This is a genomic window from Actinopolymorpha pittospori, assembly GCF_014873875.1.
Lineage (GTDB): Bacteria > Actinomycetota > Actinomycetes > Propionibacteriales > Actinopolymorphaceae > Actinopolymorpha > Actinopolymorpha pittospori.
On record NZ_JADBEM010000001.1, the window covers coordinates 9723365 to 9781035 of the forward strand.

Annotated in this window: 50 protein-coding genes and 1 riboswitch (2 of these 51 running past the window's edge); of the genes, 22 read left to right on the plus strand and 28 right to left on the minus strand. The window is 70.8% G+C overall.

Annotated features, from left to right (window positions below; all coding sequences use genetic code 11):
• A riboswitch (SAM riboswitch) is annotated at positions 1-47 on the minus strand (it extends 128 nt beyond the left edge of the window).
• A 249-nt stretch (positions 48-296) separates the two neighbouring features.
• The 5 genes from HEB94_RS44915 to HEB94_RS44935 form a co-directional block, all read right to left on the minus strand.
• Positions 297-1673 carry a serine hydrolase gene (locus HEB94_RS44915; protein WP_192755487.1) on the minus strand — a complete coding sequence of 459 codons (1377 nt, stop codon included), beginning with the start codon at positions 1671-1673 and terminating at the stop codon, positions 297-299.
• 110 nt (positions 1674-1783) lie between these two features.
• The gene (locus HEB94_RS44920) at positions 1784-2218 is read right to left on the minus strand and encodes a hypothetical protein (protein WP_192755488.1); all 435 of its coding nucleotides are present in this window, start codon (positions 2216-2218) and stop codon (positions 1784-1786) included.
• Positions 2219-2281: 63 nt separating this feature from the next.
• Positions 2282-2551: a hypothetical protein gene (locus HEB94_RS44925; RefSeq protein WP_192755489.1), complete on the minus strand. Its 270-nt coding sequence runs from the start codon at positions 2549-2551 to the stop codon at positions 2282-2284.
• Positions 2552-2554: 3 nt separating this feature from the next.
• The gene (locus HEB94_RS44930) at positions 2555-2749 is read right to left on the minus strand and encodes a helix-turn-helix domain-containing protein (RefSeq protein WP_192755490.1); all 195 of its coding nucleotides are present in this window, start codon (positions 2747-2749) and stop codon (positions 2555-2557) included.
• 106 nt (positions 2750-2855) lie between these two features.
• Positions 2856-3491, minus strand: coding sequence for a hypothetical protein (locus HEB94_RS44935; RefSeq protein ID WP_192755491.1), 636 nt, complete (start codon positions 3489-3491; stop codon positions 2856-2858).
• Between the two features lie 247 nt (positions 3492-3738).
• Between HEB94_RS44935 and HEB94_RS44940 the strand changes: the two genes are divergently transcribed.
• From HEB94_RS44940 to HEB94_RS54015, 9 genes are all read left to right on the plus strand, one after another.
• Positions 3739-5202, plus strand: a complete 1464-nt coding sequence (locus HEB94_RS44940) for an alpha,alpha-trehalose-phosphate synthase (UDP-forming) (RefSeq protein ID WP_238361790.1) — start codon at positions 3739-3741, stop codon at positions 5200-5202.
• A gap of 410 nt (positions 5203-5612) precedes the next feature.
• Positions 5613-6845 (plus strand): sugar transferase, encoded by a 1233-nt coding sequence (locus HEB94_RS44945; RefSeq protein ID WP_192755492.1) that lies wholly within the window; start codon positions 5613-5615, stop codon positions 6843-6845.
• Positions 6826-8454 carry an oligosaccharide flippase family protein gene (locus HEB94_RS44950; protein ID WP_337918420.1) on the plus strand — a complete coding sequence of 543 codons (1629 nt, stop codon included), beginning with the start codon at positions 6826-6828 and terminating at the stop codon, positions 8452-8454. The genes HEB94_RS44945 and HEB94_RS44950 overlap by 20 nt, the downstream gene beginning before the upstream one ends.
• Positions 8451-9281, plus strand: a complete 831-nt coding sequence (locus HEB94_RS44955) for a methyltransferase domain-containing protein (protein ID WP_192755493.1) — start codon at positions 8451-8453, stop codon at positions 9279-9281. The genes HEB94_RS44950 and HEB94_RS44955 overlap by 4 nt, the downstream gene beginning before the upstream one ends.
• On the plus strand, positions 9278-11299 hold the full coding sequence (locus HEB94_RS44960; protein WP_192755494.1) for a glycosyltransferase: 2022 nt from the start codon (positions 9278-9280) through the stop codon (positions 11297-11299). The genes HEB94_RS44955 and HEB94_RS44960 overlap by 4 nt, the downstream gene beginning before the upstream one ends.
• Positions 11299-12687, plus strand: a complete 1389-nt coding sequence (locus tag HEB94_RS44965; protein WP_192755495.1) for an O-antigen ligase family protein — start codon at positions 11299-11301, stop codon at positions 12685-12687. The genes HEB94_RS44960 and HEB94_RS44965 overlap by 1 nt, the downstream gene beginning before the upstream one ends.
• Positions 12645-13601, plus strand: a complete 957-nt coding sequence (locus HEB94_RS44970; protein WP_192755496.1) for a glycosyltransferase — start codon at positions 12645-12647, stop codon at positions 13599-13601. The genes HEB94_RS44965 and HEB94_RS44970 overlap by 43 nt, the downstream gene beginning before the upstream one ends.
• Entirely contained in the window at positions 13589-14824 is a 1236-nt protein-coding gene (locus tag HEB94_RS44975; protein WP_192755497.1) for a glycosyltransferase family 4 protein, read from the plus strand. The genes HEB94_RS44970 and HEB94_RS44975 overlap by 13 nt, the downstream gene beginning before the upstream one ends.
• Positions 14821-16332 (plus strand): P-loop NTPase, encoded by a 1512-nt coding sequence (locus tag HEB94_RS54015; protein ID WP_192755498.1) that lies wholly within the window; start codon positions 14821-14823, stop codon positions 16330-16332. The genes HEB94_RS44975 and HEB94_RS54015 overlap by 4 nt, the downstream gene beginning before the upstream one ends.
• A 30-nt stretch (positions 16333-16362) precedes the next feature.
• Here the strand turns inward: HEB94_RS54015 and HEB94_RS44985 are convergent, their stop codons facing one another.
• From HEB94_RS44985 to HEB94_RS44995, 3 genes are all read right to left on the minus strand, one after another.
• Positions 16363-17916: a hypothetical protein gene (locus HEB94_RS44985; protein ID WP_192755499.1), complete on the minus strand. Its 1554-nt coding sequence runs from the start codon at positions 17914-17916 to the stop codon at positions 16363-16365.
• A 101-nt stretch (positions 17917-18017) separates the two neighbouring features.
• On the minus strand, positions 18018-18863 hold the full coding sequence (otsB, locus tag HEB94_RS44990) for a trehalose-phosphatase (protein WP_337918421.1): 846 nt from the start codon (positions 18861-18863) through the stop codon (positions 18018-18020).
• Positions 18860-19183, minus strand: a complete 324-nt coding sequence (locus tag HEB94_RS44995) for a DUF3263 domain-containing protein (protein WP_192755500.1) — start codon at positions 19181-19183, stop codon at positions 18860-18862. Before HEB94_RS44995 ends, otsB begins: the two co-directional genes overlap by 4 nt.
• A 177-nt stretch (positions 19184-19360) precedes the next feature.
• On the opposite strand from HEB94_RS44995, the gene HEB94_RS45000 reads away from it, so the two are divergent.
• Positions 19361-20908: an amidase gene (locus HEB94_RS45000; protein ID WP_337918422.1), complete on the plus strand. Its 1548-nt coding sequence runs from the start codon at positions 19361-19363 to the stop codon at positions 20906-20908.
• A 79-nt stretch (positions 20909-20987) separates the two neighbouring features.
• Here HEB94_RS45000 and HEB94_RS45005 read toward each other — a convergent pair whose 3' ends face one another.
• Positions 20988-21371, minus strand: a complete 384-nt coding sequence (locus HEB94_RS45005; protein WP_192755501.1) for a VOC family protein — start codon at positions 21369-21371, stop codon at positions 20988-20990.
• A 388-nt stretch (positions 21372-21759) separates the two neighbouring features.
• On the opposite strand from HEB94_RS45005, the gene HEB94_RS45010 reads away from it, so the two are divergent.
• The 4 genes from HEB94_RS45010 to HEB94_RS45025 all read left to right on the plus strand — a co-directional run bounded on the left by HEB94_RS45010 (position 21760) and on the right by HEB94_RS45025 (position 28252).
• Positions 21760-22797 (plus strand): Gfo/Idh/MocA family protein, encoded by a 1038-nt coding sequence (locus tag HEB94_RS45010; RefSeq protein ID WP_192755502.1) that lies wholly within the window; start codon positions 21760-21762, stop codon positions 22795-22797.
• A 742-nt stretch (positions 22798-23539) separates the two neighbouring features.
• Positions 23540-24991 carry a trehalose-6-phosphate synthase gene (locus tag HEB94_RS45015; protein WP_192757097.1) on the plus strand — a complete coding sequence of 484 codons (1452 nt, stop codon included), beginning with the start codon at positions 23540-23542 and terminating at the stop codon, positions 24989-24991.
• Positions 24988-26424, plus strand: a complete 1437-nt coding sequence (locus HEB94_RS45020; RefSeq protein ID WP_192755503.1) for an FGGY family carbohydrate kinase — start codon at positions 24988-24990, stop codon at positions 26422-26424. The genes HEB94_RS45015 and HEB94_RS45020 overlap by 4 nt, the downstream gene beginning before the upstream one ends.
• Positions 26425-26491: 67 nt before the next feature.
• A complete protein-coding gene (locus HEB94_RS45025; RefSeq protein ID WP_192755504.1) occupies positions 26492-28252 on the plus strand; it encodes a SpoIIE family protein phosphatase in 1761 nt (586 codons plus the stop codon).
• Between the two features lie 35 nt (positions 28253-28287).
• Here HEB94_RS45025 and HEB94_RS45030 read toward each other — a convergent pair whose 3' ends face one another.
• The 4 genes from HEB94_RS45030 to HEB94_RS45045 all read right to left on the minus strand — a co-directional run bounded on the left by HEB94_RS45030 (position 28288) and on the right by HEB94_RS45045 (position 31846).
• Positions 28288-29289 (minus strand): sugar kinase, encoded by a 1002-nt coding sequence (locus tag HEB94_RS45030; protein WP_192755505.1) that lies wholly within the window; start codon positions 29287-29289, stop codon positions 28288-28290.
• Positions 29286-29930, minus strand: coding sequence for a bifunctional 4-hydroxy-2-oxoglutarate aldolase/2-dehydro-3-deoxy-phosphogluconate aldolase (locus HEB94_RS45035; protein WP_337918423.1), 645 nt, complete (start codon positions 29928-29930; stop codon positions 29286-29288). Before HEB94_RS45035 ends, HEB94_RS45030 begins: the two co-directional genes overlap by 4 nt.
• A gap of 526 nt (positions 29931-30456) precedes the next feature.
• Positions 30457-30816, minus strand: coding sequence for an HNH endonuclease signature motif containing protein (locus HEB94_RS45040; protein ID WP_192755506.1), 360 nt, complete (start codon positions 30814-30816; stop codon positions 30457-30459).
• Positions 30817-30904: 88 nt separating this feature from the next.
• Complete coding sequence (locus HEB94_RS45045) at positions 30905-31846, minus strand: DUF222 domain-containing protein (protein ID WP_192755507.1); 942 nt, start codon at positions 31844-31846, stop codon at positions 30905-30907.
• 413 nt (positions 31847-32259) lie between these two features.
• On the opposite strand from HEB94_RS45045, the gene HEB94_RS45050 reads away from it, so the two are divergent.
• A complete protein-coding gene (locus HEB94_RS45050; RefSeq protein WP_192755508.1) occupies positions 32260-32985 on the plus strand; it encodes a TSUP family transporter in 726 nt (241 codons plus the stop codon).
• Positions 32986-33013: 28 nt separating this feature from the next.
• Here the strand turns inward: HEB94_RS45050 and HEB94_RS45055 are convergent, their stop codons facing one another.
• Together HEB94_RS45055 and HEB94_RS45060 are read right to left on the minus strand one after the other, a co-directional pair.
• Positions 33014-33784 (minus strand): ABC transporter permease, encoded by a 771-nt coding sequence (locus HEB94_RS45055; protein WP_192755509.1) that lies wholly within the window; start codon positions 33782-33784, stop codon positions 33014-33016.
• Positions 33781-34752, minus strand: a complete 972-nt coding sequence (locus tag HEB94_RS45060) for an ATP-binding cassette domain-containing protein (RefSeq protein ID WP_192755510.1) — start codon at positions 34750-34752, stop codon at positions 33781-33783. The genes HEB94_RS45055 and HEB94_RS45060 overlap by 4 nt, the downstream gene beginning before the upstream one ends.
• 324 nt (positions 34753-35076) lie before the next feature.
• Here HEB94_RS45060 and HEB94_RS51875 point away from each other — a divergent pair, with 324 nt between their 5' ends.
• The 4 genes from HEB94_RS51875 to HEB94_RS45080 all read left to right on the plus strand — a co-directional run bounded on the left by HEB94_RS51875 (position 35077) and on the right by HEB94_RS45080 (position 39590).
• Positions 35077-36441, plus strand: coding sequence for a histidine kinase (locus HEB94_RS51875; protein ID WP_202896876.1), 1365 nt, complete (start codon positions 35077-35079; stop codon positions 36439-36441).
• Complete coding sequence (locus HEB94_RS45070; protein WP_192755511.1) at positions 36438-37121, plus strand: response regulator; 684 nt, start codon at positions 36438-36440, stop codon at positions 37119-37121. The genes HEB94_RS51875 and HEB94_RS45070 overlap by 4 nt, the downstream gene beginning before the upstream one ends.
• 186 nt (positions 37122-37307) lie before the next feature.
• Positions 37308-38753, plus strand: coding sequence for an Nramp family divalent metal transporter (locus HEB94_RS45075; protein WP_192755512.1), 1446 nt, complete (start codon positions 37308-37310; stop codon positions 38751-38753).
• A gap of 39 nt (positions 38754-38792) precedes the next feature.
• Positions 38793-39590, plus strand: a complete 798-nt coding sequence (locus tag HEB94_RS45080) for an FCD domain-containing protein (protein WP_192755513.1) — start codon at positions 38793-38795, stop codon at positions 39588-39590.
• Here the strand turns inward: HEB94_RS45080 and HEB94_RS45085 are convergent.
• From HEB94_RS45085 to HEB94_RS45105, 5 genes are all read right to left on the minus strand, one after another.
• Positions 39583-40338 (minus strand): SDR family NAD(P)-dependent oxidoreductase, encoded by a 756-nt coding sequence (locus tag HEB94_RS45085; RefSeq protein ID WP_192755514.1) that lies wholly within the window; start codon positions 40336-40338, stop codon positions 39583-39585. The genes HEB94_RS45080 and HEB94_RS45085 overlap by 8 nt on opposite strands.
• Positions 40339-40465: 127 nt before the next feature.
• Entirely contained in the window at positions 40466-41476 is a 1011-nt protein-coding gene (locus HEB94_RS45090; RefSeq protein ID WP_192755515.1) for a hydroxyacid dehydrogenase, read from the minus strand.
• A gap of 54 nt (positions 41477-41530) precedes the next feature.
• On the minus strand, positions 41531-42262 hold the full coding sequence (locus HEB94_RS45095) for an SDR family oxidoreductase (protein WP_192755516.1): 732 nt from the start codon (positions 42260-42262) through the stop codon (positions 41531-41533).
• Entirely contained in the window at positions 42259-43080 is an 822-nt protein-coding gene (locus tag HEB94_RS45100; RefSeq protein WP_192755517.1) for a sugar phosphate isomerase/epimerase family protein, read from the minus strand. The genes HEB94_RS45095 and HEB94_RS45100 overlap by 4 nt, the downstream gene beginning before the upstream one ends.
• Before the next feature lie 79 nt (positions 43081-43159).
• Complete coding sequence (locus tag HEB94_RS45105; protein WP_192755518.1) at positions 43160-44332, minus strand: substrate-binding domain-containing protein; 1173 nt, start codon at positions 44330-44332, stop codon at positions 43160-43162.
• 130 nt (positions 44333-44462) lie between these two features.
• On the opposite strand from HEB94_RS45105, the gene HEB94_RS45110 reads away from it, so the two are divergent.
• Positions 44463-44927 carry a DUF5946 family protein gene (locus tag HEB94_RS45110; RefSeq protein ID WP_192755519.1) on the plus strand — a complete coding sequence of 155 codons (465 nt, stop codon included), beginning with the start codon at positions 44463-44465 and terminating at the stop codon, positions 44925-44927.
• A 72-nt stretch (positions 44928-44999) separates the two neighbouring features.
• Here HEB94_RS45110 and HEB94_RS45115 read toward each other — a convergent pair whose 3' ends face one another.
• The 3 genes from HEB94_RS45115 to HEB94_RS45125 all read right to left on the minus strand — a co-directional run bounded on the left by HEB94_RS45115 (position 45000) and on the right by HEB94_RS45125 (position 48257).
• Positions 45000-46502, minus strand: coding sequence for an aldehyde dehydrogenase (NADP(+)) (locus tag HEB94_RS45115; RefSeq protein WP_192755520.1), 1503 nt, complete (start codon positions 46500-46502; stop codon positions 45000-45002).
• Complete coding sequence (locus tag HEB94_RS45120) at positions 46499-47413, minus strand: fumarylacetoacetate hydrolase family protein (protein WP_192755521.1); 915 nt, start codon at positions 47411-47413, stop codon at positions 46499-46501. The genes HEB94_RS45115 and HEB94_RS45120 overlap by 4 nt, the downstream gene beginning before the upstream one ends.
• A 70-nt stretch (positions 47414-47483) precedes the next feature.
• Positions 47484-48257 carry an IclR family transcriptional regulator gene (locus tag HEB94_RS45125; protein WP_192755522.1) on the minus strand — a complete coding sequence of 258 codons (774 nt, stop codon included), beginning with the start codon at positions 48255-48257 and terminating at the stop codon, positions 47484-47486.
• Positions 48258-48500: 243 nt separating this feature from the next.
• Between HEB94_RS45125 and HEB94_RS45130 the strand changes: the two genes are divergently transcribed.
• Complete coding sequence (locus tag HEB94_RS45130; protein ID WP_202896877.1) at positions 48501-49448, plus strand: U32 family peptidase; 948 nt, start codon at positions 48501-48503, stop codon at positions 49446-49448.
• Positions 49449-49647: 199 nt separating this feature from the next.
• Here the strand turns inward: HEB94_RS45130 and HEB94_RS45135 are convergent, their stop codons facing one another.
• From HEB94_RS45135 to HEB94_RS45155, 5 genes are all read right to left on the minus strand, one after another.
• Entirely contained in the window at positions 49648-50604 is a 957-nt protein-coding gene (locus tag HEB94_RS45135) for a glycoside hydrolase family protein (RefSeq protein ID WP_192755524.1), read from the minus strand.
• Between the two features lie 155 nt (positions 50605-50759).
• The gene (locus HEB94_RS45140; RefSeq protein WP_192755525.1) at positions 50760-51620 is read right to left on the minus strand and encodes a discoidin domain-containing protein; all 861 of its coding nucleotides are present in this window, start codon (positions 51618-51620) and stop codon (positions 50760-50762) included.
• A 24-nt stretch (positions 51621-51644) separates the two neighbouring features.
• Positions 51645-53255 carry an alkaline phosphatase D family protein gene (locus HEB94_RS45145; protein WP_192755526.1) on the minus strand — a complete coding sequence of 537 codons (1611 nt, stop codon included), beginning with the start codon at positions 53253-53255 and terminating at the stop codon, positions 51645-51647.
• A gap of 159 nt (positions 53256-53414) precedes the next feature.
• The gene (locus HEB94_RS45150; RefSeq protein WP_192755527.1) at positions 53415-54821 is read right to left on the minus strand and encodes an ABC transporter substrate-binding protein; all 1407 of its coding nucleotides are present in this window, start codon (positions 54819-54821) and stop codon (positions 53415-53417) included.
• Positions 54818-56773 carry a glycoside hydrolase family 127 protein gene (locus HEB94_RS45155; protein ID WP_192755528.1) on the minus strand — a complete coding sequence of 652 codons (1956 nt, stop codon included), beginning with the start codon at positions 56771-56773 and terminating at the stop codon, positions 54818-54820. The genes HEB94_RS45150 and HEB94_RS45155 overlap by 4 nt, the downstream gene beginning before the upstream one ends.
• A 202-nt stretch (positions 56774-56975) precedes the next feature.
• Here HEB94_RS45155 and HEB94_RS45160 point away from each other — a divergent pair, with 202 nt between their 5' ends.
• On the plus strand, positions 56976-57671 hold the 5' portion of the coding sequence (locus HEB94_RS45160) for a LacI family DNA-binding transcriptional regulator (RefSeq protein WP_192755529.1). 339 nt of this gene lie beyond the right edge of the window; only the first 696 of its 1035 coding nucleotides appear in the window; it begins with the start codon at positions 56976-56978; the stop codon falls past the right edge of the window.

The window sequence follows — 57671 nt, forward strand, 5'->3', positions numbered from 1 at the left end:
TTGCCGGGGCTTCGTCGGGCCGGTCCCTCTGCCCCTCTGGATGAGTTCCTTGTTCAGTTGTGAAAATCGACGGCGTCGGTCCACCGCTCGGGTGAGCCTAACCGACGCGTCTCGGTGAATGTCGGGCGTGCTCAGGATACGAGACGAGCGTCCGTATCCAGGACACTCGGGGCGGGAATCGCGGAGGACTCCCGCCCCGAGTATGGCGGAGCCGGTCCGCCACCGCCGGTGCCGCCCCGCGTTCAGGCCGGCCACGACGCCGGCCAGGAGCTGACTGGACACCGGCTGGACGTGACCTACGACGCGGCCGACGGCCGGGCCAGCTGGGGCGAACGCAGCGTCGCCGGGTCGGGTACGTCGTCACACAGCGCCGCCGCGGCGACCTGGGCTGTCAACGGGCTGAGCTCGCCGGAGGCGTCCAGCAACCAGGTGTTGGCGCCGATGCTCGCCTGCCGGCTGCCGTCCGGGGTACTGAACGTCGCGCTGTCGTAGCCGAACACCGCCCCGTTGTGGCCCCACACCACACCGCCGGGCACGCACGGGACCTCGACCGGGAAGAGACCGAGCCCGTAGCCGAAGGTGTCGGCGTCCATCATTTGCGTGAGCAGCGACGTCGGCAGCAGCCGCCCGGTGAACAGCGCGCGCAGGAACGTCGTCTCGTCCCGGGTGGTCGAGATGACCGCCCCGGCGGTCCGGAGCCAGCTCATGCTGTACGTCGTCGTGTCGTACGGCTCCTCACCCTCCGTCAGCGGCAGGTATCCCCGCAGGTGCCTGCCGGTCACAAACGGACTCGCCACGGGGAAGGACGTGTCGGTCATGCCGAGCGGGCGGAAGATCCGGCGGGCCAGCTCGACCGCCGCCGGACGGTGGGTGACCTTCTCGATCACCATGCCGGCGAGCACGTAGTTGGTGTTGGAGTACTCGAACGCCGTGCCGGGCGCCGGCCGGGGCTCGGGATTGGTCAGGGCCAGCCGGACCAGTTCGCCGGAGCCGAAGTAGCGAAAGCGGAGGTTCTCGTAGGTGCGCGGCGGGGTGAAGACCATCGTGTCGGTCCGGAGACCGCTGGTCTGCTGGAGCAGGTGCCGGACCGTGAGCGCCGGGTCGAGGCCGAGATCCGGCAGCCACCGGGCCACCTTGTCGTCCAGGCCGAGCCGGCCCTCCGCGACCAGTTGCAGGACGACGACCGCGGTCATCGTCTTGGTGTTGCTGCCGATGCGGTACCGGTCGTCCGGCCGGGCGGCCCGGTCGGTGCGCAGGTCGGCGACTCCGCGGGCGATCCGGGTGGTGTGCTCGCCGTCCCGTCGGGCGAGGACCACGCCCGGCGCACCCGCGTCGACCACCAGGTCGGCGAGCCGCTCCAACCGGTCCGCCGATCCGGTCGGGACGTCCGACGTCGGCGTCGCGGCGGTGGCGGACGGGGCGGCGGGGCCGGCGGGGCCGGCGGGGCCGGCGGGGCCGGTCAGCACCAGTGGTGAGGCGCTGGCCGGCGGGGTGGAGCTCGGCGCCAGCGGCGGGCCACCGGCGACCCCGCCGAGGCCGAGCAGGGCCGGTCCGAGGACCAGGACCGCGAGCCGGCGTAGGGACAACAATCCGGGCAGCATGACGAAATCCCTCGTGAGTGTGTGGTGAAGGAAGATGCCGAGCACCTCGGGCGCGGCGTGGCGACGCGTCACTTCCGGACGCCGGGTCAGGCCGCGGGCAGGCGCCCGGGCAGCCGCCGTCCCGTCCCCGATGACCTACGTCGTGGACGCTGCCCCGCTACGGACGCGGCGGGAACGGCGCGTCAGCCGCGGCGGCTGAGGACGAGCAGACACCCGGCGTACGTCACGGCCATCAGGGCGGCGATGTAGACCCACGGCGATCCCGAGCCGCCTCGTGCCATGTCGACGATGGCGGCGACGACGACCACGCCGGCGACGATGTTGATGGAGTAGAGGGCGGCCCGCTGGTGCAGGTGGACGTGCCGCTCCTCGTGGACGTCGTCGCCGAGCAGGGCGATCGTGTCGCTGAAGCGGGAGGCGATCAACAGGAACGCGGCGAACGCCAGCATGATCGCGGCCGAGATGATGCCGGCGACGATCTCGCCGTTCGCGAAGGAGATGACGGCCAGTACGGCGCCGACGAGCAGCGCCACGACCAGGGCGGGCCTGGAGACCCTGCGTCCTCCCTCGGCTCGGCGGCTCGAACTGGTCCGGCCACCGCTCTCGTTCGTCGACATGGAAGACCTCCTCTGGCTGGCTTTGGCTGGCTCTGTCGGTGCTTTACCTGGCGCTGGCTGGCTCTACCTGGCTCCGCCTTGGCTGGTGCCGGAGGCGTTCGGGCGCGAGCCGGACCGCGAGGCGAGCAGCACGACGGCGACGAACGCCACGATGATCCCTGCCGAGATGACGCCCGCCAGCCCGTTCCCCTTCGCGTACGACACAGTGGCCAGCACGGCACCGACGACCATCAGCGTGGCCAGGCTCGACATCGAGCCCCCGCGCCCACCGGCGACACGTCGGCCGGACCCGTTCGTGTCGTGGCCGTCGCTCGTCTCATGGCTGTTACTCATCGACTACTCATCGACATGGAAAACCTCCTCGACCTGGCGACCGAAGAATCTGGCGAGCCTGATCGCCAGCGGGAGTGACGGGCTGTAACGCCCCGTCTCGATCGCGTTCACGGTCTGCCTCGACACGTCGAGAACCTTGCCGAGTTCGCTCTGGGACAGCCCTTTGGCGACCCGGAGTTCGCGTACGTCGTTCCGCACGAAGTCAAGGTTGCTTTACACCCTGGGCCCATGTCAAGTGACCTTTACATGCCGGAGCGTCGAGCCGGGTGGGGACCAGGACGCGGTCGGGCCGGGGAGTCGTCCCTCAGAGCTCGAACTGGAGGTACGTGGGCGCCGCGCCCCGCACCAGCACCCGGACGGCGAGATCGGGCAGCACGTCCTTCGGTACGAGGAACGCGGTGAGGATCCGCTGGCTGCGCCCGGCCGGGATGGGTTCCCGCTCGTACCCGTCCGTCGGCCGGTAGCAGCCGGTCGCCGAGTCCGCCCCACGACCAGAGGCGGCGATCAGCACGGACGCCGGACCCCAGGCGCGTCCCCGGCCGTCCACCGCCCGCAGGACGCAGGCCTCGATACGGTCGCTCGCCGCCGCGTCGTGTGGCGTGACGGTGAGGCCGGCGTAGACCACGACGGCATCGTCGGGGAGCGGGACCGTGCGCCGCGCCGACCCCGGTCCCAGCCTGGTCAGCCGCCAGGTCGCGCCGGCGTACTCTCCGGACTCGCCGGCCGCGACGATGGTCATCTTCCGCATCGACGGACCACTCGCGCGCGTCTCCAGCCACTGCTCCGCGGCGACCGCGAAGGCGAGGAACAGCACCAGGCCGAGGATCCGGTACGGGCGCGAACGCCGGAGGTACCCCCGACCGGCGGCGAGGGCGGTCCGGGCCGGTGCCCGCCACGGCGACCTCCTCCGCAGGACCTCGCCCGCACCGCCCCTGCGCACCCGACACTGCCCCCGTCACGCGACGACCCGTCTCCGGCACCGCACCCGCGGGACCGCGGTCCGACCCGGCTCCTACCCACACCGAGTGGCATATCCCCGTCCGGTCGAACGAATGTCGGCGGGAAGCTCACGCCCACGCAATGCCAGCTTCGAGGACCGACCGTGGTGGAAGACTGGCGCTATGCGCTCGCGATCACGGTCCCCCGAGCCGTCCGGACGGGACGAACGAGGCCGTAGGCTCTAAAACATGGCGAGCGACCAGAAGATGAGCGTGCTGCTCGCCTCCAACCGGGGGCCCGTGTCGTTCCGGTACGACGACACCGGCGCCCTGCACTGCGTCGGAGGCGCGGGTGGCCTGTCCTCCGCCCTCGCCGCGATCCCACGCCAGGAGAACGCGCTCTGGGTCGCCGCGGCCCTGTCGGACGCCGACCGCCTCGCCGCGCGTTCGACGCCTGATGGCCGACTCGACGCCGGCGGGTTCGACACCGGCACCATTCCGGTGCGGCTGCTCGACATCGAGCCACTGACTTTCGCCCGCGCCTACAACGGCATCGCCAACTCCACGCTGTGGTTCCTCCACCACCTGCTCTTCGACACCGCCAACACCCCGATCTTCGACGCGAGGTTCCGCCACGAGTGGGAGTCCTACGTCGAGTACAACCTGGCGTTCGCGGAGGCACTCGCGCACAGCGCCGACCCGGGCGCGCGCGTCATGATCCAGGACTACCACCTGAGCCTCGCGCCCCGACTCCTTCGGGAACGCCGGCCCGACCTCGCCATCAGCCACTTCTCCCACACGCCCTGGGCGCCTGCCGACTACTTCCGGCTGCTCCCCGACGACGTCGCCGTCGACCTGCTCGAGGGCCTGCTCGCCGCCAACAACACCGGGTTCCTCGCTCCACGGTGGGCGCAGGCGTTCCTCACCTGCTGCGAGGGCATTCTCGGCGCGGTCGTCGACCGCGACCGCGGGACGGTGGACTACGCGGGACACCGCACCTTCGTCGGCGTCCATCCACTCGGCATCGACGCCGACAACCTGCGCGCCCGGGCCGACCAGCCGGACGTGTGGGCGAGGATGGCCGGTCTGCGCGACCTCGTTGGCGACCGTCGACTGCTGGTGCGGGTCGACCGGGCCGAGCTGAGCAAGAACATCGTGCGGGGACTCATCGCCTACCGCGAACTCCTGCGTCACCGGCCGCAGTGGCGGGGCCGGGTGGTGCACGTGGCGCTCGCCTATCCCAGCCGGCACGACATACCCGAGTACCGCGAGTACGCCGCCGCCGTGCAACGGGTCGCCGAGGAGATCGTCGAGGAGTTCGGCAGCCCCGACTGGGATCCCCTGGTGCTCGCCGTCGACGACGACTACGCGCGCTCACTGGCCGCCTACCGCATGGCCGACGTCGCGATCGTCAACCCCGTCCGCGACGGGATGAACCTCGTCGCGAAGGAGATCCCGGTGCTCTCCGACGACGGCTGCGCGGTGGTGTTGTCCCGCGAGGCGGGCGCGGCCGTCGAACTCGGTGACGCGGCACTGCTCGTCAACCCGTTCGACATCGAGGCCACGGCCGACGCGATGCACACGGCACTGACCATGGACGACGACGAACGCCGGACCCGGTCGGCCCGGCTGGCGGCGACGGCGAGTGCCTGCCCGCCGAAGCGGTGGCTCACCGACCAACTCGACGCACTGGCGGCCGCCGCCCGGGCGTAGGTCCCGCCCAGGCACGGGGCGGGAAGCCTCGGCGCCGATCTGGGACCCGGTGACGACGCGTCTGCCTCGTCGCCTCCCGTGGAGAGCGCCACCGCGCCACCGCGTCACCGATTCCGCCATTCTCTCTTCGAGAGAACTGACGACCGGAATCGCAAACTCACCGCTCGATGAGAATTCCCTTATTCGTCGTGTCGCGCATCGAATTCCACGCGCTCGAATGAACCATCGAATAGACATGCGCTGACAATCACAAATCAGCCAAGTTCGGCAACTTGTGATGACTGCCCGATTTACGTCACTAGCATTCCGTAGCGGAGATGGCAGCGATCTGGAACGCACGTCACGAAGGGGGCGGAATGCGGGCCTTGGGGCACACGCAAAGAAATGGTGCCTTCCTCCGCAGGCAAGGGTTGATTGACGATCAGGAGCCCGCACCGGTCGCCAGCGCGATCAGCAACAACACCAAGGCGGCTCACGGCGGCGACAAGGCCGGTTCCGTACAACCGCACCACCATCGCGACTCATCCGGCTCCGACGTCCTGGACGCCCAGCCCGTCGATCGTGACGGGCTGGAAAGCGATCTTGACGAGCTGGATAGCGATCCACTCGGAGAGACTGCTCCCGAAAAGGATCTGCTCGCTCCGGATCAACTCGCTCCGGATCAATTCGGCCCGCACCGGCTCGGGACCGAGTTTCTCGGCACGGCGACATCGCCGCCGCTGAGCTGGACCTCCCGGCGGTTCACCCGGCGTCCGCGCGCCGTGGTCATCGAGGGCCCGGAGCACTCCGCCGGCACCGACCGGCTGGAAGAGGAACTCGACATCGTCGCCCGGCTGTGCGCACCACCGGACCTCGCGAGCCTCCGGGAGGTGCTCGCGCGCTGGCGGCCGAAGATGCTGCTCCTCAAGTCCTCGCTGGACGAGGTCGACTACTGGCTGCTGACGTCGTGCATCGCTCGTCGGGTCCAGGTCTGGGTGCTGGCGCGCCCGGCCTACGGGCTGTTGGGCTCGACGTCGCTGCACCGGTTCGGCGGCGTGCCCTGGCTCCAGCTCCGCTGGCCCGGACAGGATCTGTGGGCGGCCTCGGTCAAGCGGGGCATCGATCTCGCCCTGACGTTGCTGCTCGCCCCGCTCCTGCTCCCGCTCATGCTGGTGGTGGCGGCGGCGATCTGTGTCGACGGGTCCCCGCTGTACTTCCAGGAGCGGGTCGGCCTGGGTGGTCGGCGCTTCCGGCTGGTGAAGTTCCGCACGATGCGGAAGTACGCCGAGCACGACACCGGCCCGGTCCTCGCGACGCCGGGCGACCCCCGGCTGACCCCGCTCGGACACCTGCTCCGCCGGCTGCGGATCGACGAGCTCCCGCAGCTGTGGAACATCCTGCGCGGTGACATGAGCCTGGTCGGACCACGGCCCGAACGCCCGGAGCTCATCCGTACCTTCGACTCCATCCCGCACTACGACCTGCGGCACCTCATCCGGCCGGGCCTGACCGGCATCGCCCAGCTGACCGGCGGCTACGGCGCCGGCGTCGAGGACAAGCTTCGCTGCGACCTGCTCTACGTCGCCTGCCGCTCACTGCGTCTCGACCTCAAACTGCTCGGACTGACCTTTCGGGAGCTTCTGCGTGGCTTCCCGCGTGGGTAGCTCCACCATCGCTACGCCGGCACGCGTGGCCCGCAACAGCGCGGGCCTTCTCGTCGCCCGGCTGACCTCGCTGCTGGCCGCCTTCCTCACCCTGCCGATCCTCTACGACCGGCTCGGCGCGCCGGCCTTCGGCGTGTGGGCGCTGCTCAGCGGGCTCATCGCCTGGGTGGCCTACGCGGACCTGGGCCTGGGGTCCGCGCAGATCCGCGAGGTGGCGCGGGCCGTCGGCTCAGGTCGGCACCGACAGGCCCGGGCCGTCCTCGGTGTCGGGGTGATCTGGGGTGCCAGCCTGGGCACCCTCGCCCTGGCCGGCTGTTGGCTGTGCTGGCCGTGGATCGCCGCCCTACTGAACCTCGGCAGTATGAGCGGGCCGGCCAGGGACGCCACGCTGCTGCTGCTGGTGGGGTTCTGGGTGGCCACCGGCACCGTCCCCTGGCGGGCGGTGCTGGAGGGTACGCAGCGCTACCTGCTCCTGTCGATGGTCGAGATCGCCGCGGCCGTGCTGACCGCGGGCCTCACGATTCTCGTCCTCCTGTCCGGCGGTGGCCTGGTGGCGCTGGCCGCCGCGACGACGGCGGTCAACGCGTGCCGCGCGATCGCCATCGTCGCGATGGCCTCCCTCCTCACCCGGGAGCTCACGCCGAGCATCGTGCGGATCCGGCGTTCGGACCTGCGGGTGGCACTGCGGTACGGGCTGCCGGTCCAGGTCAGCAACGCCGCCGCGGCCGTCAACAACGACACCGACCGGCTCATGCTCGGGGCGGTGATCGGCCCGACCGCGGTGGCGGGGTTCGAGCCTGGCAGCAAGCTCGCCAACCTGCTCCGGCTACCCCCGTCGTTCCTGATGACCGCCGTGTTCCCGGCGGCGGCGAGCGCGGCGGCGGGCGACCCCCGCCGTCTCGACCGGCTCTACGTGACGATGACGAGGTATCTCGCGGCGTTCGCGGCCCTCGGCGTGGCCGTCCTGGTCGTCAGCGCGGACCCGCTCATCCGGCTCTGGCTCGGCCAGCCGCTACCTCTCGCGAGCACGACCGTGGTCGTCCTCGGTGTCGGCTACGCGATCAACGTGACGGTCGGCGCCGCCTCGGTCGTGACCCGCGCGGAGGGCGCGCCCGGACGGGAGACCCGCTACGCCCTGGTGGCGGCGGCCCTCAACATCGTCCTGACTCTTCCCCTGCTCCACCTCCTGGGCGCCTGGGGAGCACCGCTGTCGACCACGATCGCGGCCTCGGTGGCGAGCGGATACTTCTTCGTCCACTTCCACCGGCGGTCGGGACGGTCTTTCCGCCCACTCACCCGGGCGCTGTTCCCGCCGACTCTCGCGGCGGCGGTCGCGGTCGGCCTCACCAGCGCGGCCGTACCCCTCCTACCGGACGGCACCGGCCGCGGCGACGCGTTCCTCGCGGTCGCCAGCCGAAGCGGGATGGCGCTGGTCCTCACCACCGCCGTCCTCGTCGCTCTCCGGTACTTCGACACCCATGACCTGGCCCGGCTGCGAGCCGCTCTCGCCGCACCGGCCGATCGCCGACCCGTGGCACCCGCCGCGGGACCGCGCAGACCAGAAAGCCCCCTGGAACCGACCAGCCGGCTGGAACGGAGTAGTAGGTGACCACACAACTCGAGCACGCGCCCTGCCTGCTGTGCGGACAGACCAGCGACCAGCCGGTCTTCGACGGCGCGTTGCGATCCTGCGCCGTCTGCGGCTTCACCTGGAGCGCCGGCCTGGATCGGACCCGGACGGACCTGTTCGACGGGAGCTCCTACACGAACTACTTCGCCCGGGCCGAGCAGTGGCGCCACGAGGCCCGCAAGAGACTTCGCTGGCTGCTCTCGGTGACCGAGCCGGTGAACCTGCTCGAGGCGGGATGCGCGGGCGGCTTCTTCGTCGAGGCCGCGCGCGAAGCCGGCATCGCGGCCGAGGGTGTCGAGCTCTCCCCCGAGTGCGTCAAGTTCGCCCGCGAGCAGCTGCACATGCCCGTCCGGCTCGGCACCTTCGAGAGCAAGACACCGGCCACGCCGGTCGGCGCGGTCTGCGCGTTCCACGTCCTCGAGCACGTCGACGACCCGCGGGACTTTCTGGAGGCGGCCCACCGTGCCCTCATTCCCGGCGGATGGCTCGCCCTGGAGGTTCCGAACATCGAGTCGGCCGGCGCCAGGCGGGAGGGTACGGCCTGGCCGGGCCTGCAACCCGAGCACCACCGGTGGCACTTCTCGCCTCGGTCGCTGCCCCGGCTGGTCGAGGCCGCGGGATTCGTCGTACGCCGCTGCGACACCGTTCTCGCCCGGTACTACTCGCGGCTGCCCACCCGCGTGCGGCCGGCCGGCGTCCGCGCGTTCGTCGAGGACGTGCGCTCGTGCGGCACCCCACTGACGCGACACCGGCAGCTCGGTGACCACCTCCGGCTGCTCGCCCGGGTCTGTGAGGGGGACAGATGATCCAGCCGGAGGTCTCCATCCTGCTGGTGAGCTGGAACACGCTCGCCGAAACCCGGGCCTGCCTGGAGTCGCTCCCGCGGTCCGTGGACGACGACCTGTCGTATGAGGTGATCGCGGTCGACAACGGCTCGCGGGACGGCTCGGCGGAGATGCTGGCGGACTGGCCCAGGGTGCACCTCGTCCGCAACGAGGTCAACACCGGCTTCGCGGCCGCGGTCAACCAGGCCTACGCCCGGGCGGGCGGTGCGTACGTCCTGCTGCTCAACAGCGACATCCAGTTCCGGCCCGGTGCCCTGAGCGTGCTGGCGCGCTTCCTGCACGACCATCCCGACGCCGCCGGGGTCGCGCCGCTCTACCTGAACCCGGACGGGACGATCCAGCAGCACTACATGAGGCTTCCGTCCTTTCCCAGCGCACTCGCGGCGGCGACGGCGCTGCGCTGGCTGCCGGGCTTCCGGCAGGCCCTGAACTCCTACCTCATGCGCGGTGCGGACTTCTCCCGTGCCCGGCCGGTCGAGCAGCCCTCCGCCAGTTGCCTGCTGCTTCGTCGCCGGGACCTCGACCCGGACGTCGTGCTCGACGAGCGGCTGCCGATCTACTTCAACGACGTCCTGCTCGCGCGCGCGCTCGCCGCGAAGGGTCGCCAGTTGTGGATGACGCCGGACGCCGTGCTCGTCCACACCATGGGCGCCTCCACCAAGCTGTTGGGCCGGCGGGCCCGGAGCCAACACCATCTCGGCGGACTCGTCCGCTACCTGCGGCTGACCCAGCCCGGACACCGCGTGGCGCTCTTCCAGTCCCTCGCCCTGCTCGACCGGCTCGGCCGCCGGGTCCTGCGGGGCCGGCACGAGCTCACGCTCCCCGAGGCGATCGCGGCCGTCCGGGGAGACGTCGGACCGCTTCCCGACGGTGACTCCCGAACCTGGGTGGTGATGCTCAGCGGCGTGCGCTGGTCGTCCGGTTCGCATCGTCAACACGCCCTTGCCCAGGAACTCGCCGGTGACTACCGCGTGCTGTTCGTCGACCCGCCGACGCACAGGCCGGCTTGGCGCCTCACGGTCGATCGGGTGGCACCGTCGGTGTGGCGGGCGAACGCCCCGTCCCCGCTGCCGTTCGGCCGGCACCTGCCGCCGGTCAACCGGGTCAACCGCAGCGTCGCCGCGGCAGCGTTGTGTCGATGGCTGGACCAGGCCCCGGCCCGGCGGCTGCTCTGGCTCGACGACGATCTGGCCGCCAGCATCGCGGGAAGGCTCGAGGAGACGGCCGTGGTCTACGACGCGGTCGATCTGGACTGGACCTTCACGCGGCGGTGGAACCGCGCGCACCTACGCCGTGGGCTCCAGGAGGCGGTGGCGGCGGCCGATCTGGTCCTGGCCTCCTCACCCGCGCTCCCTGACCGACTGCCCAAGGCCCGGCGCGAGCCGGTCGTCGTACCGAACGCGTGCGACCCGGACCTCTTCACACCCGTCGGCGAGGTGAACACCGCGATCGCCCGGCAGTCCGGCCCGCACCTGTGTTACACGGGCGCGATCGACACCCGCGCCTTCGACGCCAGGCTCGTCGCGACGGTGGCGCGCAGGCATCCGCGCTGGACGTTCCACCTGGTCGGGCCGGCCACCCCCGCCGGCCGGGCACCCCTGGCCGGACTACCCAACGTGCACCTGACCGGCCCGGTCCCCTTCGAGGAGGTGCCCGCCATCATCCGGGCCTGCGACGTGTGCCTCATCCCGTACCGCCTCGGTGGCCTCATCGACTACGTCCACCCGAAGAAGCTCTACGAGTACCTCGCGGCGGGCAAACCCGTGGTCGCGACGGCACTCCCTGCCCTGACCGCGATGGAGGGTCTCCTCCACCTCGCGGCGAACGCCGAGGAGTTCGAGGAGGGCATCGAGAAGGCGCTCGCCTCGGCCACGTCACCGACGGCCGTCGCCGCCCGGCGGCAGGCGGCCAAGGAGAACAGCTGGTCGGCGCGTGGGCGACAGGTGCGGGCCCTGCTGGCCACGCTGGAGGATGTCTGATGAAGGTCAGCCTCTGGGGCCTGGGCGCGCTCGCGAGTGCGGCCCTGGGCACGCTCGCCGTCGTCATCCTGCAGGTCGGGTCGGGCCTGCTGCCGCCGTTGCTCGTGGGCGCCGTTATCTCCTTCCTGACCTTCCTCGTCTGGCCCTGGTCGGTGCTTCCCGCCGGGATCCTCGGCGGTTACCTCGCGGCCGGCGCGCTCGCGGGCCACAACCTCGCCGTGATCGTGATCATCCACGCGGGCATCGTCCTCACCGGCGCGCTCGCGATCCTCGTCCGCCGGCTGCTCTCGCCGGACAGCGAGCGTCGCTTCAAGACGGTCGCCGACATTCCGATGCTGGTGCTGGCGGCGGTCATCGTGGCCGGCGCCTGCTACGGCCTCGCGCGGGGGAACGAGCCGTACGAGGTGGTCGTCGCGACGTACCAGCTGGCGGTCATTCCCGGGTACTTCTTCCTGGCCACCTACAGCCTCGGCACCGTGCGGCGGCTCCGGCTCGCCGGAACGGTCTTCATCCTCGGGACGGTGGGACTCGCGACCGCGGCGTTGCCCGGGTTGGGCGGTCACGTGAGTCTGTTCTCGGCGATGATCCTGCCGACGTTGCTGGTCATCGTGAGCACCGTCGGCACATGGATGCGGGCCGCCATCGTCGCCGCGGTCGTGGTGCTGGTCATCGACATCATGCTCGCGGGATACCGCGCCGTCTGGCTCGCCTCCGCGGTGGTGCTCGCGATCATCCTGCTGCGCGGATCGGCGCGGCTGCGGCGCGGTGTGGTGACGGCCCTCGGGATCAGCGCGCTGGTGATCCTCGGCAGCGCGGCGTTCAGCACCGACATCCAACGCCAGTCGACGTTCCTCACCGAGAAGCTCGCGTCCTCTCCCGGATACCGCGGCCCCGAAGCCTCCGTTGGTCTTTCGGTCTTCTTCGACAGCCCGTTCGCGGGCCAGGGGCTCGGCCAGACCACGCCGGACGTCTATCTGCCGACGTTCCAGGTCACCGACGTCGGTCCGGTCTACCACGTCTTCTGGGTCGGGATCCTGGCCAACCTGGGTCTGGTCGGCATACTCGCGTTGGCCTGGCCGCTGGTCGTGGCGGTCATCGCTGGGCTGCGGGCCCGGCGCGACCACTCGACCGCCATGACCGCACTCACCTGTGGCTTCGTGATCGCCGCGACGTTCGCCGGTCCGACCGACGGGCACTGGGACCTTGGCCTGATGCCCGCGCTGATCCTGCTCGTGACGCAGGTGGGCGCCAACCGGAACACCACACCCGCGAAGGAGGTTCCACCATGCTCGTCGAATCCGCGGACAGAGACCGCCAGGCCACCGGACTGGGTGCCACTGCCATCGTGGTCACCTACAACTCGGCCGACCACATCACCGCGTGCCTGAACGCGCTGCGTCGTTCGGGTGTCGCCGTCCATGTCGTCGACAACGCCTCGGCAGACGGCACCGCCCGTCTCGTGGCGCAGCGCTTCGCGGACGTACGCCTGACCGAGAACGCGCACAACGTCGGCTTCGCGGCAGCTGTCAACCAGGCCTTGGCGCAGGTGAGCACCGACGTGGTGCTTCTGGTCAACCCGGACTGCGTGCTACAGGAGGGCGCCGCGAAGGCACTGGTCTCGGTCGTGCGCGGCAACGCGAGCGTCGGCATCGTCGGACCGCACCTCACCGCCCCGGACGGAAGCCCGCAGTTCAGCATCCATCCGTTCGAGTCATGGCGGAGCGTGATCGCCAGCAGGTTCGGCGGCCACCTGCTCCCGGTCGGCCTGCGCCGGATGCTGTCCGGGCAGCGTCGCAAAGACGCCTACGACGCCTGCCGGGCCAGCGGCCCCAGCGCGCCACGCGCACCGCAGAGCGTCGACTGGCTCTCCGGCGCGTGCATGGCCATCCGCACCTCCCTCCTCACCCGGCTCGGCGGCCTCGACACCGGCTACTTCATGTACTACGAGGACGAGGACCTGTGCCTGCGGGCGTGGCGCGACGGAGCCCGGGTCCTCTACGACCCGACCGCCCGGGCGGTCCATGTCGGTGGTGCGAGCAGTAGCTCCAACCCGCTGGTGACCTGGCCACACCTCTACCAGAGCATGCTGCGTTTCTTCGTCCTGCACCGCCGACGCAGCTTTCCCGTGGTACGCGCGGCCGTCCTGTTCCGCGCGTTCGTCGGTATCGCGCTCGCCCTCCTCCGGACGCCGCGCCGCCGGGACGAGGACCTGGCCCGCGCCCGAGCGTGGCGGCAGGTGGCGCGGATCGCTCTCGCGGCCGACCCCCGCACTATCGAGAGGCAGAACCCATGCACGTCCTAGTCACCGCGGTCGGAAACCGTACCGAGCACTGGGTCGACCTGTTCCGGAAGCTGGGCGAGCGACCCGATGTCGAACTCACCGTCTTCGCCGCGAACGTCTCGGCCCTCACCCGCAAGGAGATCGGCCAGCTCAGCGAACGCAACCCACGCGTGCACTTCCATCTCGCCCCCACGGTGCTGAGCGAAGGAGCCACCGGACACATGGCCTCGGCGGTGTTCCGGCCGGGCAGCGTCCGGCTCCTCGACTCGACCAGGCCGGATGTCATCCACATCGTCGGTGAGGCGGCGTACCTGTCCACCTACCAGGTGCTCAGGATGCGCCGGCGCCGCTGGCCCCACGTGCCGGTGACGCTGTACGCCGCGCAGAATGTCGTGACCCGCTTCCCGTTCCCCTTCCCACTCCTGGAACAACGCGCCTACCGGCAGGTGACCTGCGCCTTCCCGATCACGCCGACGGCACACGACGTCCTTCGTACGAAGGGTTTTCGCGCCCACACCAGGCTCGTCCCGCTCGGGGTCGACACCCAGCTCTTCCAACCGCGGGAACGGCCCACGCCCCGACCGTTCACCGTCGGCTTCGTCGGCCGACTCGAACCCCACAAGGGCATCGGCGACCTGCTCCAGGCGGGGCGGCGACTCGACTGCGACCTGCTGTTCATCGGCGCGGGCAGCATGACCGCCGACGTCGAACGTGAGGTCGCGGCCCGGCCCGGCCGGGTCGAACTCCACCCCTGGGTGAGCCACGACGACCTGCCCGGACTCCTCGCCCGCACCGACGTGCTGGCTCTTCCCTCCGTCGAGGTCATCCAGCGCAACGTCGCGCCCTGGATCGCGGTCCCGCTGCGCGAGCAGTTCGGCCGGGTTCTGGTCGAGGCGATGGCGTGCGGTGTCCCGGTCGTCGGCAGCGATGTCGGCGAGATCCCTTACGTCATGGGCGCCGCGGGGCTGGTCTTTCCTGCGGGCGACGCCGCCGCGCTCACCGACCGCCTCGCCCAGATCCGCGACGACGCCGGGTTGGCGCGAAAGCTGGGTAGGGCGGGATACGAACGTGCCCAACAGTTCAGCTGGGTCCGCATCGCCGACCGGATGTGTGAGATCTGGCAGTCGCTGATCGACACAGGTCATCCCGGCCCCGAGGACCCGATCTCGCCGGAGAGCGAACCGATGGGTGCCACCGCACCGGCGACTGGCCGGATGCGAGACGAGGAAGGACAATCGCAGTGAGCACACCCCTCAACGTGCGCGCGGCCGTGCGCACCGTCCGGCGACCGGTCGGGATCATCGCGTTGTCCCTGTGCGCCGGAGTCGGCGCGGCATGGGCGGTCACGGCTCAGATCACCCCGTCGTACGAGGCGCGCGCCTCCCTCATGGTGATGGCGTACACCCAGGACCAGCCGGCCGAGGACGACAGCCCCAGCCGCGGCGACCAGAACGACGACGCGCCGGAGACGAGCTACGACCCCGCCCTGTCCCAGGCAACCGTCCGGACCGTGGCCCGGCTTGCCGAGTCCGCCCGGATCGGCCAGGCCACCTCGGTCCAGGCCGGGTTACGAGCCAGCGAGGTCGTCGGCCATATCCGGGCCGACTACGAGCCCGGCGTCCAGATCATGAACCTGACCACGGACGCACCGACCGCGCACAAGGCCGCGGCGATAGCGAACGCCGCCTCGATCGTCCTGCGTCAACAGGTGGCCTCCGGCGAACTGCTCGGCCGACGCGGGACGCTCTACGCACAGCCACTCGACCGCGCGACGCCCCCGGACGTACCGACCACCCCGAAGCCGCTGCTGAACCTGCTGCTCGGTGGCCTGCTCGGACTGTTCGCGGGCATCGGTTTCCTCTCCCTGCGCAACACTCTCGACGACACCCTGCGCTCGACCGACCAGATCGAGAGTGAACTCCAGGTCGGGATCCTCGCCACCCTGCCCCAGGTGCGGCGCCGCCACCGGCGGGACGGTGCGATGCCGGCGCTGCGCCGCAGGCAGGTCGCCGCCTCGGTCCGCGCCGCGGTCGCTGCGCTCGCACCCTTCACCGACACCCCCGACCGGCGGATCCTCATCACCAGCGCGCACCAGGACGACGGCAAGACGTTCGTGTCCGCGCTGTTGTCCCTCGCCCTCGCCGAGCAGTACTACCGGGTCACCCTCATCGAGGGCGACCTGCGCAACCCCACCCTCGGCGACCACTTCCCGGGCCGGTCGGAACACAAGCTGCAGGAGTTGCTGCCCGACCCGGAGCCGCTGCTGTCCTCCCCCGGACCGCTGCGCACAGTGCCCGCCGACGCGGCCGAGCCCGAGATCAGCCGATCGTTGTTCCGCAGCCCGGCGTTTCGCGGCCTGCTCGCGGCGACCCGGAACCACAGCGACATCCTCGTCGTCAACGGGCCTCCGGTGCTGGCCGGCGCCGATGTGGCCGCGCTGTCGGAGGAGTGCGACGCGGCCATCCTGGTGGTCCGCGCCGGCACCACCGGGGCCGCTGACGCCCGCCGCGCCGTGCAGGTCCTGCGCCGGCTCGACCTGCCGATCGCCGGAGTCGTCGTCGTCGACGCGATCGACGCCGGCCGCCGGGTACGTCGCGTCGACGACCTGTCGTACACCATGGCATCGCTGGGAACTCCTGCGGCCGCCGCGGCTCCGGTGGGGGCTCCGAAGCACGCATACGCCGAGGCCGACCCCGGTCGTGGCACAGCAACGGCCGGCCTGGACGACCCCACCCTCACCATCCGCCGCTGACTCGTGGATCGGCCGCCGCCGCGGGTGCCCTCACAGGGCGCGGGCTCGCGGCGCGGCCGGTTCCGTCGACGCGGCCGGCGGCCGTGCCGGGAGAAGTCGCACGAGCGCGACGGCTCCTAGCACGGCCGCGCCGGCGATCGTCACCGCCGCCAGGCCCACGACCACGGTCGCGCCCGGCCACCAACTGGTGAGTGACTCGAAGCGTCCCGCACCGGCCGACGTCCCCCAGAACAGCCACAACCCGAAGACGAGCCCGCCGGCTCCGACCAGGGTGGCCACCACCGGACCGAGGATCAGCGCCAACCGGGTGCGGACCAACGGTGCCAGGGCGAGGACCGCCATCGACACCACCGCCACCTGGAGATAGCGGCCCTGGGCGCCGCGCACCGCCCCGGTGATGAGGAACTCGCGCACGCTCCCGTAGGTGATGATGGCCAGCGGGCCGAGCCACACGGAGTGCAGCAGGATCACCTCCACCGGCTGCCGTCGCAGGATCCACGACCCCACCCCGAGCAGGACGACGAGCAGGACGGTCGTGGCGATGTAGAGCAGCCGAGGGGGCCGACCCTCCTGCGAACCGAGCGCTCCCCACATCGTCCACGCCAGGAAGTCCAGGAACGTGCCGGCCCAGCCGGCCAGGTCGGCCAGCCCCTTCGACCATGCCGTCCCGGGCGGACGTGAGGGCTGCAACTGGCCGTACCGAACGATGTTGAAGAGCCACCAACTGGTACCGGGAAGGATCGCGGCAGCCGCCATCACGGCCGACGGCAGCGCCCTCCGCACACCGACGGCCCGGACCGCACCGACGTACGCCACGGCGACGGTGGGCAGCAACGCCAACCCGAAGCCCTTGGTGAGCAGGGCCAGCGTCACCGCGCCGCCGGCCGCGAGCGCACGGCGCGCCCGGACGTCGCCCTGAGCGATCGGCAGCAGCAGGACCACCGCGAGGCTGCTCGCGAGCACCGTCAGGGTGCCGTTGTTGATCGAGGCACCGATGTGGGTGAACTGCACCCAGGCCGCGGGCAGGAACGCCGCCACGACGCCCACCTGTGGAGGGAGTCCGAGCCGGCGAGCCGCGAGGAAGCACAGCAGCGGCACCGGCAGGAGGAGCGCGGCACTGAGCAGCCGCAGGACGAGGATCATGGCCTGGGGCGACGCACCGTCCAGACCCAGGCCGGTGATGGCCGCCGCGAGGAGCGCGTAGTAGCCAGGCGGATGCTGGGTCATCTGGTCGACACTGGTGGCCGGCCGAGGCAGTCCGGGTGCCCGCAACGACGCCATCGAAGGGGGCTCGGCGAGTGCGGGCGGTCGCGGCGTCAGCTGGACGCGCGGGCCGGTGTAGCCGACCCAGCGGTACGACGCCAGCACCGCGGGATCCATCAGAGCCTGTCCGTGCGGCGGATAGCCGCCGCCCGTCGCGAGGCGCAGCGCCGTCGAGAGGTGTTGGGCTTCGTCAGGCGGCCGGTAGGCCGGGGTGAGCACGGACCACGCGCACAACAGACCCGCGAGCAGGGAGGTGGCGGCGAGCACCCCGCACAGTTCCCACGGGGCGGACGAACCTGGTCGGGCAGAGCGTCGCGCCACGACGCAACACTACTTTTCGTAGCACCTAAATCTCACTCTGTTACCAGTTGTTCAGACAACGAACCGGCGCGGTGCATCAGCGCGGGAATGCGGGGGCCGTGTCAGGCGTCGAGGCGGGCGGCGAGCGCCTCGAGGAAGGCGACCACTCCGGGCGGGCCGTCGAGTACCAGGTCGGCGCGTTCGGCGAGCGCCGTCACCTCGGTCGACCCCGAGCACACCAGCAGGCCGGCCAGGCCTTCGCCGCGCAACTCCTCGACCGCGTCGTAGGCCGGAAGGTCACCCAGGTCGTCGCCGGTGTAGGCGACACCGCGCGGGCCGACCTCGGCGACCAGGGAACGAAGGGCCGCGCCCTTGTCCATGCCGGCGGGCTTGAGCTCCAGCACCATCCGGCCTGGCTGCGCGACGAGGTCGTGGTCGTGGGCGAGTGCCGTGAGCCGGTCGTTGAGCAACTCCGCGGCCGCGGCCGGGTCGGCGGTCTGGCGTACGTGGACGGCGACGGCGCGCCCCTTGTCCTCGATCCGGGTGCCCGATGGCGCTCCCCACTCCTGGAGCAGCCGCGGCAGCGCGCGGCGTACGGACTCGACCCCCTCCGCCACCGGTGGCGCGGTGATCTCGCCGGTCCGCGCGTCCCAGCGTTCCTCGCCGTAGTGGCCGACGACGAGCAGGCCGGCAAGGGCGGAGACGTCGGCGAAGCCACCCAACCGGACGACGACCTCGGCCGGGCGACCGGTCACGATCGCCAGCGCCTGGAAGCGTGGGGCGAGCCGGGCCAGCACCGGCACCACGGCCGGATGCGCGAAGGCCCGCTCCGGGTCGTCGACGATCGGGGAGAGCACGCCGTCGAAGTCGAAGGCCAGCATCGCCCGCTCAGGCTGCTCGAGGAGAGCGGCAAGGCCGGCGATCCCCGCGTCGGTACGCGGGGTGGGAAGCGACGGGGTGGCGCTCACACCTCGACACCGAGCCGACGGGCGGCCCGGGCACGCTGGCGACTGGAACGCAGCCGGCGGAGTCGTTTGACGAGCAACGGGTCGAAGGCGAGGGCGTCGGGCCGGTCGATCAGCGCGTTGAGTACCTGGTAGTAACGCGTCGCCGACATGCCGAACTGGTCACGGATGGCCTGCTCTTTGGCGCCGGCGTACTTCCACCACTGGCGTTCGAACGTGATGATCTGCTGGTCACGCTCAGAAAGGTTGCTGCTACTGCCGGGCGCGTCTTCTGGGGCCGAGCCGTTGGATGTGCTCGTTCCGGTGTGAGGAGCTGGATCCATCGCAGCGTCCATACGCAGGCGTTCCCTCCACGACGATCAACCCCCCGGCGATCAACAACGAGTGCCATCGTACGACCGAAGAACAGGGATGTCATTTGCCCCGCTGGCCCTTTCTGTGATCCTTTCGTTTTCTTGATCCGGTACGCATGCCGCCGCCGCCCGGTGCACCATGGGCCGGTGCACGCCGACCGATCCTCCGCCGACCCGTCCCCGGCCACCGCCGACGCGGCCCGCCTGGACGTCCGCGAACTCCTCCACCGTTTCGGCACCGGCGAGACCTCGGCGGCCGACCTGGCGGCCGACCTGCTGCGCCGGATCGAGGAGGTCGACCACGACGGCCCGACCATCCGCTCGGTGCTCGAGACAGACCCGGACGCGGTGGACACGGCGGCCCGGCTGGACGCCGAGCGGGCGGCCGGACGCGTCCGCGGTCCGCTGCACGGCGTACCCGTCCTGGTGAAGGACAACATCGACACCGCCGGCCCGCTCCACACCACCGCCGGCTCCCTGGCCCTGGCGGACGTGCCGCCTCCCGGTGACGCGCCGCTGGTGAGCGCGCTGCGGGCCGCGGGCGCCGTCATCCTCGGCAAGGCGAACCTCTCGGAGTGGGCCAACTTCCGTTCGGCGGACTCGTCGTCGGGATGGAGCGCCACCGGCGGGCTCTGCCTCAACCCGCACGCGCTCGACCGTTCGGCCGGCGGGTCGTCGTCGGGGTCCGGTGCGGCGGTCGCGGCGGGGCTCGCGCCCCTCGCGATTGGTACCGAGACCGACGGCTCCATCGTGTGTCCGGCCGCCCTGTGTGGCGTGGTCGGCATCAAACCGACCGTCGGACTGATCCCCCGCACCGGTGTGGTGCCGGTCTCCCACAGCCAGGACACGCCGGGGCCGATCGCCCGCACCGTGTGGGACGCAGCGCTCCTGCTCGGCGTTCTCGCCGGCACCGACGCCGCGGACCCCGCCACCCTCCGGTCCACCCGGGCGGCACACACCGACTACACCGCGTTCTGCCGCCCCGACGGGCTGCGTGGCGCCCGGATCGGGGTTCCCCGTGCCGGGCTCTGGGGTTACAGCGCGCACGCCGACGCGCTCGCGGAGGAGGCGGTGCGCCTGCTCGCCGCGCGAGGCGCGACCATAGTCGACCCGGCCGACCTGCCGAGCATCGACGAACTCCGCGAGAGCGACGCCGAGATGACGGTGCTGTTCACGGAGTTCAAGGTCGGCCTCGAGGCCTACCTCGCGACCCGCGGTCCCGGCGTACCCCGCACAATGGCCGAACTGATCGCGTTCAACGAGGCGAACGCCGACCGCGAGCTCACCCACTTCGGGCAGGACCGCTTCGAGCAGGCCCTCGCCACCAACGGCTTGGAGGACCCCGCCTACGTCGCGGCCCTCGCTTCCTGCCGGCGGCTCGGCCGGACCCACGGGATCGACGCCGCGCTGAGTTCCCACGACCTGGACGCGCTGGTGATGCCGGCCTACCCGCCCGCGTGGAAGATCGACCTGGTCAACGGCGACCGGCCGGCAGGGAGCTGCTCGACGCCGCCCGCCATCGCGGGCTACCCGGCGCTGACCGTGCCGTGCGGGGCCGCGGACGGGCTCCCGGTCGGTCTGGCGTTCGTGGGTACGGCGTGGAGCGAGCCGACCCTGATCCGGCTGGCCTACGCGTTCGAGCAGTCGCTCGCCTGGTCGGGGCAGCCGGCGTACCGCCCCGCCAGGACCGGCTGACCACCAGGAGCGGAGCCGGTCCGGCGTCCGGGCCGGTGGTCAGCCGGGCGATCGGGCGGGTGGTCACGCGGCCGTCAGGTCAGGCCGCGCAGAGGCAGAAGGGGTGTCCCGCCGGGTCGAGGAACACCCGGAACGACGTGCCCGGCTGGTGGTCGTGCTTGCGCGCCCCGAGGGCCAGGACCTGCGCCTCGGCGGCGTCGAGGTCGGCGACGGTGACGTCGATGTGGGCCTGCTGCGGCCGATCGGCGCCCGGCCAGATCGGCGGCGCCCACTCCTGCGCGCGCTGGAAGGAGATGACGGCGCCGCTGTCGTCGCGCAGCGTCGTCCAGTCGGGATCGCTCACGTCGAGCTTCCCGCCGACGATCGCGGCGTAGAACTCGCCGAGCGAGCGCGGGTCGGGGCAGTCCAACACCACGGTCTCGAGGGTGCCGATGCCTGTGCCGGTGGGGGTGGAGCGGGTCATGAAGTGACCTCCAGATGTCGTCAGGGTCGAACAGGGCGGACTGGTCGGACGGGTCGCTGTCGAACAGGTCGCCGTCGAACAGAGGCGAGGCAGGTCGGTCCAGGGTCGTCAGGGGCGGACCGTCGTCCCCGCCGCCTGCGAGCGAAACCTGCGTAGGAAGTATGGCGGTTACGCCACCCGCCGCACAACCGGTATTCGCGTTTCACCGGTGTCGTGGTTGGCGGGGTCCCTCAGCGGAAGCGTGCCCACGTCGAGGCGCCTGACCCGACACGCCCGAAGGATCCTCGGCCGTTACCGGACGCCGCCCGCCCGCCAGTCGAACGGTCGACCGGATCACCGGATGGGTGCCCAGTAGCGTCGGAGAACAGCCGAAAGGAAAGGGACCCACATGCATCCCCGCATCCGTTGGGGCATCGCCGCCACCGGCAACATCGCCAACGTCTTCGCCCGCGAACTGGCCCTGCTGCCCGACCACGAGGTGGTGGCCGTCGGATCCCGCAACCTCGACCGCGCCAGGGCGTTCGCGCAGGAGTGGGGCGTACGCCGGGCCTACGGCTCCTACTCCGAGGTGGCCGACGACCCCGAGGTCGACGTCCTCTACATCGCCACCCCGCACTCCGACCACCTGGCGACCGCGCGGCACGCGATCGAGTCCGGGACGGCGGTGCTCTGCGAGAAGGCGCTGACCGTCAACGCCCACGAGGCACGCGAACTCGTCGCCCTCGCCCGGGAACGCCAGGTGTTCCTGATGGAGGCGATGTGGATGCGGTGCAACCCGCTCCACCTTCGACTGCGGGAACTCCTCGCCGGCGGCGCGCTGGGCGAGCCGCGGTCGCTGAACGCGACCCTCGGCTTCCTCGCCGACTACGACCCGACCGGACGGTTGTTCGCGCCCGACCTCGCCGGCGGCGCCCTGCTCGACGTCGGCGTCTACCCGGTCAGCCTCGCCCACCACCTGTTCGGTGCCCCGGCCACCGTCCAGGCCACCGCGACGCTCACGTCCAGCGGCGTGGACGGCACCGTCGGCATGCTGCTCGGCTACGACACCGGCGCGGTCGCGACGCTGACCGGTTCGCTCACCGGCCCACTCCCCAACGCCGCCTACGTCTCCGGCACCGAGGGGTGGGTCGAACTTCCGCCCGACTTCCAGGCCGTCGACCGGCTGCTGGTGCACCGCCCGGGCAAGGACCCGGAGGAGTACGCCGTCGAACTGCTGGGCGTCGGCTACACCTACGAGGCCGCCGAGGTCGCCCGCTGTCTGCGTGCGGGCCTCCTCGAGAGTCCGCTCGTCTCGTGGGCGGACAGCATCGCCGTGATGGAGGTGCTGGACGCCGTTCGGGCGCAGATCGGCGTGCGCTATCCGAACGACGCGGCCTACGACGACCTGGCGACTCCAGCGAGTGACGCCAGCGACAGCCAGCGGTGACAGCCGGCGACTGGACGAGTTGCGACTAGGACGAGGACGGCGAAGATGGCGGGGACCCTACGGCGCGCGAACGCCTCTGGCCACGACCACCCGGAGTAGCCGGGTGGTCGCGACATGTCCGGAAAAGGCGGTACAGCCGCGACGATCAGAGCGCGGGAAGTCGCACACGTAGGGTCAAAGTAGAAGCTCGTGCACCGACCGAGGGGATTGACACCCTGTGTCCACAGAGTCATCAGCCAGGTTCGTGGCCGCCGATACCGTAGCCGACGCCGCTTCCAGCGAGCCCGTCACCGAGCCGACCAGTGCCGATCCGGCCACCGACGCGACGGTCTCCGACGCGACGGTCTCCGACGCGTCCGTTCCAGACCCTGGCGGGCAGCCGAGCGCCGGGCTCGCCGGGTCCGCTGGTCCTGCCGTCGCCGGGCCCGCCTCAGTCGACATCGACCCAGCCGAGCCACCCCTGGTCCCTCTGCCTGCCAGCGAGCCGTTCGACGACCCGGCGTTCGAGGACGCCGCCTTCGAGGACGCCACGTTCGAGCACGACGCGTTCCGCGGCCAGATGAACACGAGCCCCGCCCCGGTCGACGTCCCGCACCTGGAGACGACGATCCCCGCACCCTCCGTCGTCGACCTCGCGCCGGCCGAGGCGGTCACCGACCTCTCCTCCGGGCCCAGGTTCTCCGGCGCGAAGGAGGCGGCTTCCAAGGCCGGCGGACCAGCCGGAACGAAGGCCGGGTCGAAGGTGCCCGGCGACCCCCGCACGGCCCGGTCGCCGAGCCGGACCGCGAAGCCCCGCCGGGGGCGTTCCTCGTTCGTCGTCGTCGCCAACCGGTTGCCCGTCGACCGGGTCGAGGGCGCCGACGGAACCCCGCAGTGGCGACGCAGCCCCGGTGGCCTGGTCACCGCGCTCGACCCGGTGATGCGGGTCAACAAGGGGGCCTGGATCGGCTGGGCGGGCTCGACCGACGAGGCGCCCGAGCCGTTCGACGAGGCCGGCATGCACCTGGTCTCCGTACCCCTGTCCGCCACCGAGGTCGAGAACTACTACGAGGGCTTCTCCAACGCCACGCTCTGGCCGCTCTACCACGACGTGATCGCGCCACCGGTCTACCGACGCGAGTGGTGGGAGGCCTACGTCCAGGTCAACCAGCGGTTCGCCCAGGCGGCTGCGGAGGTCGCCGACCGCGAGGCGGTCGTGTGGATCCACGACTACCAACTCCAGCTCGTACCGGAGATGCTCCGCGCTCTGCGTCCCGACCTGCGGATCGGCTACTTCCTGCACATCCCACTGCCCCCGGTCGAACTCTTCGGGCGGCTGCCGTGGCGGCAGCAGATCCTGCGCGGCCTGCTCGGCGCCGACCTGATCGGCTTCCAGCGGCCCGGAGCGGCCTCGAACTTCCTCCGGCTGACGCGCCGCCTGCTCGGCTACCAGACCCAGCGCGACCAGGTCTTCCTCCCCGACGGCCGGGTCGTGCGGGCGCGCTCGTTCCCCATCTCCATCGACGTCGCCGAACTCGAGGAGATCGCGCGGCGCCCGGAGACGCACCGGCGCGCCGAGGAGATCCGGGAGGAGATCGGATCGCCGGCGAAGGTGCTGCTCGGCATCGACCGACTCGACTACACCAAGGGGATCGCCGAACGCATCCACGCGTTCGCCGAACTGCTGAACGACGGGGTCGTGAGCCCCGACGAGGCGACGTTCATCCAGGTGGCGACGCCGAGCCGGGAACGCGTCGAGCAGTACAAACTGCTGCGCGACGAGGTCGAACTCGCCGTCGGTCGGGTCAACGGCACGCACGGCCGGATCGGCCGCCCCGCGGTCACCTACCTGCACTCCTCCCATGACCGCGTCGAGCTCGCCGCGCTCTACCGCGCGGCCGACGTGATGGTGGTGACACCGCTGCGCGACGGCATGAACCTCGTCGCGAAGGAGTACGTCGCCTGCCGGTACGACAACACCGGCACCCTCGTCTTGAGCGAATTCGCTGGCGCGGCCGACGAGTTCCGGCAAGCTTTCCTTGTCAACCCCTACGACGTGGACGGGCTGAAGAGCACCCTCGTCGACGCCATCCGGCTGGATCCGCGAACCGCGACCCGCAAGATGCGTTCGATGCGCCGCCACCTGGTCGAGCACGACGTCGACAAGTGGGCCAGCTCGTTCCTCACCGCACTGACGGGAGACATGCGGACATGACCGAGCGACGGCGGGTTCTGGCGCTCGACCTCGGATCGTCCTCCGTGCGCGCCGTGGTCTGCGACGAGCGGGCCGAGCCGCTGCCGGGCGTCCTCGCCCGGCGCACGGTCGAGCCGAGCCAGGACGACGACGGTCGTGGCGAGCTCGACCCCGACGCCTACCTGGCCGGCCTGGTCGGCTGCCTCGACGACCTGCACGAGGCCGGTGAGCTCGACGGTGTCGAGCTGGTGGCCTCGTCGTCACAGTGGCACTCCGTCCTCGCGGTGGGAGCCGACGGTACGCCGAGGTCGGCGGCGCTCACCTGGCTCGACACCAGGGCGCGCCCACGTCCGGAGCACCTGCCGGCCGACCCGGAAGCGTTCCACGCGCGCACCGGCGCCTGGGTGCACCCGTTGTACTGGTCGGCGAAGGTGCCGTTCCTGCGCGCGGAACTCGGCGCCGGGGAGCGGCTGCGGTTCCTCGGGCTGCCCGACTACCTGCGCGGCATCCTGCTCGGTACGGACGCCACGTCGGTGTCCATGGCCTCCGGCACGGGCCTGCTCGACCTCACCGCGCAGAGCTGGGACACCGAGGCGATGGAGCTCGCCGGGCTCGCGCCGGACACCGAGTTGCCGGCCATCGACGACACCCCGGTCCGGCTGGCCCCCCGTTGGCGGGACCGCTGGCCGGCACTCGCCGACGCCCGGTGGACCGCGACTCTCGGCGACGGCGCGGCATCCAACCTGGGCAGCGGCTGCACCGACGCCCGGTGCGTCGGCGTGACCGTCGGCACGTCCGCGGCGCTGCGCGTCGTGCACGGTCCCGACGTACCCCCACCGCCCGCGACGGTCTGGCGCTACCGCGTCGACACCGAACGCCTGGTGAGCGGCGTGGCGTTCTCCGGTGGCGGAGTGCTGCACGCCTGGGCGGTACGCCTGCTCGGGCTCGGCCCCGACGCCGAACCCACGATCGCCCCCGGCACCAGCGGCCTCCTCTCCGTCCCGCTGCACGCGGGCAGCCGGCCGCCCGGCACGACGCCACCCGGATCCGGGGTGGTCAGTGGACTCTCCCTCGACACCAGGCCCGAGGAGTTGCTCGCGGCCACGATGGAGGGCGTCGCCCTGGAGGCGGCCCGCGCCCTGGAGACGCTGGAGAAGTCGTTCGGCACCACCTTGGACGTCGTCCTCGGCGGTGGTGCGGTGCACGCCTCGCCGTGGTGGCGCCGGGCGTTCGCCGCGACCTTCGACCGGCGGGTCCGGCTGGCCGAGGACCCCGAGGTCGGCGCCCGCGGCGCGGCCGCGCTCGCCCTCGGCATCGACCTCGCGCCACCCGGCGAGCAGCTCGAACCCGACCCCGAGGACGCGGCCCGGATGGCTCGCGTACGCGTCCGCTACGACCGCTTCCGTGACCCGCTCACCAACGATCTGGCAGGTGACCTCACCAGTCCTGGCTGAATGGAGTTCCGCGCCGGGCCCGCAACCGGCAAGATGATGCTCCGCAACGGAAGGGGCACCTGGAGTGATGAAGTCGCCTGAGCGGGAGACCGAGCTCGACGCCGTACTCGAGCTCATCGCGAACGCCGTCGTGCTCGTCGATGCCCGCGCCAGGATCAGGCTCTGGAACGCCGCGGCCGAGTCCATCCTCGGCTGGTCGACCGCCGACGCCCTGGGCCGCGACGTCCTCGAGACCGCCATCGCCCCGGACTCCCACAAGACGGCGCGGGACCTGCTGACCAGGATCGCCAGCAACGGCACCTGGGAGGGCACGGTCCCGCTGCGCCGCAAGAACGGCGAGTCCGTCCTGTGTGCCGTCCGCGCCCGTGCCCTCCGCGCACCCGACACGGCCCGCAAGCCCACCGGCGAGGTGCTCGTCGTCTTCGCCGAGATGAGCACCGACCGCCCCGTCCGCACCATCGGCGGCAGCGCGGAGGAGGAACGCGCCGCCCTGCTCCGCGCCGAACGCGCCGCCAGGGCCGAACTCGAACACGTCCGCGACCGGCTCGCCTATGTCGTCCACGCGAGCAGCCGGCTGGCCTCCTCCCTCGACATCGGGATGACGATGGAGACCGTCGGCGAACTCGTCGTTCCCCGCTTCGGCGCGCTCTGTGTCATCGACCTGTGGGACGGCCGCCGCCTCGACCGGGTTTACGTCCGCGACGCCGACCCGACCCGGCAACCACTCGTCGAACGCGTACGCAAGCTTGGCGGCTTCCAGCGCGACGACGACCCGAGCCTGCGTGCGGTCTTCACCGGACGCCCTGCCGTGGTCACCACCACCGATCCCGAGACCGCCGCCCAGATGTACGACGACCCGCAGGCGCGGGCGATCGTCGCGGAGGCGGCCCGGGGCGGCGGCTTCGTGGCCGTCCCGCTGATCACGCGGGGACGGGTGATCGGTGTCCTGACCCTTCTCGGCCCCGGGCACGCGTACGGCCGCGAACTCGCTCCGGGTGAGGACCTCGCCGTTCTCGAACAGATCGCCACCCGCGCCGCGCAGAGCATCGAGAACGCCCGCCTCTTCGACGCCGAACGCCGGCTCGCCCGCAACCTCCAGGACAGCGAACGCCGGCAGCGCCGTGCCGCGCTCACTCTGCAGCGCAGCCTGCTGCCCGCCTGGACCCATCCGCCCGGCGACCTCGAGGTCGCCACCCGCTACTTCCCGGGCGCGGAGGAGGCCGAGGTAGGCGGCGACTGGTACGACGTGATCCCCGTGGGCCCCGGCCGAACCGCCCTGGTGATCGGCGATGTGATGGGCCGTGGGCTGCGAGCCGCGACGTTCATGGGCCAGGTCCGCACCGCCGTGCGCGCCTACGCCCGGCAGGACATGCGTCCGAAGGAGATCCTCGGCCTGGTCGACGGCGTCGTCACCGACCTCGGCGAGGCGGAGATCGTCACCTGCGTCTACGCCGTCTTCGACAATGCGCAGGGCACGCTCACCTACGCCTCGGCGGGCCACCTGCCGTTGCTGACCGTCGACAAGGCCGGACGGGCTCGGCGGCTGGACCACGAGGCGGGCCTTCCGCTCGGAGTCGGCGCCACCTCCGCACCCGAGCACGTCGTCTCCCTCCCCAGGGAGACGATGGTCGCGTTCTACACCGACGGCCTCGTCGAACACCGGCAACGCGACGTCGACGCGGGCATCGACGCGTTGGTCGACGCACTCGCGAAGGCGTCCGGCACCCTGGAAGGGCTGTGCGACCAGGTCGTGGACGCGCTCCGCCCGCCGATGGGCTACGACGATGACGTCGCGTTGCTCCTCGCCCGGGCCCGCCTCGACACCTGACGTGGTGAGTGGCGGGCCGGGCCTGCCGAGCCGTCTTAGCGAGCGACGTTCTCGGTGCCGTCCATGGTGGCGAGTTCGGAGCGCCTGGGCAGGCCCTCCCAGTCACCGGACACCGACACGGCGAACGCGCCACAGACGTTTCCGCGCCGCAGCCGTTCGGCCGGTCCGAGATCGTCCAGCAACGCGGAAAGATAGCCCGCCACGAACGCGTCGCCCGCGCCGACCGGGTCGATCAGGCTCACCTTCAGCGCGGGTGAGGTGGCGGTCTCACCGTCGATCACGGCGTAGGCGCCCTCACCACCGCGCTTCAGGACCACCTGCCTGGGGCCGAGCGCGACGAGCGCCTTGGTGACCTCGTCCACCGAGCCCTCACCCACGACCATCGCCGCCTCCTCCTCACCGGCGAAGACGATGTCGGCCTGGGCGACGAGCGACTCGAACTCCGCCGCCGCCTCCCGCGCGGACCACAGTGCGGCGCGGTAGTTGAAGTCGAAGGACACGAGTACTCCGGCGGAGCGGGCCGCCTCCACCGCCGTGTGCACGGCCGCGCGGGCCGACTCCGACAGGGCCGAGGTGATTCCCGAGACGTGCAGGAGGCCTGCCCGCTGGATCAGCTCGGTGTCGATGTCGGCGGGCGTGAGTCGGGAGCCGGCCAGGCCGCGCCGGTAGTAGCTCACGCGTACCCGGTCGGCCGTGCGGTGCTCACGAAGCATCAGGCCGGTCGCGACATCGGAGTCGACGCGCACCCGGGAGACGTCGATTCCCTCCGCGCGCAAGGCATCCTTGACAAGGAAGCCGAGGGGGTCGGCGCCGAGCCGCCCGATCCAGGCAGCCGAATGGCCGAGCCGGGACAGTCCGATCGCGACGTTCGTCTCCGCGCCACCGAAGGAGATCCGAGCCGGCGCTCCCACAGTGAACGCACCGGTCGTGGTGGCGGCCACCAACGCCATCGTCTCGCCGAGCGTCACCACCTGGACGCCGTGCGGCTGACCGGCACCGTCGGGTTGGGCGTCCCGCGTCTCGTGGGCGTCCGTCATGGCCGGCCCGCCGCGCTGGTCACACTGGCGACGAGGGTGCGGGCCCGCAGCGCGAGGGCGTCGAGGTCGCCGTTCGGCTCGCAGGCGTCGCCCACCAACGGGCTTCCGACGCCGACACCCACCGCCCCGGCCGCGAGATAGTCGCCGGCATTCGCCACGTCGACGCCACCGGTCGGGACGAGCGGGATGTCAGGGAGCGGTCCACGGACGGCCTTGAGGTAGGAAGGGCCACCCAGCGCGGACGCCGGGAAGACCTTCACCATCGCCGCGCCGGCCCGCCACGCCGTGAGGATCTCGGTCGGGGTGAGGGCGCCGGGCAGGACGGGGACGCCGAGCCGGTTGCCCTCCTCGATGACGTCGAGGCAGACCGCCGGGGAGATGAGATAGGTGGCGCCGGCGTCGACCGCCTGCCGGGCCTGCTCGGCCGTGACGACCGTGCCGGCTCCGAGGGCCACGCCGTCAGGCTTGCGCGCGGCGTAGGAGCGGATGGCTTCGGCGACGTCGGGTGCGGTGAAGGTGAACTCCACCGCCCTGATGCCGGCGTCGACCAGGACGTCGCTGACCTCGGCGTACCGTACGGCCGACGACGACCGCAGGATCGCGACCGCCGGGCACTCCTTCATAGCCTGCTGCAAGCTCACCCGTGCGCCTCCTCATCCGGCTGACCCGTGCACGACCGACTCCGGAGAGCCGCCGCGATCGATCACGGGGCCTGCGGATCATGGAGCCGTCGAGTCCCGAGTCTAGGACCTGCCCAGTGGATCAGCGCCGATGAGTGAGCGGGGTCGCGGGCCCCGGTGGGCGGCGGCGAGGAGGCCGGCAGGCGATGGATGACATGGGGAATGGCGGGAGGGGTCGTGCGCCGCGGTGGACGAGGCTCGGCTCGCCCGCGCTCGAGGAGGTCAACTCGGGCAGCCAGGACACGGAGTTTCGGGTGGCGACCGAGTTCCGCTGAGTCCTCCTGTGTCCTCCAACCGTAGGAGCACCCTCCTGGGTCCGAGGTGCCAAAGGGGCTGTCGAGGCGCGCCCGGACTCGGCCGTTCCGATGACCTCTCCTGGTCACCTCAGCGGCGGCCGAGGGCCCTGCGATGAGCGCTGGCCTCGCGAGGACACGGGCCTGGCCTCAGGGCAGCGTGGATCTCCTGTGCGGACAGCCCGCGTTCGAGGTCAGCGGCGGAGGGGGTGTTGTCTCGGGTCGGTCCACGGGGGTGGGATGTATTCGGGGTGGCCGTGGGTGCTCATGCGTACGGTCCAGTTGTCGTGGTGGACCATTTCGTGGTGGGAGGGGCAGAGCAGGACCCCGTTTCCTACATTCGTCGGCCCGCCGTCTGCCCAATGAATGATGTGATGGGCGTGGCACCACTTCTCCGGCGCCTCACAGTCGGGGAAGTTGCAGTGGTGTCCGTCGCGTTCGCCGATGGCGTGGCGTTGGTTGCTGGTGAAGAGTCGTGTTCCGGTGCCAAGGTCGAGGATGGCTCCGTCGCTGCCGAGGACGGCGGGGAGGATTTCGGCGTCGCAGGCCAGCATGCGTAGCCACCGCGCGGAGACCGCGATCCCACCCGGCACCTTCCCGAAAGCCCCGACCTTCGTCCCGCTGCCATCCCCGGTGCCGTTCTCACGATCCGCGCAGCCGCGGGTTGTCGGGGTTGAGGGATGCAGTGGCCTGCAGGGTGGTGTGGATGACGCCGTGCCCGTGCAGGTCACGTAGGTATTGGAAGGGGATGGTGGCGGTGAGGCGCGGCTTGGTCCCGCCCCGGGTGGGTGCGTTCCCGGCGGCTTGGGCGAGGCCGATCCATTCGATCGCGGCGTCGGCCAGGCGCCGGTCGTAGGGGCGGGTGTCCCTGCCGTGCGGGCCGGGGCGGGGTTTGGCGAGGGCGTCGAGCATGCCGTGCAACTGGGTCATGTAGGCCCGTTCGAACCGCATCGTGACCGTGCCGATGCCCGGCGCTGCGGTGCCGAAGTAGACGGTCCTGCTCGCCGCAGCCTTCCGCTCCTCCCGTGCCAACTGTTCACCGATCCGCCGGTCGGCGTCGTCAGGGGCCACGACCTGATACAGGCGGTCTCCCAACGCTCGCAGCTCCTGCGGGTCGAAGGTCTGTGCCTGTTCCACCAACGCGGCCTCGCCCTGGGCCTTGACGTCGGTGTCGATGTCGGCGGGGAGTCTCCCCATGGCGAGATGGATCTCCTGCGCATGCCGCAACGACACCCGCCCCTGCGACAGCGCCTTCTTCGTGCTGTGCAGGGTGACGTCGAGGGTCTTCGCCAGCTTCACCGCGCCACCGGCTTCGGCGCGGCTCATCCGGGTCTGCTGCCGGACCCATACCGCGGTGCTCGCCGCAGCGGTGGCGGCGTGCACCGCATTCACGTCGGCCTGTCGCACGAGGTCCAGGATCAGGGCGTCCAGACGCGCCCGCTCCCGCACAAGCTGGGCCAACGCTTCACCGAGGTCGGCGTCGGGGAGCGACCAGATCGGACAGGACGTGGCTTCGTCGAGGGAGTCGCGGACACCATCGACCACAGCACCAAGCGGATGGGTGGAGGTGGTGTCGGTGTCCATGACCAAACCCTAGACCCGACCACCGACAACAACCCTTTGTAAACAAGGGCATTCGAGCCACCCAACCAAGATTCTTTCGAAGAGTTTCCGGTCAGGAAACGCGCCCTGTCGCGAGCGCCGCGTCAAGGTCAGCGGTCGGTCGGGTCGGTTCGGAAGATGACGCCGTAGGTCGTGGCGCCGATGCCGTCGTTGCTGATGTTCTTACAGGCAAGACCGGCGGCCAGGGCGTTCACGGCTTTGCTATCGTCACCACGACAGCGTCTAGGGTTCCGGTGCCGGATCCAGTTGGGTCCTGCACGTCTGGTCCGAGCGACGCCACCATGCCTCACCAGACGAGCATGGTCATCTTAAGGGACAAAAGCCTTGAGGATCCCTGTCCGGTGCGTCCGTACCGGAGTGAGGCGGTCCTTGGCGTGCTTGTTCTCGTTCTCCTGTTCACTCTCGCTCTGCTGGCCGGTGTACTCGGCGGCGTCGTGGGCACCGGGTCCTCGATGGTGCTGTTGCCGGCACTCGTCTTCTTCTACGGTCCGCGGGTCGCGGTTCCGATCATGGCCGTGGCCGCGGTCCTGGGCAATGTCGGTCGGGTTCTCGCGTGGTGGCGCCGGATCGACTGGCGGCCGGTCGTCGCCTATGCACTGCCCGGGATCCCCTCCGCGGTCCTGGGCGCGCACACCCTGCTGACCATCCCACCCAGGCTCGTGGACGGATTTCTTGCCGTGTTCTTCGTCGCGATGGTTCCGCTGCGTAGGTTCGCGGCGCGCGCACAGTGGCGCATTCGCCTGTGGCACATGGGCATCGCCGGAGCGGGTATCGGATTTCTCACCGGCATGATTCTGTCGACCGGACCCCTCAGCGTGCCGATCTTCACCGCGTACGGATTGACCGGCGGTGCGTTCCTCGGCTCCGAGGCCGCCAGTGCCCTGCTGCTCTATGCCGGAAAGCTGGCGACGTTCGAAGGTGCCGGGGTTCTCAGCACGGACGTGCTCGCTCGCGGCGTCGTCATCGGAGCAGCCGTCATGGCCGGATCGTTCCTCGCACGACGAATTCTCCGCAACGTCACCACGCAGCGCTATGGATTGTTGATCGACGTCGTACTCGTCACGGCCGCGCTCGGCATGAGCATCAGTGCCCTGCGATGAAGCCCAAAGAGCACGGCGCAGGACACCCCTAGACGTCCCGCCGCATGATCAGCAACGTCCCGGCACCCAGAACCACCACGACGTAGGCCACCATCACGGCCAGCGCACCGGGCGGCGACAGCACGCCGACCCCGGACAGATCCGAGAGCTGACCGGCAAGGCTTGGTAGCAGCATCGAGGTCACCCGCTCTCCCCACGACAGAGGCAGGAACGCGCCGACGAGGATCGGCAGGACGAACAACACCGTGCACAGTGTGGCGATCGCTCCCGCGGTCGAACGCAGGACGGCGCCCAGACCACATCCCACCAGGGCGACGACGGCCACGGACAGCCCCAGACCGAGCAGGGGTAGCACCTGATCCGACAGCGGCGCTTCGTAGGTGGCGATCGGACGTTCGCCGACGACCAGTTCGGCGACCACGTGCATCGCCCACACGCTCAACTCCCCCACCACCAGCGCGACGGCCCCGACGACGCCGGCCTTGGCGAGAAGCATCCGCCCTCGCCTCGGCGCGGCCACGAGACTCGTGCGGATCATGCCGGTGGAGTACTCCGCGCTGATGACGAGAACACCGAGCACCGCCATGCAGAGTTGGACAAGTGACAGCAGCACATGCTCGACCGGCTGGGTCTGGTCCCAGCTGGCTCGCACCGCCGCGGAGCCGGAGTCCCAGGTACGCGCCGCGTTCTCGGCCATGAAGGCGCTGAGCGCCACGGTCACGACGACCACGGCGAGGATGTAGTACGTCGAGCGGAGCGAGCGGATCTTCCACCACTCCGCCGCGAACAGGCCCGTCATCGAGTCGCCTCCGTCGTTCCCATGCCACTGTCCTTCGCGGCGGCCCCGACACGTGCACCTGCGCTTCCCGCACCGGCGGCGAACTCGACACTCTCCGCGGTGAGTTCCATGTACGCCTCCTCCAACGACGCGCGGCGCGGCGTCACCTCGTACACCGGGATTCCGTGCGCGGCCGCGAGGTCACCGATCCGCGCCACGTCGAGGCCGGTCACCGACAGTCCTGCGTCCGGTTCGACGGCCACCGCGGCGCCGGCAGAGGTGAGAACGTCGCGCAACTCCGCTGCGCGCGGCGACCGCACCAGAACGCCCCGCGCGTACCGTTCGGCCAACTCGTCCACAGACGTGTCGGCGACGAGTCGGCCCCGGCCGACGATGACGAGCCGGTCGGCGGTCAGCTCCATCTCGCTCATGAGGTGGCTGGACACGAGGACGGTTCGCCCTTCGGCACCGAGGGAACGCAGCAGTTCCCGGATCCATCGCACGCCGTCCGGGTCGAGACCGTTGACCGGTTCGTCGAAGAGCAGCACACCCGGGTCACCGAGCAACGCCGCGGCGATTCCGAGTCGCTGCCGCATACCGAGCGAGAACCCTTTCACCCGCTTCCGCGCGACACCCGCAAGCCCGACTTGCTCCAGGACCGTCGTCACCCGCCCGATCCCGATCCGGTTGGTGAGTGCGAGACACCGCAGGTGGTCCAGGGCGCTCCGCCCGCCGTGGACGGCGTTCGCGTCCAGCAGCGCGCCCACCTCGTGCATCGGGTCCCGCAGCGCGGCGTAGCGCTGGCCGTTCACGAGTCCCTCGCCGGACGTCGGCGCCGCGAGGCCGAGCAGCATCCGCATCGTGGTGGACTTCCCCGCGCCGTTGGGTCCGAGGAACCCGGTCACGCCGCCGGGCCGCACCGAGAAGGTGAGGTCGTCGACGGCGACGGTTCCTCCGTACCGTTTGGTGAGTTGTCGTACGTCGATCACTTCCGTGCGTCTCCCTGTTCGTCGTTGCTCAGCACGTCCTCACTCAGCACGTCGTCCCCCGCGGGGGCGTGGGATCGGCTCGTGCCGGAACCTGGGAGAACACGATCGTCATGGCCGAGGCCGCCGTCAGGAGGGTTCGCGTCAGGTTCTTCACCATGGCGAAGATGCTTCCGTGGAAGGGGTTCCCGGCGCATCGGAGTGGCGGTGGAGATGGTGCCTCCCGCCCAGGAAGCAGGCGAACGGCGACGGTCCGGCCACGTCCGACCTGAGGATGACATCCCCCGGAAGGAGGCGTCTGGTCGGCGGGCCGGGTACCGTCGCCGGGTGAACGATCGTCCCAGCGTCCTCGGCCGGGTTCCGCACACCCGTCCAGTCGTGATCGACCGGTTCCTCGCGCTGGCGTACGTGCTCACGGCTCTCGTCGTCACCGCCGCGCGCGTGGCGCAGGGCGTGCCGATGGGCGGTCTTCCCATCTGGGTCGCCGGCCCGATCGTCGCGGCACTCGGAGTGCCTCTCGCGGTCCGGCGTCGGTGGCCGCGCGCCGTCCTCGGTCTGATCCTCGCGTGGGGCACCGTCGTCGCGCTGTTCCTCGGCGTGCTGGCCGAACCGATCGCGGCGGTGACGTTCGCGCTGTACACCGTCGCGCTCACCGCGCCCAGGATCCGCTGGATACCCACCCGCGGGATCGGCATCGCGGGGGTCGCGGTGATCCTCGGCATGGCGATGCTGGGTCCCGCGCCCGGATGGACGACGGCGACCACGATCGCCTTCGGCGCCGGGATCCTCGCGGCGACGTGGACGCTGGGGCGGGTCGTGCGCGAGCGGCGCCTGGAGGCGGCGCGGACCGCCGAGCGGTTCGCCCGGCAGGCGGTGATCGACGAGCGCCTCCGCATCGCCCGCGAACTCCATGACGTCGTCGCGCACAGCATGAGCCTGATCGCGGTCAAGTCGGGAGTCCTCCGCCACGTGCTGCAGGTCCAGACCGAGCCCGGACGCCGGGTCGAAGACCCGCACGCCGGGGTGACCCCGACGTCGGAGGCGTTGTTCGGTGAGCTGGCCGACACGCTGGCCGTGATCGAGTCGACGAGCCGCGGAGCGCTCGCGGAGATGCGCCACCTGCTGGGCGTCCTCCGTAACGACGGCGCCGACCTTGGCGGCACCACCGGCGGAACCACCCGTGGCAACACCAGCCGCGGCACCGGTGTCGACGCAGGTGCCGACGCCGCCCCGCTGCGCCCGGCGCCCGGCCTCGCCCAACTGCCGGACCTCACCCGCCGCGCCGCGGGCGGCGGAGTACACGTCGAGCTGGACGTGTCGACGTCCGACCCGCTTCCCGACGGTGTGGAACTCTCGGTCTACCGGATCGTGCAGGAGGCGGTGACCAACGTGGTCAGGCACGCGGCCCCCGCGCGATGCCGGGTACGCGTCGAGGCGAGGGCGGGTGTGGTGGCGATCCAGGTGAGCGACGACGGGCCGGGCGTACGAACGCTGCCGGACCCGAACGCCGGTGTGGGCGAACGCGACGGCGACCTCGGTCCTCGCGGCGGCCACGGGCTGGTGGGGATGCGGGAGCGGGTCGCGATGTACGGCGGAACCTTCGACGCGGGCCTACGTCCCGCCGGGGGGTTCGAGGTGTCGGCCCGCATCCCGTACGAACCCGCCGACCAGAACGCGAGGGCTCTCGCATGAGCGACCAGATCCGCGTCCTCGTCGCCGACGACCAGGCGCTCCTGCGCGCGAGCTTCCGGCTGCTGATCGACACGGCACCCGACCTGACCGTCGTCGGTGAGGCCGGGACGGGCGTCGAGGCGGTAAAACTCGCCCGCACCGAACGCCCCGACGTGGTGCTGATGGACGTCCGAATGCCGGAGATGGACGGCATCGAGGCGGCCCGGCGCATCTGCGGCTCGGCCGACCTCAGCTCCGTCCGCGTGCTCATCCTCACGACGTTCGACCTGGACGAGTACGTCTACGCCGCGCTCCGCGGCGGCGCCAGCGGCTTCGTGCTCAAGGACACCCCGCCTGGTGACCTGCTCACCGCGATCCGGGTGGTGGCGGCCGGCGAAGGTCTCCTCGCTCCCACCGTGACGCGGCGCCTCATCGCGGAGTTCGTCCGGACGGCGGACTCCGCGCCGCGTTCGTTCTCCCGCGAGCTCACCGACCTGACGGCCAGGGAGCGGGACGTGCTCACCCTCGTCGCGGGCGGCCTGTCCAACGCCGAGATCGCCGCGCGACTGCACCTCGCCCTCGCGACGGTGAAGACCCATGTGGGCCACCTGCTCGCCAAGCTCGGCGCCCGTGACCGCGCGCAACTCGTCATCGTCGCCTACGAGTCCGGCCTGGTGTCGATCCGCCGACCGAACGCCTGAACACCGGTAAACACCGGTCGAAACGGCGGTCGAAACGGCTCGCCCGGGAGATCCCCGATTCCAGTCACGGCCACGGAATGGCAGCGGGACGTCGCGTTGTGCGCTTGACCCGGCCCCGATTGTGGCGATTCACTGGTCATCGCAGCGTTTCGTCCGGGTATCGCACCCTTGTCGAAAGGACGACGCATGGCAGTTGACCGTTCGACGGGAAGTGGGCCGGACTTCACCCCCGCTCTGTCCACGAAGTACCTCCCCCGGGCCGAGGTCCGTGAGCTGCCGCCACCGCCGAGGGAAAGCTGGCGGATCATCGGGCCCGGTCTGGTGGGCGCCGGCGTGGGTCTCGCCTCCGGCGAGTTCATCCTCTGGCCCTACATCGCCTCCCAGGTGGGGCTGGTCTTCCTGTGGGGCGCGGTGATCGGCGTCGTCAGCCAGTGGTTCCTCAACATGGAGATCGAGCGCTACACGCTCGCCACCGGCGAGACCGCCCTCACCGGGTTCAGCCGGCTGTGGAAACACTGGGGTCTGGTCTTCGCCGTCATGACGTACTTCGCGAACCTCTGGCCAGGTTGGGCCACGAGTTCGGCGACGATGGTGACGTACATCTTCGGCGGCAACGTCACAGTCATCGCCATCGTCATCCTGGTGATCTGCGGCGCGGTCCTCACCCTCGCCCCGGTGGTCTACACCGCCCTGGAACGCGTGATCGTGGTGAAGGTCGCGGCGATCGTCGTCCTCATCGCCGGCGCGGTCGTCTTCGCGCTCACCACCGACACCTGGCGGGCGCTGGGCTCGGCCGTCACTCACGCCGGTCAGTTCCCGGGTGACCTCGACTTCGCGTTGATGCTCGGTGCGATCGCCTACGCCGGCGCGGGTGGTGGGCAGAACCTCTGCCAGAGCAACTGGATCCGAGACAAGCGGTTCGGCATGGGCGCGTACGCACCCCGCCTGGTGAGTCCGGTGACGGGACAGGACGCCGCGGTCCCCTCCACCGGATACACGTTCGCACCCACACTGCCCAACCTCATGCACTGGCGCGGCTGGTGGCGGTTCGCCAACATCGAACAGGCCGCGACGTTCGTGCTGATCACCTGCTTCACGATCGCCTTCATGTCGATGCTCGCCTTCGCGACCGTCTTCGGGCGGTCCGGGCTGAGCCAGGACATCGGGTTCCTGCGGATCGAGGGAACGGCGTTGCAGGAGAGCGTCGGCCCGTGGTTCGGCTACTTCTTCTGGGTGATCGGCGCCTACGCGCTGTTCGCCGCGGCGATGGGGATCATCGACTACACCAGCCGGCTCGGCGCCGACCTGCTCGCGACCGTCTACCTACGCCGACTCGGTGTCTCCGAAAGCCGCGTCTACTTCTGGTTGGTGTGGGGACTGGTCGCCTTCGGCGCTCTGGTGCTCCTGGCCGGTCTCGACCAACCGCTGGTGTTGCTCGTCATCTCCTCCTGCGTCAGCGGGGTGATGATGGCGATCTACGGCGTGCTTCTCATTCTCATGAACAAGCGCGCCCTGCCCAGGCAGATCCAGATCAGAAACTTCCGTACGATCGTCATCGCCCTGGCGGTGGCGTTCTACGGAACACTTGGCATCATCACGATCATCCAGCAGGTACAGAAGCTGCTCGAATAACACGTTCGTCTGTTCAACCTGTTGGTGAAGGGGGGTCCGGTGAGCCCGCACACACGCGACAGTCTCGCCGCTCATCTGCTCGACGAGATCCTTGCTGGACGGATCACGTCCGGCACCAAACTGCCACCCGAACGCCTGCTGGCGCAGCGGTTCGGGTTGTCCCGACCGATCGTCAGGGAGGCGTTGCGCAGCCTCGCCGAGCGTGGCTTCGTGGAGATCCTGCCGTCCCGCGGCACGTATGTCCGGGAGGCCCATCCGACCGACGGAGCCCGCTCACTCGACACGTCCTTCCGTCGGCGCAACACGACGGTCCGGGAGTTGTCCGAGGCGCGGCAGATGGTCGAGACCTGCGCGGCGGCTCTGGCCGCGACCAACGCGACCGAGGTCGAGATCGCCGCCATGCGCCGGTGCCTGGACGACCTGGCGATGACGACGCAGGTGCTGGAGCAGGCCCGGCTCGACCTGGCGTTTCACGCCCTGGTCGTCCGGGCCAGCCACAACACCGTGATCGAGACGATGTACGCCTCGATCACGACACTGACGTTCGAGCTCATGCTCCGCAGCCTGTCCGACCGGCAGGTCCGCCAGACCGGTGCGCCCTGGCACGAAGGGATCTGGCAGGCCATCCGGGACCGCGACGACAAGCGGGCCGCCGCGGCCATGCAAGAGCACCTTGACAAGGCGAAGGCGCTCTACGGCAGCGACTTCGAACGCAGTGTCGACCAGGTGGCCCAGCGGGAGCTGCAACGGATGCTCGGCCCCTCCGCCTCACTGGAGGGGCTACTCGACGACATCGCGAGGCGGCACGCCTCGTTCGTCCGCTCACCACTCAGCTGAAGTACGTGCCTCCGTTGAGGTCGATGACCGTGCCGGTGCAGAAGGAGCCGAGGTCGGAGACGAGATACAGCACGGCGCCGGCGACGTCGGCCGGGAAACCCGCCCGGCCGACCGGCGTGCTGTCAATCGTTGCTTGCTGCTGCTCCGGCGGGGTGAACGTGTCGTGGAACGGCGTGTCCAGGATCAGGCCGGGAGCGATGGAGTTGACCGTGATCCCACGCGGGCCGAGCTCCTTCGCCAGGCCGCGGGTGAGACCGTCCATGCCGGCCTTGGAGGCACCGTAGGCCGCCGCGCCCGTTCCCCCACCGTTGCGTCCCGCGAGGGAGGAGATGTTGACGACGCGGCCGCCCTCCGGCAGGTGTCGCAACGCCGCCCGCGTGCACGCGAAGGCACTGAACAGGTTGAGGTCGATGACCTGGTGCCAGTGCTCGTCCGACATCTCCGCGATCGGCTGTCGCGCGACGAGCCCGCCCGCGTTGTTGATCAGGATGTCGAGCTTTCCGCCGAGGTCGGCCGCCGCCTGGTCGACCACCCGGTCGACGCTGGCGCTGTCGGTGGCGTCGAGTTCGTAGGCCGCGGAGCGCCGCCCGAGGTCGGCGATCTCCTTCGCCACCGCCTCACCGTCGTGGCTGCGGTAGGTGATCGCGACGTCCGCGCCCGCCTCGGCGAGCGCCAGGGCGATGCCGCGACCGATTCCCGTCGCACCGCCGGTGACGAGGGCGGTACGGCCGCTCAGGTCAGTTCGCATGTGGATACTTCTCCTCCGGTCCGGGCCCGGCTCCGGGGTTGGCGCCGGGCCCGCTCGTGATGGTGGCTTCGGTCCTTCGACCAGTGTGCGACGTCGAGGCGTCGGTTGCGCGGCCGCCTCGCCCCGCTCAGGCGAGGATGCCCGCGACGTCGGGCGGGACGGCGTAGCGCAAGGGCTCCTTGGCGAGGAACCTCTCGATCTCGTCGACCATGGCGACGCCCTGCCGGGCATGGGAGTCGATCGTGTGGCCCGCCGTGTGGGGGGAGACGATGGCGTTCGGCAGCTGCCGCCAGACGCTGTCGGCGGGCAACGGCTCGGAGGGAAAGACGTCCAGCGCCGCGCTGATTCGTCCCGACCGCAGCTCGGCCAGCAGCGCCTCGGGCTCGATCAGGCCACCCCGGGCGCTGTTGACCAGCAGGGCGCCGTCGGGCAGCAGGGCGAGTTCCCGGGCACCGAGCAGGTCCCGCGTCTCCGGCAGCAGCGGTGCGTGCAGGGTGACCACGTCGCAGGAGCTGAGCAGCGTGTCCAGCGCGACCAGTTCGACACCGAGTTCCTCGGCCTGGCTCTCGGTCAGGATGGGGTCACTGACCACCACCCGTCCGCCGAACGCCTGGAGCAGGCCGATGACCGCGCGTCCGGTCCGGCTCGCACCGACCACGCCGACGGTCCGGGCGCCGAGCAGCCGACCCGGGTGCCGGGTCCGCAGCTCACCCCAGGTCGCGCCGGCACGCAGTCCACGGTCCAGGGCCGCGAGTTCGCGCAGCGCGGAAAGGATCTGCAGGATCACCAGCTCCGCCACGGACTCCGCGATCACGCCCGCGGCCTGGCAGACCGTCAGCCGGTCGCCGATCGCCTCCTGCGGCACCAGGTTGCGGATGCTGCCCGCGCTGTGCGCGACCAGCCGCAGGTCGGGGCAGGTGGCGAGCACCTCGGCCGTGAGGGGCGGCGTCCCCCACCCGGTCAGGCAGGCCACCGCGCCGTCGAGCAGGCTCGGCAGGTCCCACTCGCTGGGTGGCCCACCGGCCGCCCGCACCTCGGCGAAACCCGCGAGCCGGTGCTCGGACTCCTCGGTCAGCACCATCGCGCGGGTCGACTCCGACAACAGCACCGCCACTCGCGGGCGGGAATCGTTCGGCATCCGGACTCCGTTCCTCGTCTTGGTCATCTGGACTGGGTCGCTGCAGAGCCGTGCTCAGGGCCGGCTGGGATACAGCAGCAGCTCCGGCACGTACGCCCGATTGGGTACCGACATCACGGTGAGGACCACCTGGGCGACGTCCTCGGGTCGCAGCGCCGCGGCCAACTGGGCCGGTGTCGGCGGGGTCGGTCGCTGTTGGACCAGCGGGGTGTCGGTGAACCCCGGATACACCACGCTGACCCGGACGCCGTTCGCCCGCTCCTCCTCCATCGTCGCGTGCGCGAGAGCCGCGACGCCGGCCTTGCTGGCCTGGTATCCCACGCCGGAGGCGTCGGCCTTCTTCGCCGCCGAGGAGGAGATGTGGACCAGCAGCCCGTCGCACTGCTCACGAAACGTCGGGAGCACCGCCTGGGTGAGGACGAAGGCCGCGTCGAGGTTGGTGGTGATCAGGTCCCGCCACCCCTCGGCCGACAGGTCTCGAAGCGAGCGCTGCTTGATGTTGGTGCCGACGCTGTTGACGAGCACGTCGACGCCGCCGTACCGGGTCACCGCGGCGGCCACGGCGCGCCCGGCCGCCGTGGGGTCGGTGGCGTCACCAGCCACGACGACCGCCTCACCGCCCGCCTTGACGATCTCCTGTTCGAGCTCGGCCAGGGCTTCGGCACGCCGGGCGAACAGCACCAGCTTCGCTCCCGCCGCCGCGGCCGCGAGCGCTGTGGCGCGGCCCATGCCGCTGCTGGCCCCGGCGACGACGATCCGCTTTCCCGCCAACTCCGGACCGCTCATGCCGCGCCACCTGTCAGGAGCCGCTTGACGTAGCGGAGGTCGGTGCGGGTCTGGTCGATCACCTGCTCGTAGGGCAGCGTGTAGTGGCTGTGCAGCGTGAGCGGGCCGTCGAAGCCGGTCTGGCGCAGGTGGGCGACGATGTCGGGCCACGGCACCATGCCGTCGGCGAGCCCGAGCCAGTCCGACCGCCAAGCGCGGGCGCCGGATGCCTGGTTGTCACCGGCGAACCAGCCGCCGTTCTTCACACCGACACAGGCGAGCCAGGGCTGGAGCAGTTCGAAGGTGAGTCGCCAGTTCTCCCGGCCGTCCTGGACCGCCTGGTTGCCGGGGTCGGGGTAGGCGCCGACCTGGTCGGGCAACTGCCCCTCCAGCAGGGCCCGGGTGAGCGCGCCGGAGGCGTGGATCGTCCCGCCGTGCAGCTGGATGGCGAGCCGGACGCCGTGGGTGGCGGCGAGGTTCGCGAGCTGGGCCAGCTGGTCGCGTGCGGTGGCGCGGACCGTGTCGTACGGCGTGGTCGCGTCGTACTTCCAGTAGCCGAGCCGGATCAGGCCGATACCCGCGTCGGCGCAGGCGCCCAGCACCTTGTCTGCCGGAAACGTCGCCGGGTCGGTCAGGTCGGTCGTGGCCATCGGGACGGTGAGCCCGGCGGCCCGGAACTCCTCGACCGCGCGCGGGATCTGGTCGGCGGCGTCCGGGTCGACCGTCGCGCCGGGGCGGATCAGCAGGTCGATGCCGTCGAAGCCGAGCCCCGCCGCCGTCTCGGCGATCTCACCGACGGGGCGGCTCTCGAAGAGTTTCGTGAACAGGACGGTCTGCATCAGGACTCCATGGGTCGCTGGGACGGTGGACGAGCGAGGACGTGGGACTGGTCACGGCACGGGCCGGGCGATGGTGCGGTCACGGCCGCGCCCGGGGAGAGTCGAGTGCCACCGTGGAGGAACGGACGACCAACTCGGGCGTCATCAGCACCGAACGACGGGGCACATCGACGGGAACGCCACTCGCCGCTGCGCCCTCGTGGGCGCCGTCTCCGTTGTGGGCGCCGTCTGCATTGTGGGGGCCGTCTCCTTCTGCCACCTGTTCGCCGTCTCGCTCCATCTCGTCCAGCGCGGCAAGGGCGGCGGCTGCCATCTCGGTCAGTGGCTGACGGACCGTCGTGAGCGGTGGATGGAACAGGCCGGCGAGCATCACGTCGTCGAAGCCGACGACCGAGACGCCCGGCTCCCCCGGCGTTCCGGGCACGGCCAGCCCGGCGGCGCGGACCGCGGCGCACGCGCCCATGGCGTACATGTCGTTGATCGCCACCACCCCCGTCGGCGGCTCCGGCAGCGCCAGCAGGGTCTCCATGCCGCGCCGGCCGAGCTCGGCGGCGTCGATGTCGCCGTACCCCACGCCTTCGTCGGCCCACACGAACTCCGCACGGACGGCGATCCCGGCGTCGGTCAGCGCCTCGGTGTAGCCGGCAAGACGGCGTTGACGGCTCACCGTGGCGATGGCGCCGGAGAGGAACGCGATGCGGGTGTGCCCGAGGTCGAGCAGGTGCCGGGTGGCGAGCCGGCCGCCGCAGAGGTTGTCGACGCTGACCCCGCGCAGGCTCGCCGGATCGGCGGGCTGCGGCTCCCGGTCGAAGGCGACCAGCCGCAGGCCGCGCTCGACGAAGGAGGCGAGATGCTCCAGCGACGGCAGCGACGTGCCCAGGACGACCGAGCGCGCGCCGCCCGCCCACAGCTCCTCCACGTAGCCGCGCTCGCGGTCGGGGTCGCGTTCGCTGTTGCAGAGGAGCACTTGTCGGCCGTGCGCGGCGGCGGCCGACTCGACCGCCCGCGCGAAGCCGCCCCAGAACGGGTTGGCGACGGAAGGTACGACGAGACCGACGACGTGGGCGCGTCCGGTCCGCAGTTGGCGGGCCACTCGGCTGGGACGGTAGCCCAGCTCGTGGATCGTGCGGGTGATGCGTTCCCGCGTTCCCGGCCGCATCCGCGCGTCGCGGCCGTTGAGCAGGTTCGAGACGGTGCTCGGAGAGACCCGCGCCGCCTGCGCGACGTCGCGGATGGTCACCTCGCGTTTCACGCCGCGCCCGACCTCCCCGGAAGTTGGTGTATCGATGCACCAACCTAGCGGCGCCGTGACACCTGGTCAGGACCTCCGTCCGGAACCGGAAGGGTCGACGATCCGCGCCGATCGCTGGAATCCTGGCCCGATGACGACCTGCCGGCAGTGCGGCGCCACCAGCGAGGGCTGCGAGGGATTGTTCGAGCAGCTCCTGGCACTGGACCACTCCCGCCGCCCGCCCTGGGGCCCCCTGCACGGCCTCGCCGTCGCCTGCTTCTTCCTGCAGCACCCCGCTCATCCGCTCGCCCCACGCGGGAACAACGAGCGAGCGTGGGCGTTCCTGCACGCCTACCTCGCGGGTGGGCAGCGGGCCCTCGACGTCGCGACCCGCGCCGCGCGCGCCGCCGGCTCGAACCGGCAGGTCCGTTCACGCGCCGAGGAGGTGCCGGTGCCGGAACGGCCCGCGCCCACGATCTTCGCGACCACGATCGCCGACGTGGCCGTGGACGGCACCTTCCCCGCCTGCGGGTACGAAGAGCGGGTCCGCCGTTGGGCGAAGGACATCGTGGCGGCGTGGACGTCGGACCCGAACCGAGGGGCCGGCCTCCCGTGAACGCGGAAGGTCCCCGGTGCGGAGAATCCGCGCCGGGGACCGCCTGAGCGAGACCGATGAGGGTCGGCCTGGCTACGCCTTCACGTCGTCTGTCGTCAAGGTGCCGTTGACACGACGCGGGATGCCGAGGACGTTCCGGTCGTGCAGCGCCTCGGGGAGCAGCTCCTCGGGCATGGTCTGGAAGCTCACCGGACGCAGGAAGCGCCGGATCGCGGTCGTCCCGACCGAGGTGTGCAGGGACGCACTGGTCGCGGGCCACGGTCCGCCGTGCTGCATGGCATACGTCACCGAGACCCCGGTCGGCCAGCCACCCCACAGCAGCCGGCCCGCGCGCTCGCGCAGGAGGTCGAGCAGCGGCGCGATCTCGGCCGCCTCGGACTCCTCGCCGTGCACGGTCGCGGTGAGGTTGCCGCTGAACGCCCGAGCCGCGGCGAGCATCTCCTGCGGCCCGTCGTACTCCACGACCAGCGAGGCCGGCCCGAAGCACTCCTCGAGAAGGGTGTCGGCCTGCTCGAGCAGGACCGGGACGGTCGTCTTGATCACGGTCGGGCCGACGGAGAGACCGTCGACCGGCGCCGCCTCGATCATCGGGGTGACACCGGACGCGCCGACCAGCTTGGTGATGCCCTCGCCGTACCCGTCGGCGATCCGCTGGTTGAGCAGCGTGGCGGGGCCGACCTCGCGGGCGGCCGCGAGGATCGCCTCGTCCAGGCCGTGCCCGGCCGGCACGAACAGCAGGCCCGGCTTGGTGCAGAACTGCCCCACGCCGAGGGTGACCGATCCGACGAAGCCGGACGCGATCTCCGCACCGCGCGCCTTCACCGCACCAGGTGTCACGAAGACGGGGTTGAGGCTGCCGAGCTCGCCGTAGAACGGGATCGGCTCGGGCCGGCCGGCGGCGATGTCGAACAGCGCCCGGCCCGCCGGGATGGAGCCGGTGAACGAGCCGGCCTTCACCCGCGGGTCCTTCAGCGCCTCGACACCCTTCTCGAAGCCGACGATCAGCCCGAAGGTGCCCTTGGGCGCGCCGGCGGCGGCGAGGGCGCCGATCACGAGTTCGGCGGTCCGAACGGACAGCCGCGGGTGGCCCGAGTGCGCCTTCACGAGGACGGGGCAGCCGGCCGCGAGCGCGGAGGCGGTGTCACCACCGGCCACACTGAACGCGAACGGGAAGTTGCTCGCGGCGTAGACCACGGTCGGGCCCAGCGGTACGAGCATGCGGCGCAGGTCGGGACGCGGGCCCATTCCCCACTCGGGGTCGGCCGGGTCGATGGTCGCCTCGAGGTAGGAGCCCTCCTCCAGCACCTCCCCGAACAGCCGGAGCTGGAACGTCGTGCGGGTGAGCTCGCCCCGCAGCCTGCCCTCGAGCAGGTGCGACTCCTCCATGGCGAGCTGTACCAGCTCGTCGGCGGCCGCGTCGAGGGCGTCGGCGACCGCGCGGAGCAGCCCGGCGCGTTCGGACGGGCGCAGCGCGGCGAGCGGCGCGGCCGCGGCGGACACGGCGGCGAGCAGGTCGGCGAGCTCCGACGACGTCGTGGCGGTTGGGGTCTGGGACACGGTCGTGGGCGCGGTCATCGGGCAACCTCCCGGGCGAACGGATCGGACAGGGCGTCGACGAGCCAGGTCAGTGGCTCCTTGCCGACCACCACAGGGTTGGAGAGTACGCCGACCTGCGGGATCTCGATGTCCACGCGGTCACCGTCAGCGAGCGTGAACGCCAACTCCGGGATGATCCCGGTGCCGGTGGCGAGGAACGCGCCGTCGGGGAAGGCGTCCCCACGGAACAGGTAGTCGACCAACGTTTCCAGCGTACGTCGCATCCGACCGGTGGAGGTTTCGCCCTTCCACGCGGTCCTGCCGTCCCGCACCACGGCCAGGGTGATGTCGAGGTCGGTCGCGTCGGCGACCTCCCACGCGGGGCGGATGCCCACAGAAATTGCGCAACTTCCGGCGTAGACCTTGGCCTGCGGGAGGTAGAGGGGGTTCTCGCCCTCGATCACCCGCGAGCTCATGTCGTTGCAGACGACATATCCGACGATCTCACCGGCCGCGTTGGCGACCACGCCCAGCTCCGGTTCGGGTACGTCGAGTCCGGAGTCGGCGCGGATGGCAACGGGCTCACCGTCGGTGACCACCCGCCATGCGACGGCCTTGAGGAAGAGTTCGGGGCGCTCGGCCTCGTACACCTTCTCGTACACCGACTTCTCGCTGCTCTCCTCGACCCGAGCGGCCATCGAGCGCTCGTAGGTCACGCCGGAGGCCCACACCTCGGTCCGGCCGTCCAACGGCGGCAGCAGGAGCACCTGCGCCTCGTCGACCTCCGGCCCACCGGGCTCGGCCTCCACCAGGGCGCGAATCTCCGCGAGCGGCAGCCGCAGCAAGGCGCTGACCTCGTTCACCCCGCTCAACGGGGCCACCCGGCCGCCTCGCCGAACGCCCACGCGGACGACTCGGTCGGTGCGATCGGCGTATCGGACGATCTCCACGGGACCTCCTCAGCCAGTCATCAGATGTATGACGGTTGGCGCCAGTCTTGCAAAGGATCGCGGCACGGTCTCACCCCGGTCCACCACGGTGGCCGAGCCGGCCCGACAACGCCTCCGCGCCCTTGCCGACCAGACGCGCGAGTTCGGCGGCGCGTTCGGGAGACCAGCGCATGGTCGGCACCGAGATGCTGACCGCCGCGACCGTGGAACCGTCCCGGTCGGACACCGGCGCGGCCACGCAGGCGACGGCGTCGTTGGACTCGCAGTACTCCTCCGCGTGGCCGCGCTCACGAATCCTCGCGAGCCGCTCGCGCAGCTGCTTCGGCGACCTCAGGCTGTTCGGGGTCAGCGCGGGCAGCTTCTCACCGGGCGGGAAGAGCTCGTCGACGCGTCCGGCCTCCAGGCTGGCCAGCAGCATCAGGCCGACCGCCGTGCAGTGCGCGGGCAGCCGGCGCCCGACCGCCGAGACCATCCGGACCGGATGGGTGCTGTCGGCCTTGGCGACGTAGACGACGGAACGGCCGTCGAGCACGGCGACGTGGACGGTCTCGTCGCAGACCGCGGCGATGTCGGCCGCGGCCGCCTCACCTTCGCGGGCGAGGTCGAGGCGCTCGGCGTAGGCGGCGCCGAGGTGGAAGACGCCGACGCCGAGCCGGAAGCGGTGCGGCTGGCCCGGCACCGGCGCGAGGTAGGACCGCTCGACCAGGGTGCCGACGAGCTCGTGCACCGAGGTACGCGGGAAGCCCAGCCGGGAGTGGATGTCGGGGATGGAGAGCTCCTCAGACGACCCGAAGAGTTCGAGAATGTCCAGCGCGCGCACCACCGCGGGTACCGAGCGACCCATGTCTGCTCCTGCCTCCCACTCGTGTTGGCGTGTTGGCGTGTTGGCGTGTCCGCGTACCGGGCGTGGGTGACCCAACTCGCGTACGCGTGTTCGTATGTCTGCGTACCACGTCCGCGTCCGACCGTGACGGAACCGGGCGGCCGGCACCCGACCTCAACTTGACGTCGGCGAGCCGAGCTGGACACGATGTTGTCCGATTATACGAATGCTGTTCGAGATACCGGACAACGACCGGAGGAACCTGTGGCTGGCAACCCCGCCTCGCACCTACTGGACAACCTCCAACTCCCCCGCCGAGACCTCGGCGAACTACCCGCGTCCGCCAAGCGATTCCCCGACGGCGTCCGCTACCGCGTGGAGATCCCGAGCACCGAGGGACCCCGCTGCCTGGCGGCCGTCCTCGAGGAGGCCGACCGTCTCGACGTTCCCGTTCGTCGCATCTCCCAGGGCAGTGGCGTCTTCCTGCTGACCGACGACGAACTCGACGAGATGGCCGAGCAGGCCGACACCGCGGGCGTCGAGGTCAGCCTCTTCGCCCGGCCCTGTGCGGGCTGGGGCACCTCCGCGACCGCGCGCTCGGCAGCGGGAGGTGGCTTCGCCGCGACCGCGCACGGCCAGGACCAGGTGGCCGCCGTTCTGGACGACATCCTGCGGGCCGCCGACCACGGCATCCGCAGCGTGCTCATCTCCGACCTGGGCGTCCTGGCGTCCTTCGGGAAGCTCCGGGCCGCCGGTGACCTGCCGTCGGACATGCAGGCGAAGATCTCGGTGATGCTGCCGATCACGAACGCCGCGACCGCGCGGGTGCTCGAGGACCTCGGCGCCAACACCCTGAACGTCGCCACCGACCTGAGCCTCGCGCAGATCGCCGCCATCCGCGCCGCGGTCGACATCCCGCTCGACGTCTACGTCGAGGCGCCCGACAACCTGGGCGGCTTCGTCCGGCACCACGAGCTACCCCAGCTCATCGAGGTCGCCGCTCCGGTCTACGTCAAGTTCGGGTTGCGCAACGCGCCGGACGTCTACCCGGCCGGCACGCACCTGGAGGCGACCACCGTCGCGCTGACCCGGGAGCGGGTGCGCCGCGCCCGACTCGGGCTGGACCTCCTCGCGCGCTGGGGTGGGGAGGAGCCCACCTCCAAGCCGCGGGCCACCGGCCTCGCCGTACCCGTCCGCAGCGCGGGCAAGTAGTTCGTCGTGGTGTGACCGGGACCAGGCGTCGCGTCCTAGGGTGCGTCTCCCAGATCGAGCCGGTGAAGCGAGCGGTGCATCCGCGCCGCGGTGGAGAGGCGGAGGAGGAGCGCGTAGCGGTGTTCTACGCGCGACGAGGACAACGTGGCCAGCGTGGATGCGGGGTATCGCGAGTCAGGCGGGATGTGGGAGACGCGTCCTAGTCCTCCGGCTCGAGGTCGAGGTCGAGGGGGCGATCCCGGTCACACACGAGTACGCCGTCCACGACGTCGAGTTCGGCCACCTGCACCGACGAGCGCCTGGTGTCGTAGCTCTCCTCGTGGATGCCGTCAATGCTGCCCGCGCGGCCCGGGTGGGTGAAGTAGAACACGAACGCCCGCTCGCCCTGGACCACCACGTCGGCGTGCAGCCCGATCGTCGTGTCGTCGGTCCGGGTGCCCGGCTTGTCGAGAATCACGCTGTTGCGTTCCCAGCGTTCGAGGTCGTCGGAACGGAAGACGCCCTGCCCGCGCCACTCGTCGACGATCATCCAGTAGCTGCCCCGGAACGCGAACACGTTCGGGCCCTCGTGGCCCCGGCCGGTGATGACCGGACCGACGACCTGCCAGGTGTAGAGGTCCGCGCTGTCGGCGGCGTAGGTGTGCGAGCTGTTCGCCTCGTCCTTGTACCACATCCGGAAGCCGCCGCCCGGGAGCGCGAACACGCAGGCGTCGATGACCCGGTCGGAGCTCAGCGGGAGCCTGGACTGGTATGTCCAGGCCAGCAGGTCGGGGCTCGTGTAGTGCAGGATGTGCCGCTCGTGGCCGGCCCAGTGCGTCGGAACGCCGCGGATGTAGCTGACGTACATGTGGTAAACGCCGTCGTGCCAGAAGATCTCCGGCGCCCAGAAGGTGTTGCGGCCCCATTCGATGTCGAGGCCGGTCAGGACACCGCGGTAGACCCAGGTCCGGCCAGCGTCCGCGGACGAGGCGACCCCGAGGTCGGTGCCGTGCACCCAGGCGACGTCCAGGCCCTCGGCCGTGGCACGCCGGTTGGTGTAGACCATCCACCACTCCCGCGCCTGCCGGTTCCAGACCACGACCGGGTCGGCCGCACCGTCATGGATGGGGTCCCGAAACAGCGGTGCCTGCACGTCGTCTCGACCTTCCTCTCGCATCGCGGAACTTCCTACCTGATCACCCGTGACGGCGTGCCGACGGGGGCCCGCGTGTCCGTTCCTGGCCAGGCGATCGACCTCACCGCTGTCGGGGCCCGCCGAACGTGAGGGCGCGAGCGGCGCCGTTGCTGCAACGGCGCCGCTCGCGGTCGGACTCAGGAGGTGTGGGTGGCGATCAGTTCGATCTCGGCGGCGGAGGCGTAGCCACCGACCCCGTTGAGGACGTTGAGTCGGATGAACCGGGCGCCGGGTGCGTCGACGTCGGCGACATCGCCGGAGGTGTCGGCTTCCCAGGTGCCGCGGCCCACTTCGGTGTAGCTCTCGCCGTCGGCGCTGGCCTCGACGACGTACTCGGTCACGCGGCCGTTCATGCTGCCGTCGGTTCGGGGCAGGTAGCGCAGTTGGCTGACGTCGTAGGTCCCGTTGAGCTCAAGCGTGATGGACTGCGGGAGCGCGGCCTTGGTCGGCGTCCACTGGGTGTGCCAGAGCGTGGCCGGGTTGCCGTCCACAGCCTTCTCGGCGCCGTTCGACGCCGACGTCTGCGCACTTGTGGCGGTGGCGGTGAGGGCGGCTCCCCGCAGGCAGACCTGACCGGGCTCGATGGCGACGTTGACCGGCACCACGATGGTCTGGCCGGGCCGCTGCTCCAGCTCGAGTTGGTAGTGACCCGCGGTGGTGCCCTGCGGCATGGTGAGGTTGAGGCCGATCTGCTTCTGGTATCCCGCCGGCAGGTAGGTCGAGATCATCTCGCGGGAGACGGTGGCGCCCTGCGGTGCGTGCACGAACACCGTTGCGTACGTTTCCTTCGACCGCTTGTTGGCCAGGGTGATGGTGGTGGAGCCGCCCAGGCAGGGTCCGATGTCGACCGTGCTCGGCTCGGCGGTGACGGTGGCGGTAGCGGGCTGACGGTCGGCGAGGGCGCTTCCGCCGAACGCCGACGCGACGACGCTGACCAGGGCGAGCGCGGCACCGCCGCCGGCCAGGCGGGCACGGCGGCCGGTGGGCATGAGCTTCATCTGTGGATACTCCTCAGGTCCTGGTCAGATGGTCTGGAGGCCGCGGCGGCCGTTCTCGACGACGAAGCTGGCCCGCGTCGAGACCGGCGCTCCGGTTCGGGTGATGTAGGGGACGACCCGGTAGTCCGAGCGCCAGGTCTGGCGGTCCAGCGTGCAGCGCACGTAGCCGCGCTGGTAGTTGGTGAACGCCATCTGTGGGTTGAGCCGCAGCAGGTTCTCACCGGCCGCGCTCTGGTCCGCGCCGTCACCGCCGGAGGCGATCGAGGTGCCGAGGAACTCCGAGGCGACCACCGGCGATGTCGGGTCCTCCCCGTCGAGGAACACGTCGGCGGCCATGTTGTTGTGGTTGTCGCCGGTGATGACGACGGGGTTGGAGACCCTTCGCTCGACGATGCCCTGCAGCAGCCGGTCCCGGGCCGGCGCATAGCCGTCCCAGAGGTCGTGGTGGTAGGCCGTGCCGTCGTCGTTGAGCTTGTAGCGGGTCATCACGACCTGGTTCGCCAGCACGTTCCAGGTGGTGCGCGAGTGGCCCAGGCCGTCGAGCAGCCAGCCCTCCTGCTCGAACCCGAGCATGGTGCGGGACGGGTCGAGTCGCTCCTCGCAGCCGATCACCGCGGTCCCGTGGTCGTTGCAGGCGTGGGTGGAGCGGTACTGGCGGCCGTCCATCACGAAGAACGTCGCCAGATCGCCGAACGACAGCCTGCGGTAGAGCTGCAGGTCCCGGCCGGTGGGCTGCTGGCGCAGCGGCATGTGTTCCCAGTAGGCGCGGTAGGCGTTGGCCCGCTGCACTCCGAAGTCCAACTCGCTCATGCCCGACCACTCGTGCAGGTTCGCGTAGTCGTTGACGACCTCGTGGTCGTCCGGCGTGACGATCCACGGCGCGCGCGCGTGCGCGGCCTGGAGGTTCGGGTCGACCTTGTAGATCGAGTAGAGGTTCCGGTAGTCGTCCAGGGTCAGGGCCTGGCCGATGAAGCGCTCGTCGACCGGGACGTTGCGCGCCCCGCCGGTCGCGTTCATTCCCGACTCGTAGATGTAGTCGCCGAGGAAGACGACCAGATCGATGTCCTCGTCGGCCATGTGCTGGTAGGCGGTGTAGAAGCCGCTGTGCCAGGCCTGGCAGGAGGCGAACGCGAAGTTCAACCGGTCCACGCGCTGCCCGGGGGCGGGTGCCGCCTTCGTGCGGCCGACCGGGCTTATCTCGGCGCCGGTCCGGAACCGGTAGAAGTACTCGTGGCCGGGCTGGAGGCCACGCGCGTCGACGTGGACGGAGTGGGTGTACTCCGGCCGCGCGGTCGCCCTACCCCGACGTACCACGCGACGGAACCGCTCGTCGGTGGCAACCTCCCACTCGACCGAGACGTCCTGCCACGGCATGCCGCCGAACATGTCCAGCGGCTTCGGGGCGACCCGTGTCCAGAGCACGACACCGTCGGGCAGCGGGTCCCCCGACGCCACGCCCAGACCGAACGGGTCCTGCAGCCCTGCGGGTGTCGACGTGACGGAGCCGGGGCTGGCGTACGCGCTCGGCGATCCGATGTACTTGCCGGCAGCGCCGACCGCGAGCGCTCCAGCGCCCCAGGTCAGCACGCCGCGCCGACTCAGGCCCGCGCTTTTCTCAGTGTTTCCGTGACCCATGCCGGATCCTTCCAGGATCTTGACCGCCCGTTTGCGGTACCGGCATGAGTCAATTGGGTGTAGATGAGCCGAACGTGAGCTGAAGGTGACCGGCCCTGGGCGCACGTTCGGCGGTCCGGCGACGTGGCGCGCGGCGGGCGGGGTGGCCCGAAGGTCGGGTCAGATCTGCTGGGTGGGGTACCAGCCCTGCAACAGCCGGTCGATCTTGGGTACGAGGGCGGTCAGGATCTCCTTGGCCGGCTGCTTGCCGGTCTCGATCTGCTGCAGCGCCGGCGTGAGCACCTCGGTGATGTTCTCGAAGTTCTTCAGCCGCTGGACGAACGACGTCGTGGCGTACTTCAGCGTGTAGTCGACGACGGCCGTGCGGTACTCCGGCGGGTGCACGTCGTTCTTGGTCCAGGAGTCGATGGCGGCCTGGTCGGTGTAGTACTTCTGTTCCATCGGCATCCACAGACCGTTCTTGAACAGGTCTACGTACTGCGGGTCGTTGTGGAACATGTACAGCTCCACGGCCTCCTCCAGGTGCTTGGTCGCGGAGAAGACGACCGAGGCACCGCCGAGCTGGGTGGTCGCCGGCTCGCCGTACCTCGGCAGTACGCCGATCCCGAAGTCGACCTTGCTCTGCGCCATGTCGAGCAGCGTCCACTGACCGTCGACCGCCATCGCGATCCGCTTGGTCTGCAGCTGCACGTTGGTCGCCGGCGCGTTGTTGCCGAGCTGGACCGGCGTCGGTGCGACATGGTGCTTGTACATCAGGTCCTGGAGGTTCTGGAACACCTCCACCGCCTCGGGCTGGTCCAGCAGGCACTTGCGCCCGGCCTCGTCGACGAAGGCCGCGCCGTTGCTGGCGAGGAAGCCCTCCCAGCTGTAGCTGGACTGGACGCTGATGGAGCAACCGAACTGGCGGATCCGTTTGGGGTCGAAGCCCGACTGGTCCGGACGCCGGCCACTCTGGTCCTGGGTGAGCTTGTAGGCGTTCTCCAGGAAGGTGTCCCACGTCCAGGCCTGCTCGGCCACCGCCGGAGGTGTCTCGACCCCGGCCTCCTTCAGGACCGCCTTGTTGTACCAGAGCAGCATGACCTCGTTGGCGGTCTGCGTACCGACGGTCTTGTCCTTGCCGTACCAGAAGTACGTGCCGGGTAGCCGCTTGGCGAGCGCGGGGTACTTGTCGAAGTACGGATAGAGGTTGACGAGCTTGCCCTGCTCGGCGAGGCGGTACACCATCGACCCACCCATGTAGGCGACGTCGGGGACCCGGTTGCCGGCGACCAGCGTGTTGACCTTGGTGTCGTACTCGGTCGGCGTGTAGACCGGCCTGACCGTGACCCCCTTGTTCCTGGACTCGAACTGGTCGAGCATGGCGTTGATCGCCTTCTGCTCGAAGGACGAGCCCCAGTACATGAACTGCATCTCGGCGCCGTCGGCCCCTCCGCCGCCGCCACCGTCGTCACCGCCGCCACAGCCGACCAGCGCGGGGGCGGCGGTACCGGCCGCGGCCAGCCCGCCGAGACGGAGCATGTTTCGTCGACTGAGGTGGTGGCGGGAGGAGTTCGGTACGGCGTTCATGAGGTGGCTCCAGGGTGGACTGGCACGAAGACGCGCATCGCGCGGCCGTCCCGGTTGTCCCACTGGAAGTAGGGGATCGCGGTCGCCGTCACCGGGCGACTCGTCGACCCCTGTGCCGGTGGCCGGGTCGAGTAGGGAAGCCCGTCATCGGGCTGGGAAACCGCCACCGCCTCCGCGCTCAGGACGACGGTGCGTCCCACGTCCGGCAGGTCGGCTTCGTCGCGTGCCGTCAGCTCCGCGCCCGGCACGAGAGTGAGCTCCTCCACGTCCACGCCGTCGGCCTGGTCGGCCTGCTCGAAGCAGTAGACGAGAGGTCCGCGTTCGACCGCGACACACCCGCGTACGGCATCGATCCGCTGGTGTGGATACACCGGGCGGGGCGTGAGGTCGAGCGTGATCGTCACGGTGTCGCCGCGTTCCCACGTACGCCGGAGGACGACGTATCCGTCGGTGTTCGTGGTCGCGCCCGCGGCCGCGCCGTTCACCGTGACCGACGTCGACTCGCTCCAGCCGGGGACCCGCAGGCCGAGCTCCCACTCCCCCGGCGGCGCGGTCTCGACGGTGAACGCGACCGTCCCGGACCAGGGGTAGTCGGTGCGCAACGCGAGCTTGACGGCACCCGAGGGCAGGTCCGCGCGGATCGTCCCCTGCGTGTACTGGTGGACGTACAGCCCGTCCCCCGCCGTGGTCGCGACGTAGTGGCCGAGCGAGGCGACGAGCCGCATGATGTTGGGCGGGCAGCAGGCGCAGGAGAACCACTCGTGCCGGCGGCCGGGATCGTCGCCCTCGACATGGTCGTACCTGCGCTGCAGCGGGTTGACGTAGAAGAACCGCGTGCCGTCGGTCGAGGTGGAGGCGGCGAACCCGTTGTAGAGCGTGCGTTCGATCAGGTCGGCGTACCTGCCCTCCCCCGTCGCCAGCAGCAGCCGCCAACTCCAGTGGACGCTCGCGATGGCGGCGCAGGTCTCGTTGTAGGCCCGGTCCGGCGGTAGCTCGTAGCGGTCGCCGAAGGACTCGCGCGAGTGCCTGGACCCGATTCCGCCGGTGAGGGCGGTCTTGGTCGCCACCATGTCCTCCCACCGGCGTACGGAGGAGGCGAGCAGGGACTCGTCACCAGTCTCGAGGTAGAGGTCGACGATGCCTGCCTCGAGGTAGAGCGCCCGCACCGCGTGGCCGACCTCGGTGTCCGCCTCGCGTACGGGCAGGTGGTCCTGGAAGTAGTGAGCGCCCATGCCACCGCTGGCGATCTGGCCCCGGCCGCGGTTCTCCACGAGCCTGCTCGCGAGGTCGAGGTAGGACTGCTCGCCGGTCAGCCGGTAGAGCTCGACCAGTGCCGTCTCGATGACGGGATGCCCGTCGATGCCGGGGTCTCCCTCGTGCAGGAAGACCTTGACGAGATGGTCGGCGAACCGGCGGGCCACCGCCAGCAGGTCCGGGTCACCACCCACCCGGGTGCTCGCCACCGCGGCCTGGATCAGGTGACCCGCGCAGTACATCTCGTGGCTCCACTCGAGTTCGGCGTAGCGCCGGTCGGGTTTGACCACCTGGTAGTGGGAGTTGAGGTATCCGTCGGCTTGCTGCGCCCGGGTGAGGAGTTCGGCCGACCGGCGTAGGAAGTCGAGGAGGTCCTCGCCACCCTCGCGCCCGGCCTCCCACGCGACCGCCTCGAGCTGCTTGTAGAGGTCGGAGTCCATGAAGCGCGGGCCCTTGAACTCGCCGGTCACCTCACCCGCGGCGAGCCGGAGGTTGTGGAGGTTGCCGGCCTCCTCCAGCTGTTTGATGCCGAGCGGGATGCTCGCGCTCCGGTTGGTCGCCTGCCAGCGCCCGAGCGGACCACCGTCGATGCGGACGTCGCGCACTCCGAGCGTGCGGTGCACCGCCCGGCTCTTCGCCGTCGGTGCGACCGGGCCACCCACCTGTGCGCCGTCGTGACCACCTGCGGCTGCGTTCATGGGGCTCCTTCGTCGATACGGCGTCGCGACACCAAACGGCACGGAGTAGCGGGGTGCAAGGAATAGGTTTTCCCGAAGTGCCCACAACGTAGGTGCGCGCACGCGGAGGGTCAAGACCTCCTTCCGTATTCAAATTTCGTACGTCGCCTTGCCCGCCTAGACTTCTGTGTCGGCTGCGATCGGCCCGAGCGAAGGAAACAGATTGCCGGACTCCCTCTCACCCGCGACCCGCGCGATCACCATCAGGGACGTCGCGACGCTCGCCGGCGTGTCGGTCGGCACGGCCTCCAAGGCACTGAACGGTCGCGGGAAGCTGCGACCGGAGACCCGCGAGCGGGTCACCTCGGCCGCCGAGGAGTTGGGCTTTCGACCCAACGCGCTCGCCCGGGGACTGCTCAGCGGCCGCACCTTCACCGTCGGTCTGGTCACCTCCGACAGCTTCGGTCGGTTCAGCATCCCGGTGATGCTCGGTGCGGAGGACGCGCTCGGCGCGGGTCAGATGTCGGTCTTCATGTGCGACACCCGCGACGATCCCATCCGCGAACGCCACCACATCCAGACGCTGCTCGCGCGGCGGGTCGACGGACTTCTCGTCACCGGGCGGCGGACCGAGCCGCGGCCGAGCATCGGCTCGGACCTGCCGGTCCCGGTCGTCTACGCGATGACCCAGTCGACCAGTCCGGACGACCTGTCGGTGATCCCCGACGACGTGGGCGGTGGTGAACTCGCCGTCCGGCACCTGCTCGCGACCGGACGCGAGCGGATCGGCCACGTCGCCGGGCCCTATCGCTTCCTCGCCGCCCGGCAACGGGTCGCCGGTATGACGAAGGTGCTCGAGGAGGCAGGACTTCCCCTCGCCGGCGGCGCGCCCCTGCACGGCGAGTGGTCGGAGGAGTGG

What these genes read in the sequence shown, in the direction of transcription:
- HEB94_RS44920 (WP_192755488.1), bottom strand. Translation starts at nt 2,218, where the DNA reads ATGTCGACGAACGAGAGCGGTGGCCGGACCAGTTCGAGCCGCCGAGCC.
- HEB94_RS44925 (WP_192755489.1), bottom strand. Translation starts at nt 2,551, where the DNA reads ATGAGTAACAGCCATGAGACGAGCGACGGCCACGACACGAACGGGTCC.
- HEB94_RS44940 (WP_238361790.1), top strand. Translation starts at nt 3,739, where the DNA reads ATGGCGAGCGACCAGAAGATGAGCGTGCTGCTCGCCTCCAACCGGGGG.
- HEB94_RS44960 (WP_192755494.1), top strand. Translation starts at nt 9,278, where the DNA reads ATGATCCAGCCGGAGGTCTCCATCCTGCTGGTGAGCTGGAACACGCTC.
- HEB94_RS44965 (WP_192755495.1), top strand. Translation starts at nt 11,299, where the DNA reads ATGAAGGTCAGCCTCTGGGGCCTGGGCGCGCTCGCGAGTGCGGCCCTG.
- HEB94_RS44975 (WP_192755497.1), top strand. Translation starts at nt 13,589, where the DNA reads ATGCACGTCCTAGTCACCGCGGTCGGAAACCGTACCGAGCACTGGGTC.
- HEB94_RS44995 (WP_192755500.1), bottom strand. Translation starts at nt 19,183, where the DNA reads ATGGATCCAGCTCCTCACACCGGAACGAGCACATCCAACGGCTCGGCC.
- HEB94_RS45005 (WP_192755501.1), bottom strand. Translation starts at nt 21,371, where the DNA reads ATGACCCGCTCCACCCCCACCGGCACAGGCATCGGCACCCTCGAGACC.
- HEB94_RS45010 (WP_192755502.1), top strand. Translation starts at nt 21,760, where the DNA reads ATGCATCCCCGCATCCGTTGGGGCATCGCCGCCACCGGCAACATCGCC.
- HEB94_RS45020 (WP_192755503.1), top strand. Translation starts at nt 24,988, where the DNA reads ATGACCGAGCGACGGCGGGTTCTGGCGCTCGACCTCGGATCGTCCTCC.
- HEB94_RS45025 (WP_192755504.1), top strand. Translation starts at nt 26,492, where the DNA reads ATGAAGTCGCCTGAGCGGGAGACCGAGCTCGACGCCGTACTCGAGCTC.
- HEB94_RS45030 (WP_192755505.1), bottom strand. Translation starts at nt 29,289, where the DNA reads ATGACGGACGCCCACGAGACGCGGGACGCCCAACCCGACGGTGCCGGT.
- HEB94_RS45040 (WP_192755506.1), bottom strand. Translation starts at nt 30,816, where the DNA reads ATGCTGGCCTGCGACGCCGAAATCCTCCCCGCCGTCCTCGGCAGCGAC.
- HEB94_RS45045 (WP_192755507.1), bottom strand. Translation starts at nt 31,846, where the DNA reads ATGGACACCGACACCACCTCCACCCATCCGCTTGGTGCTGTGGTCGAT.
- HEB94_RS45055 (WP_192755509.1), bottom strand. Translation starts at nt 33,784, where the DNA reads ATGACGGGCCTGTTCGCGGCGGAGTGGTGGAAGATCCGCTCGCTCCGC.
- HEB94_RS45070 (WP_192755511.1), top strand. Translation starts at nt 36,438, where the DNA reads ATGAGCGACCAGATCCGCGTCCTCGTCGCCGACGACCAGGCGCTCCTG.
- HEB94_RS45075 (WP_192755512.1), top strand. Translation starts at nt 37,308, where the DNA reads ATGGCAGTTGACCGTTCGACGGGAAGTGGGCCGGACTTCACCCCCGCT.
- HEB94_RS45085 (WP_192755514.1), bottom strand. Translation starts at nt 40,338, where the DNA reads ATGCGAACTGACCTGAGCGGCCGTACCGCCCTCGTCACCGGCGGTGCG.
- HEB94_RS45090 (WP_192755515.1), bottom strand. Translation starts at nt 41,476, where the DNA reads ATGCCGAACGATTCCCGCCCGCGAGTGGCGGTGCTGTTGTCGGAGTCG.
- HEB94_RS45095 (WP_192755516.1), bottom strand. Translation starts at nt 42,262, where the DNA reads ATGAGCGGTCCGGAGTTGGCGGGAAAGCGGATCGTCGTCGCCGGGGCC.
- HEB94_RS45100 (WP_192755517.1), bottom strand. Translation starts at nt 43,080, where the DNA reads ATGCAGACCGTCCTGTTCACGAAACTCTTCGAGAGCCGCCCCGTCGGT.
- HEB94_RS45110 (WP_192755519.1), top strand. Translation starts at nt 44,463, where the DNA reads ATGACGACCTGCCGGCAGTGCGGCGCCACCAGCGAGGGCTGCGAGGGA.
- HEB94_RS45115 (WP_192755520.1), bottom strand. Translation starts at nt 46,502, where the DNA reads ATGACCGCGCCCACGACCGTGTCCCAGACCCCAACCGCCACGACGTCG.
- HEB94_RS45125 (WP_192755522.1), bottom strand. Translation starts at nt 48,257, where the DNA reads ATGGGTCGCTCGGTACCCGCGGTGGTGCGCGCGCTGGACATTCTCGAA.
- HEB94_RS45135 (WP_192755524.1), bottom strand. Translation starts at nt 50,604, where the DNA reads ATGCGAGAGGAAGGTCGAGACGACGTGCAGGCACCGCTGTTTCGGGAC.
- HEB94_RS45140 (WP_192755525.1), bottom strand. Translation starts at nt 51,620, where the DNA reads ATGAAGCTCATGCCCACCGGCCGCCGTGCCCGCCTGGCCGGCGGCGGT.
- HEB94_RS45145 (WP_192755526.1), bottom strand. Translation starts at nt 53,255, where the DNA reads ATGGGTCACGGAAACACTGAGAAAAGCGCGGGCCTGAGTCGGCGCGGC.
- HEB94_RS45150 (WP_192755527.1), bottom strand. Translation starts at nt 54,821, where the DNA reads ATGAACGCCGTACCGAACTCCTCCCGCCACCACCTCAGTCGACGAAAC.
- HEB94_RS45155 (WP_192755528.1), bottom strand. Translation starts at nt 56,773, where the DNA reads ATGAACGCAGCCGCAGGTGGTCACGACGGCGCACAGGTGGGTGGCCCG.